General features: G+C 62.0%; 35 protein-coding genes and 1 tRNA gene (1 of these 36 running past the window's edge). 24 read left to right on the top strand and 12 right to left on the bottom strand.

Features of this window, described 5'->3' with window-relative positions; all coding sequences use genetic code 11:
* On the bottom strand, nt 1-1,865 hold the 5' portion of the coding sequence (gene uvrB, locus BN1137_RS21420; protein WP_050720536.1) for an excinuclease ABC subunit UvrB. Its footprint begins 148 nt before the window's first position; only the first 1,865 of its 2,013 coding nucleotides appear in the window; the start codon lies at nt 1,863-1,865; its stop codon lies beyond the left edge, outside the window.
* 135 nt (nt 1,866-2,000) lie between these two features.
* Between uvrB and BN1137_RS21415 the strand changes: the two genes are divergently transcribed.
* The 6 genes from BN1137_RS21415 (at nt 2,001) to BN1137_RS21385 (ending at nt 9,573) form a co-directional block, all read left to right on the top strand.
* Nucleotides 2,001-2,076: transfer RNA gene (locus BN1137_RS21415), tRNA-Asn, on the top strand.
* Nucleotides 2,077-2,849: 773 nt separating this feature from the next.
* Nucleotides 2,850-4,535, top strand: coding sequence for an aspartate:alanine antiporter (locus BN1137_RS21405; RefSeq protein WP_050720534.1), 1,686 nt, complete (start codon nt 2,850-2,852; stop codon nt 4,533-4,535).
* A gap of 182 nt (nt 4,536-4,717) precedes the next feature.
* A complete protein-coding gene (locus BN1137_RS21400; RefSeq protein ID WP_050720533.1) occupies nt 4,718-6,277 on the top strand; it encodes an MltF family protein in 1,560 nt (519 codons plus the stop codon).
* Nucleotides 6,278-6,565: 288 nt separating this feature from the next.
* Nucleotides 6,566-7,531 (top strand): tripartite tricarboxylate transporter substrate binding protein, encoded by a 966-nt coding sequence (locus BN1137_RS21395; RefSeq protein WP_050720532.1) that lies wholly within the window; start codon nt 6,566-6,568, stop codon nt 7,529-7,531.
* Nucleotides 7,532-7,572: 41 nt separating this feature from the next.
* Nucleotides 7,573-8,034, top strand: coding sequence for a tripartite tricarboxylate transporter TctB family protein (locus tag BN1137_RS21390; RefSeq protein ID WP_050720531.1), 462 nt, complete (start codon nt 7,573-7,575; stop codon nt 8,032-8,034).
* Between the two features lie 9 nt (nt 8,035-8,043).
* Nucleotides 8,044-9,573, top strand: coding sequence for a tripartite tricarboxylate transporter permease (locus BN1137_RS21385; protein ID WP_050720530.1), 1,530 nt, complete (start codon nt 8,044-8,046; stop codon nt 9,571-9,573).
* A gap of 139 nt (nt 9,574-9,712) precedes the next feature.
* On the opposite strand, the gene BN1137_RS21380 is transcribed toward BN1137_RS21385, so the two are convergent.
* The 4 genes from BN1137_RS21380 to BN1137_RS21365 all read right to left on the bottom strand — a co-directional run bounded on the left by BN1137_RS21380 (nt 9,713) and on the right by BN1137_RS21365 (nt 14,943).
* A complete protein-coding gene (locus BN1137_RS21380) occupies nt 9,713-10,378 on the bottom strand; it encodes a response regulator (protein ID WP_050720529.1) in 666 nt (221 codons plus the stop codon).
* Nucleotides 10,379-11,962 (bottom strand): ATP-binding protein, encoded by a 1,584-nt coding sequence (locus tag BN1137_RS21375; protein WP_050720528.1) that lies wholly within the window; start codon nt 11,960-11,962, stop codon nt 10,379-10,381. It lies immediately after the preceding gene.
* A complete protein-coding gene (locus tag BN1137_RS21370) occupies nt 11,959-13,170 on the bottom strand; it encodes an ROK family transcriptional regulator (protein WP_050720527.1) in 1,212 nt (403 codons plus the stop codon). Before BN1137_RS21370 ends, BN1137_RS21375 begins: the two co-directional genes overlap by 4 nt.
* A 105-nt stretch (nt 13,171-13,275) precedes the next feature.
* Nucleotides 13,276-14,943, bottom strand: a complete 1,668-nt coding sequence (locus BN1137_RS21365) for a methyl-accepting chemotaxis protein (protein ID WP_050720526.1) — start codon at nt 14,941-14,943, stop codon at nt 13,276-13,278.
* A gap of 124 nt (nt 14,944-15,067) precedes the next feature.
* Here BN1137_RS21365 and BN1137_RS21360 point away from each other — a divergent pair, with 124 nt between their 5' ends.
* The 4 genes from BN1137_RS21360 (at nt 15,068) to glpC (ending at nt 19,998) form a co-directional block, all read left to right on the top strand.
* Nucleotides 15,068-15,523, top strand: a complete 456-nt coding sequence (locus BN1137_RS21360) for a YchJ family protein (protein ID WP_083443508.1) — start codon at nt 15,068-15,070, stop codon at nt 15,521-15,523.
* A 273-nt stretch (nt 15,524-15,796) separates the two neighbouring features.
* Nucleotides 15,797-17,464 carry an anaerobic glycerol-3-phosphate dehydrogenase subunit A gene (gene glpA, locus BN1137_RS21355; protein ID WP_157433893.1) on the top strand — a complete coding sequence of 556 codons (1,668 nt, stop codon included), beginning with the start codon at nt 15,797-15,799 and terminating at the stop codon, nt 17,462-17,464.
* Entirely contained in the window at nt 17,461-18,744 is a 1,284-nt protein-coding gene (glpB, locus tag BN1137_RS21350) for a glycerol-3-phosphate dehydrogenase subunit GlpB (protein WP_050720524.1), read from the top strand. The genes glpA and glpB overlap by 4 nt, the downstream gene beginning before the upstream one ends.
* A 51-nt stretch (nt 18,745-18,795) precedes the next feature.
* Nucleotides 18,796-19,998, top strand: a complete 1,203-nt coding sequence (gene glpC / locus BN1137_RS21345) for an anaerobic glycerol-3-phosphate dehydrogenase subunit GlpC (protein ID WP_050720523.1) — start codon at nt 18,796-18,798, stop codon at nt 19,996-19,998.
* A gap of 235 nt (nt 19,999-20,233) precedes the next feature.
* On the opposite strand, the gene BN1137_RS21340 is transcribed toward glpC, so the two are convergent.
* Entirely contained in the window at nt 20,234-31,267 is an 11,034-nt protein-coding gene (locus BN1137_RS21340) for a retention module-containing protein (protein WP_083443507.1), read from the bottom strand.
* Nucleotides 31,268-31,996: 729 nt separating this feature from the next.
* Here BN1137_RS21340 and nrfA point away from each other — a divergent pair.
* From nrfA to BN1137_RS21290, 10 genes are all read left to right on the top strand, one after another.
* A complete protein-coding gene (gene nrfA / locus BN1137_RS21335) occupies nt 31,997-33,439 on the top strand; it encodes an ammonia-forming nitrite reductase cytochrome c552 subunit (RefSeq protein ID WP_050720522.1) in 1,443 nt (480 codons plus the stop codon).
* Between the two features lie 48 nt (nt 33,440-33,487).
* The gene (gene nrfB, locus BN1137_RS21330; protein WP_050720521.1) at nt 33,488-34,084 is read left to right on the top strand and encodes a cytochrome c nitrite reductase pentaheme subunit; all 597 of its coding nucleotides are present in this window, start codon (nt 33,488-33,490) and stop codon (nt 34,082-34,084) included.
* On the top strand, nt 34,081-34,761 hold the full coding sequence (gene nrfC, locus BN1137_RS21325; RefSeq protein ID WP_050720520.1) for a cytochrome c nitrite reductase Fe-S protein: 681 nt from the start codon (nt 34,081-34,083) through the stop codon (nt 34,759-34,761). The genes nrfB and nrfC overlap by 4 nt, the downstream gene beginning before the upstream one ends.
* A 90-nt stretch (nt 34,762-34,851) precedes the next feature.
* Nucleotides 34,852-35,805: a cytochrome c nitrite reductase subunit NrfD gene (gene nrfD, locus BN1137_RS21320; protein ID WP_050720519.1), complete on the top strand. Its 954-nt coding sequence runs from the start codon at nt 34,852-34,854 to the stop codon at nt 35,803-35,805.
* Nucleotides 35,806-35,945: 140 nt separating this feature from the next.
* Nucleotides 35,946-37,907: a heme lyase NrfEFG subunit NrfE gene (gene nrfE, locus BN1137_RS21315; protein WP_050720518.1), complete on the top strand. Its 1,962-nt coding sequence runs from the start codon at nt 35,946-35,948 to the stop codon at nt 37,905-37,907.
* On the top strand, nt 37,904-38,473 hold the full coding sequence (locus BN1137_RS21310; protein WP_050720517.1) for a DsbE family thiol:disulfide interchange protein: 570 nt from the start codon (nt 37,904-37,906) through the stop codon (nt 38,471-38,473). Before nrfE ends, BN1137_RS21310 begins: the two co-directional genes overlap by 4 nt.
* On the top strand, nt 38,470-39,657 hold the full coding sequence (gene nrfF / locus BN1137_RS21305) for a heme lyase NrfEFG subunit NrfF (protein WP_050720516.1): 1,188 nt from the start codon (nt 38,470-38,472) through the stop codon (nt 39,655-39,657). Before BN1137_RS21310 ends, nrfF begins: the two co-directional genes overlap by 4 nt.
* Before the next feature lie 103 nt (nt 39,658-39,760).
* On the top strand, nt 39,761-40,213 hold the full coding sequence (locus BN1137_RS21300) for an NUDIX hydrolase (protein WP_050720515.1): 453 nt from the start codon (nt 39,761-39,763) through the stop codon (nt 40,211-40,213).
* Between the two features lie 317 nt (nt 40,214-40,530).
* Nucleotides 40,531-41,430: a serine hydrolase gene (locus BN1137_RS21295; protein ID WP_050720514.1), complete on the top strand. Its 900-nt coding sequence runs from the start codon at nt 40,531-40,533 to the stop codon at nt 41,428-41,430.
* A gap of 336 nt (nt 41,431-41,766) precedes the next feature.
* On the top strand, nt 41,767-43,020 hold the full coding sequence (locus BN1137_RS21290) for a D-amino acid dehydrogenase (protein ID WP_050720513.1): 1,254 nt from the start codon (nt 41,767-41,769) through the stop codon (nt 43,018-43,020).
* Between the two features lie 92 nt (nt 43,021-43,112).
* Here BN1137_RS21290 and BN1137_RS21285 read toward each other — a convergent pair whose 3' ends face one another.
* On the bottom strand, nt 43,113-43,754 hold the full coding sequence (locus BN1137_RS21285) for a TetR/AcrR family transcriptional regulator (protein ID WP_157433895.1): 642 nt from the start codon (nt 43,752-43,754) through the stop codon (nt 43,113-43,115).
* 210 nt (nt 43,755-43,964) lie between these two features.
* Between BN1137_RS21285 and BN1137_RS21280 the strand changes: the two genes are divergently transcribed.
* Complete coding sequence (locus tag BN1137_RS21280) at nt 43,965-45,896, top strand: amidohydrolase (RefSeq protein ID WP_050720511.1); 1,932 nt, start codon at nt 43,965-43,967, stop codon at nt 45,894-45,896.
* 57 nt (nt 45,897-45,953) lie between these two features.
* Here the strand turns inward: BN1137_RS21280 and BN1137_RS21275 are convergent, their stop codons facing one another.
* Together BN1137_RS21275 and metE are read right to left on the bottom strand one after the other, a co-directional pair.
* The gene (locus BN1137_RS21275) at nt 45,954-47,084 is read right to left on the bottom strand and encodes an HPP family protein (protein ID WP_050720510.1); all 1,131 of its coding nucleotides are present in this window, start codon (nt 47,082-47,084) and stop codon (nt 45,954-45,956) included.
* A 181-nt stretch (nt 47,085-47,265) separates the two neighbouring features.
* On the bottom strand, nt 47,266-49,530 hold the full coding sequence (gene metE, locus BN1137_RS21270; RefSeq protein WP_050720509.1) for a 5-methyltetrahydropteroyltriglutamate--homocysteine S-methyltransferase: 2,265 nt from the start codon (nt 49,528-49,530) through the stop codon (nt 47,266-47,268).
* A gap of 207 nt (nt 49,531-49,737) precedes the next feature.
* On the opposite strand from metE, the gene BN1137_RS21265 reads away from it, so the two are divergent.
* Nucleotides 49,738-50,658, top strand: a complete 921-nt coding sequence (locus BN1137_RS21265) for a LysR substrate-binding domain-containing protein (protein WP_050720508.1) — start codon at nt 49,738-49,740, stop codon at nt 50,656-50,658.
* 144 nt (nt 50,659-50,802) lie between these two features.
* Here BN1137_RS21265 and BN1137_RS21260 read toward each other — a convergent pair whose 3' ends face one another.
* Together BN1137_RS21260 and BN1137_RS21255 are read right to left on the bottom strand one after the other, a co-directional pair.
* Nucleotides 50,803-51,588, bottom strand: coding sequence for a siderophore ferric iron reductase (locus tag BN1137_RS21260; protein ID WP_050720507.1), 786 nt, complete (start codon nt 51,586-51,588; stop codon nt 50,803-50,805).
* A 107-nt stretch (nt 51,589-51,695) separates the two neighbouring features.
* Nucleotides 51,696-53,858 (bottom strand): TonB-dependent siderophore receptor, encoded by a 2,163-nt coding sequence (locus tag BN1137_RS21255; protein WP_050720555.1) that lies wholly within the window; start codon nt 53,856-53,858, stop codon nt 51,696-51,698.
* Nucleotides 53,859-54,294: 436 nt separating this feature from the next.
* Here BN1137_RS21255 and BN1137_RS21250 point away from each other — a divergent pair, with 436 nt between their 5' ends.
* Nucleotides 54,295-55,815, top strand: a complete 1,521-nt coding sequence (locus tag BN1137_RS21250; RefSeq protein WP_050720506.1) for a sensor domain-containing diguanylate cyclase — start codon at nt 54,295-54,297, stop codon at nt 55,813-55,815.
* Complete coding sequence (locus tag BN1137_RS21245) at nt 55,805-57,328, top strand: EAL domain-containing protein (RefSeq protein WP_050720505.1); 1,524 nt, start codon at nt 55,805-55,807, stop codon at nt 57,326-57,328. Before BN1137_RS21250 ends, BN1137_RS21245 begins: the two co-directional genes overlap by 11 nt.
* 30 nt (nt 57,329-57,358) lie before the next feature.
* Here the strand turns inward: BN1137_RS21245 and BN1137_RS21240 are convergent.
* Nucleotides 57,359-57,671 (bottom strand): GyrI-like domain-containing protein (locus tag BN1137_RS21240; protein ID WP_198150696.1); only part of this gene is annotated, 313 nt, incomplete at its 5' end.

Genomic DNA, 57,671 nt, shown 5'->3' with positions numbered 1-57,671 from the left:
TATTCCCCTTGCGGCTCCGCCGCCTTGCGACTCCCTTTGCCCGTCTTGCCGGCGCTGCGACTACCGCCCATGTCCATCATGTCCCCCACCGCCTTGTTGAGGCCCTTGGGAGTGATGCCGTGCTCTAGGTTATAGGCATGCTGCAGAGCGCGGCGCCGCTCGGTCTCTTCGATGGCGACCTGCATGGAGTTGGTGATGCGATCCCCATAGAGAATAACCCGTCCATTGAGGTTACGGGCGGCACGACCTATGGTCTGGATGAGGGAGCGGGTGGAACGCAGGAAACCCTCCTTATCTGCATCCAGGATGGCCACCAGGGAGACCTCCGGCATGTCGAGCCCTTCGCGCAGCAGGTTGATGCCCACCAACACGTCGAACTTGCCGAGCCGCAAGTCGCGAATGATCTCCACCCGCTCGACGGTATCGATGTCCGAGTGCAGATACCGCACCCGCACGTCGTGATCCGCCAGGTATTCGGTCAAGTCCTCTGCCATCCGCTTGGTGAGGGTGGTGACCAGCACCCGCTCCTCCACCGCGACCCGCAGCCGGATCTCGGACAGCAGATCGTCCACCTGGGTGCTGACCGGGCGCACCTCGATCTCCGGATCGAGCAGACCGGTCGGCCGCACCACCTGCTGCACCACGTCGCCGCCAGATTTTTCCAGCTCGTAAGGGCCTGGGGTGGCCGAGACGAACACCGTCTGCGGCATCAGGGCTTCAAATTCATCGAATTTCAGCGGCCGGTTATCGAGCGCCGAGGGAAGCCGGAAACCGTACTCCACCAGGGTCTCCTTGCGGGAGCGGTCTCCTTTGAACATGGCGCCGATCTGCGGCACCGTGACGTGGGATTCGTCGATGATGAGCAGACCATCCCCCGGCAGGTAATCAAACAGGGTGGGTGGCGGCTCGCCGGGAGCGCGCCCCGACAAGTAGCGGCTGTAGTTCTCGATGCCGGAGCAATAGCCCAGCTCCTGCATCATCTCGATGTCGAACTGGGTACGCTGACTGATGCGCTGCTCCTCTACCAGCTTGTTGAGGGAGAGCAACTGCTCACGCCGCCCCTTGAGCTCCTCCTTGATGTGATCGATAGCACCGAGGATGGTCTCGCGCGGGGTCGCGTAGTGGGTCTTGGGGTAGATGGTGTAGCGCACCACCGTCTGCTCGATGGCACCGGTAAGGGGATCGAACTGGGAGAGCCGCTCCACCTCCTCGTCAAACAGCTCCACCCGCAGGGCCAGCTTGTCCGACTCCGCCGGATAGATGTCGATCACCTCCCCCCGTACCCGGAAGGTGCCGCGCTGGAACGCCATGTCGTTGCGGGTGTATTGCAGCTCGGCGAGGCGACGCAGGATATCCCGCTGGTTGATGATATCGCCGACTTTCAGGTGCAGCATCATGCTGAGATAGGCTTGGGGATCCCCCAGGCCATAGATGGCCGAGACCGAGGCAACGATCACCACGTCGCGTCGCTCCAGCAGCGCCTTGGTGGCCGACAGCCGCATCTGCTCGATGTGATCGTTGATGGAGGCATCCTTCTCGATGAAGGTGTCCGTGGTCGGCACATAGGCTTCCGGCTGGTAGTAGTCGTAATAGGAGACGAAATATTCCACCGAGTTCTCGGGGAAGAACTCCTTCATCTCACCATAGAGCTGGGCAGCCAGCGTCTTGTTCGGCGCCAGTATCATGGTGGGCCGGTTCAGGGTCGCTATCACATTGGCCATGGTGAAGGTCTTGCCCGAGCCGGTGACCCCGAGCAGAGTCTGATGGGCGAGCCCGGACTCGATGCCATCAAGCAGCCGGGTGATCGCCTCTGGCTGATCCCCCGCGGGTTGAAACTGGCTGACCAACTGGAATAACTTGCTCATGACGACTCCCGGCAAAAAAACGGCAAGAGGCAAGTGTACTCCGACTTGGGGTGGCCTGGGTATCCACTCTCTCTGGCCAAGCAGCTATTGACCCCGAAAAGCGAGCTCTGTATAGTGCGTCTCCTTGCCTGATGTTCCCCCGTAGTTCAGTCGGTAGAACGGCGGACTGTTAATCCGTATGTCACTGGTTCAAGTCCAGTCGGGGGAGCCAATTCCTCACCATCTCGGTGCAAGTTATCCACTTTAGTGCTTTCCTCTGCCGATTTTAATGCACAAGCCGCCTCTCGCGGTAACCTCCTCATTTCATTCCCATCTCCTGGCCAGCAGCGTTTTGTTCTGCTGCGTATAACTATATGATTTTTATAGAAACATTTTTCTTCCGGTATTTTTTGAACAGCGCTTGCATCCCAGCATTGGCGCGGCCTGCAGGCTGATCGCCAAGTTTCATGAACAGGGTTATCCACAGTTTCTGTGGGTAAGTGTGCCAAAGCCAGTGGCAGCCTAGCCTGGCAGCCTGTCCTCCTGCTTCGGCATCAGCTGCGTCTCTCTTCCCCATTTTCTCCTGTTTTTGCGATCCCCCCTAAATGGGCTCAACCCTGGTACTGCGCCGCCCTTGTCGGGATCTTTTTTCCCTATGCCACACGCCATGGGTCATCTCCTTCACTGAAGTGCCGAGCGAGCTCGGCTTGCCCCCTTTTCACCCCAGTCAAATATGCTGAAAAGCATGCTCAGTTGTGCCCCTGACAGCAGGTAATAAATTGTCCACAGGGGCGCCACGCCCTTCCCTCTGGATAGCATAAATCACTAATTGACAACGAGATTGGCAGCGTGAACATGAGGTATTTCAGCTCTCCCCCCCCAGCATCTCGCCCCACCGATGGGAAGAGGGCCACTTAACTGCCTATTAATCCGCTTTGACGCTTCTTTCTTGTCATGGGATACGGCACAATATCGGCCCCACTTTTTTCCTCGGTTTTTCCGGGCATGACCATAGATTTCGTGACACTGCTACATCAAAGCGACTCCCTGCTGCTGTTCGTGGTACTGGCTTTCGGCCTGCTGCTGGGCAAGGTACGCCTCGGCAACTTCCAGATTGGCAACACCATAGGCGTACTCTTTACCGCCCTGTTGTTCGGCCAGATGGGCTTCGAGTTCTCCGCTACCACAGAAAACGTCGGCTTCATGCTGTTCATCTTCTGCGTCGGCATCGAGGCCGGTCCCCACTTCTTCAGCGTCTTCCTGCGCGACGGCATCCACTACATCACCCTCACCCTGGTGATATTGCTGACCGCACTGCTGCTGACGGTGGGACTCGCCAAGTTCTTCAATCTTGGGCCCGGTATGGCGGCGGGGATCCTGGCGGGTTCGCTCACCTCGACCCCGGCGTTGGTCGGGGCGCAGGATGCCTTGCGCAGCGGCCTGCTCAACCTCCCTCACCAGACCGACATGCAGTCGGTACTCGACAACATGGGCATCGGCTATGCGTTGACCTACCTGGTGGGTCTGGTCGGCCTGATGCTGGTGGTGCGCTACCTGCCCGCGCTGGCGCGGCTGGACCTCAGCACCGAGGCCCAGAAGATAGCCCGCGAGCGGGGACTGTCTGACAACGAGAGCCGCAAGACCTACTTGCCCATCATCCGCGCCTACCGGGTTGGCCCCGAGCTCGCCGCCTGGATTGGCGGGCGTACCCTGCGGGAAACCGGCATCTATCCCCACACCGGCTGCTACGTGGAGCGCATTCGCCGCAACGGCATTCTGGCAAGCCCCGACGGTGACGCCATCATCCAGGAAGGGGATGAGATAGCGCTGGTTGGCTATCCGGAGAGTCACGAGAAGCTCGACGTCAACTATCGCAACGGCAAAGAGGTGTTCGACCGCAACCTGCTGGACTTGCAGATCGTCACCGAAGAGATAGTGGTGAAGAACGACTCCGTGGTCGGCCGCCATCTGGTGGAACTCAACCTTACCGAGAAGGGCTGCTTCCTCAACCGGGTGGTGCGCTCCCAGATCGAGATGCCGTTTGATCGCAACATCATGCTGCAAAAAGGCGACGTGCTGCAGATCAGCGGCGAGAAGCAGCGGGTCAAGCTGTTGGCCAACAAGATTGGCTTTATCAGCATCCACAGCCAGACCACGGATCTGGTGGCCTTCACCACCTTCTTCGTGCTGGGTCTGCTGATAGGCTCCGTCTCCCTAGTGTTTGGCCAGATAGAGTTCGGCCTCGGCAACGCCGTCGGCCTGCTGCTGGCGGGGATCCTGATGGGCTACCTGCGGGCCAACCACCCCACGGTCGGTTACGTGCCGCCAGGCGCCCTGCGCCTTGCCAAGGATCTCGGCCTCGCCGTGTTCATGGTCAGCACTGGTCTCAAGGCCGGTGGCGGCATCCTGGATCACCTGAGCGAAGTCGGTATGGTGGTGCTCTTCTCCGGCATGCTGGTCACCACCCTGCCGGTGCTGGTGGGTTACCTGTTCGGGGTCTGGGTACTGAAGATGAATCCAGCGCTACTGCTCGGGGCCATCACCGGTGCCCGCACCTGCGCCCCGGCCATGGACGTGGTCAACGAGGCCGCCAACAGCTCCATCCCGGCACTGGGCTATGCGGGCACCTACGCCGTGGCCAACGTCATGCTGACCCTGGCGGGCTCCTTCATCATCGGTTTCTGGTTCTAGCCAAGCCACTACCCCTGACGACAAGAGGAGCCTGCGGGCTCCTTTTTTCATATGTGCAGGTCATCGAGCGCCCATTTTCGAATAGTGGAAATCGTGCTATCGACCTTTTCCTATCAAACCCAATAAGCTAAATAGCCCCCGAGGCGCCGCTTACACTCTATAAAACGAGTGAGGTGTACGTTATGAAACGCTTATGGATTGTCATGATCTGGCTGTTCTGCTCCCTGAACCCGGCCTGGAGTGCCGAAGCAGACAAACAGACAACCGCCAACAAGGAAGAAGAGGAACGCAGTGCCCTGGTCTTCGCCAGCGATGAGCTCTCCAAACCCATGCTGGGGGATCTCGATGCCATGCTGGAGCGACGGGCCATCCGGGTGCTGACCACCTACAACAAGACCGGCTACTTCATCTACAAGGGCGTACAACGAGGTGTCACCTACGACGCCTTCATGCAGGTGGAAAAGCGCCTCAACGAACAGCTGCGCAAAGACAAGGCCATCAAGCGCAACCTCAAGCTGCACTTCGTCTTCATCCCGGTGGCTCGCGAGGCCCTGCTGCCCGCCCTGCTCGCGGGTAAAGGCGACATCGCCGCCGCCAACCTCACCATCACCGACAAGCGCAAACAGCAGGGGGTAGAGTTCAGCGCACCCCTGATCGAAAATGTGCGCGAGCTGCTGATCTCGGGCCCCCACTCCCCCAAGGTGGAGAGCGCCGCGGATCTCGGTGGCCAGAGCGTCTATGTCAGGCCGTCGTCCAGCTACTACGAGAGCCTGGTGGCCTATAACGAGGCTCGCAAGGCAGCAGGTGAGCCCCTCATCGACATCAAGCCCGCCTCCGAGGTGCTGGAGGATGAAGATCTGGTGGAAATGGTCAACGCCGGTTTACTGCCCTTCATCGTCATGGATGAACACAAGGCCCGTTTCTGGAAGAAGATCTTTCCCGCCATCCAGATCCACGAAGAGCCCGTGTTTCGCGATGGGGGCGTGATCGCCTGGGCGGTGCGAAAGGAGAGCACCCAACTACTCGCCATACTCAACGAGCAAATCGCGGCCCTGCGGGGCAAGGCGACCGGTGAGGCCATCCTTGCCCGCTATCTCAAGCAGAACAAATTCGTCAAGAGTGCCGCCGCCGACGCCGAGCGCAAGAAGTTCCTGCAGGTGGTCGAGCTGTTTCGTGAATACGGCGAGAAATACGACGTGGACTGGCTGCTGGTGGCGGCGCAGGGCTATCAGGAGTCGGCCCTCAACCAGAAGGCCCGCAGCCACGTCGGCGCCATCGGCATCATGCAGATCATGCCTGCCACCGGTAAAGGCTTGAAGGTGGGTGACATCCGCCAGATCGAGCCCAATATCCACGGCGGCGTCAAATACATGCGCTGGATGATAGATCACTACTATGCCGACGAGCCCATGACCCCCCTCGACAAGGCGCTGTTCTCATTCGCCTCCTACAATGCCGGTCCCGCCAGGGTGGCGCGCTTGCGCACCGAAACCCAGAAGCGAGGGATGGATCCCAATGTCTGGTTCCATAACGTCGAGTACGTGGCGGCGGAGAAAATAGGCCCGGAAACCGTCACCTATGTCGGCAATATCTACAAGTACTACATCGCCTACAAGCTGGTGATGGAGCAGCTGGCGCTCAAGCAGAAGGTCACAGACGCCATCAAGCAGCAGGAAGAGACAAACAAGAAGGCCCAGGACAAGCCAGCCAAGGAGACGAAGGCAACCAAGGATAAATCCTGACGGCGGCTTTCCAGCCATCATCGTCAGCAGAAGGCGGGGCACTCTTCGGTGTGCCCCGCTCTCTTTGTTCTTCCTGTGCTTATGCTTCCTTCACTTTTTCTGACTTCGCTTCTTCTTCCTCCGTTCTCTAGGCATCACAGATCGTCACGGGCGTCTCGTCTCAGAAGACTCAGCCGTGACCAGAATGAACACAATGGGCAGAACAACCTTAATAGCCATTACGGTCAGATTATTTTATTGGTCGCAATGATTAATTAACCTCCTCGCAACAATCACAAGGAGAACATCATGTTGCAAGGAACCTTCAAGCGCACCCTGCTCTGCTGCCTGCTGGGCGCCAGCCTCGGCGTGCAGGCCAAGATAGATGAAATTCACTTCCTGATCCCGGGCGGCGCCGGCGGCGGCTGGGACAACACGGCCCGGGGCACCGGCGAAGCGCTGACCAAGTCCGGCCTCATCACCACAGCTTCTTTCCAGAACATCTCCGCCGGGGGCGGCGCCAAGGCCATCGCTCACCTAATCGAGACCTCGGCCCAGTCCGACAAGACCCTGATGGTCAATTCCACCCCCATCATCGTCAAGTCCCTCTCCAAGGAGCTGCCGCAATCGTTCCGGGATCTCACCCCGGTCGCCGCCATCATCGCCGACTACCAGGCGCTGGCCGTGCCACTCGATTCCCCCTACCAGAACTGGGCCCAGTTGCTGGCTGCTTATGAGGCCAACCCCGCCAAGGTGAAGATCGCAGGCGGCTCCGCTCGGGGCAGCCTGGATCACCTGGTGGCGGCCATGACCTTCAAGAATGCGGGAGCCGATGCCAGCAAGCTGCGCTACGTGGCTTATGACGCCGGCGGCAGCGCCATGGCGGCGGTGCTGGCGGGCGAAACCCAGGTGCTCTCCACCGGCTTTGGCGAGGCGATGGAAGCCGTCAAATCCGGCCAGATGCGGATCCTCGGCATGACGGCCGCCGAGCGTATGCCAGATGCTAAAGAGGTGCCCACCTTCAGCGAGCAGGGTAACCCTACGGTGTTTGCCAACTGGCGCGGTTACTTCGCCTCCCCCAGCGTCAGCCCGGAAAAATCCGCCGAGTTCGCCGCCCTGCTCAAGCAGATGTATGACAAGCCGGAGTGGGAAGTGGTTCGGGCACGCAACAACTGGACCAATCTCTATCAATCCGGCCCGGAGTTCACCGCCTTCCTCAATAGCCAGGAGCAAGAGATCGGCGGCCTGATGCGCGAGCTCGGTTTCATCAAATAACCCCCAGGCGGGCTCGGCCCGCCCATATCGGAGTCATCACCATGCACCTGACCAAGGAGCGGCTCGGGGGGCTGCTGTTTTTGCTGCTCTCCCTCGCCTATGGCTATCACGCCACCCAGATCCCGGGTTACCCGGGGGACGAATATGAACCCTTTACCGCCAGTACCCTGCCCTATGCCCTGGCCGGGGTCGGCGCCCTGCTTTCGCTGATCCTCATCTGCTCCCCCGGTGGGGAGCGGCTGCACAAAGAGCGCGGCAACTGGCGGCTGGTGTTCGCCCTGCTGTTGCTGATGCTGGTCTACGGAGCCGCCCTGACCTGGCTCGGCTTTGTCATCGCCACCATGCTGTTTCTGATCGGCGGGATCCTGCTGATGGGCAATAGCAGCCTGGGGTTTGCTTGCAAGGTGAGCGTGCCCTTTACCCTCATCTTCTGGGCCCTGCTGACCAAGGGGCTCAACGTTTACCTCGAGCCGGGTTGGCTGTTCACCCAGTTGATGGGATAAGGAGATCACATGTTAGACGGAATTCTGCAGGGGCTCGGTACCGCCATGATGCCCATTAACCTCTTCATGGTGGTGGTCGGCTGCTTCGTCGGCACCTTTATCGGCATGCTGCCGGGCTTGGGCCCGGTCACCGCCATCGCTTTGATGATCCCCATCACCTACGGACTGGATCCGGCCTCCGGCATCATCCTGATGGCCGGGGTCTATTACGGCTCCATGTTTGGCGGCTCCACCGCCTCCATCCTGATCAACACCCCGGGTTGCTCGGCCAGCATGATCACCGCCATCGACGGCTATCCGCTGGCCTGCAAGGGCCAGGCGGGCAAGGCGCTGGCCATCGCGGCCTATGCCTCCTTCGTCGGCGGCACCCTGTCAGCCATCTTCCTGATGGTGGCGGCGCCCCTGCTCGCCAAAGTCTCCCTCTCCTTCCAGTCGGCAGACTACTTCGCCCTCATGGTGCTGGGGCTGTCGGCGGTGGCCGCCTTTGCTGGCAAGGGACAGGTGCTCAAGGCACTGATCATGGCGCTGTTTGGCATCATGCTCTCCACCGTCGGCATCGACCGCAGCGTCGGGGTGGACCGCTTCACCTTCGGCCTGCCTGACTTGCGCGATGGCTTCTCCTTCCTGCTGCTGGCCATGGCCACCTTCGCCTTGGCGGAGATCTTGATGACGGTGCTGCGCCCGGGCAAGGACAACAGCAAAGAAGAGGCCAGCAAGATGCAGCAGCTGGGATCCCTGAAGCTGAGCCGGGAAGAGGTGAAAGAGATAGCGCCTCCCATTGCCCGCTCCTCGGTGCTGGGCTTCCTGATCGGCGTATTGCCGGGTGCGGGCGCCACCATCGCCTCCTTCATGGCCTACGGCGCCGAGCGAAACTTCGCCCGTAAAAACAAGCGGGATGAGTTCGGCAAGGGTAGTCTGACCGGCGTCGCCGCACCGGAAGCGGCCAACAACGCCGCCTCCAGCGGCGCCTTCGTGCCGCTGCTGACCCTGGGGATCCCGGGATCAGGCACCACGGCCCTGATGCTGGGCGCCCTCATCGCCTATGGCATCCAGCCGGGCCCACGCCTGTTCATGGAGCACCCGGACGTGTTCTGGTCGGTGATCATCTCCATGTATCTGGGCAACGTGGTGCTGCTCATCCTCAACCTGCCGCTCATTCCCTATCTCGCCAAGATCCTGCAAGTACCGCGCCCCGTGCTCATCCCCATGGTGCTGCTGTTCTCGCTGATTGGGGTCTATCTGGTCTCCTTCAACACCATGGACATCTATGTGATGGCACTGGTGGCGCTCATCGCCATCGGCCTGCGCCTGCTGGACTTCCCCATGGCCCCCATGCTGCTCGGCTTTATCTTGGGTGGCATGCTGGAGGACAACCTGCGCCGCGCCCTGGTCATCAACGACGGCTCCCTGAGCTTCCTGTGGGAGCGGCCCATCACCCTCGGCTTCACCCTGGTGACCCTGGTGATGCTGCTGTTGCCGCTCTGGCAGTGGTGGCAGGCGCGTAAGGAACCCAAGGGAGAGCCGGCCACCAGCCACTGAATCCATGAGACTCTGCCACCTCTGATCCTACCCAATATGAGCAGAGACCTTGATACCCCAAGTGGGAGCAAACCCTGATAGAAAGAGCGCCAACAGGCGCTCTTTCTTTTTGTGCAACAAGGCGCCTTGAGGCGCCTCCTCAGTGCTGGCGATAACGCCGTTCCGGCCGCCCGACGGTGCCGTATTCGAGCTCCGGGCTCGCCAACTGCTGGCCCACCAGAAACTCCAGATAACGACGCGCCGTGGTGCGGCTGACCCCCACCCGGCTGCCAATCTCCTCGGCACTGGCCCCCTCACCCGTCAAGGCCGCCAGCACCCGCTGCAGGGTGAGCCCGTCGATCCCCTTGGGCAGGCCAGCGGCCGCCACCTGTTGTAGCGGGGAGCCCAGCAAAGCATCCACTGCCTGCTGATCGATGTCGGCAAGGGCCGCGAGAGCCGCGCTGCTCTGACGGTACTTCTCCAGGGTGTCCCGCAATCGCTCGAACACCACGGGTTTGAGGATAAAATCCACCACCCCGAGCCGCATCGCCTCCTGCAGGGCGCTGGCCTCCCGGGCGGCGGTGAGCAAGATGACATCCAGACAAGCGCCAGCCTGGCGCAATTCACGCAGCAGGCTAAACCCCTCCCCGTCCGGTAGCCACACATCCAGCAGCACCAGATCCGGTTTGAGAATATCGATCTGCTCCCTGGCATCGAACAGGGTCAACGCCACCCCCAGCACGTCGAATCCGTCCAGCCGCTGCACGAAGCGGCGGTGGATCTCGGCGATGGCCGGATCGTCCTCGACGATCAGGATCTTGATCACTCACACCTCCTTGGGAATGTAACAAACGACGCAACTTCCCTGCGTCGTGCCTTCAATAGTGATCTGCCCCTGCAAGGCATCCAGAGTCTTGCGCACCAGGGCGAGGCCGATACCATGACCGGGCTCAGACTTGCTGCTGACTCCCTGCTCGAACAATCTGTCCGCCAACGCGGGATCTACCCCACCGGCCCCGTCCTCCACCTCGAGGATGAGATCCTGACCCAGATCGCTTAACGCCACCCAAATGGGCTGATAAGGGGCACCATGGCGACGGGTCGCCTCGAAGGCATTGTCGATGAGGTTGCCAAGCAGGGTCACCAACTGGGAGCCGCTCACCCTGGCGGGGATGTCCTGCAAACTGGAGTCGGGATCGACAACGAGCACCAACCCGAGCTCATGAGCCCTGTGGTATTTGCCAAGCAGCAGACCCGCCACCTTGGGCTTGGCGATGGCCCCCATCAAAAAGCTGAGCAGGGTCTGCTCGGTGGCGGCCTCCCGGCCGATGAAGGCAAGCGCCTCCTGGGTGGCACCGAGCTCTATCATGCCGGCGATGGTGCCGAGCTGATTGTTGTGTTCGTGGGTCTGTACCCGCAGCAGATCGCTGTAGGCCTGCACCTGGGAGAGCTGGGCACTGAGCTCGGCCAGCTCGTCCTTGCGCCGAAAGCTCGACACGGCGCCGATGAGGCGCCCGTCCTGCACCAGAGGCAGCCGGTTGACGATGAGGGGCTGGCCGTTGAGCACGATTTCCTCATCAAACTGGGGTCTGGGATCCTCGATGAGGGAGCGCATGCGGCTGCCCGGCAGCAGTTGGTTGATAGGCTGGCCGATGGCCGCCTTGGCCGCCTGCTCGTCCAGGCGCAGCAGCCGGATGCCATTGGGGTTGAGGGAGGTGAGCCGGCCCTGCTCGTCGATGGTGAGGATCCCTTCGCGCACCGTGCGCAGGGTGCAGTCGAGCTCGGCATAGAGGCGGCCTATCTGCTCGGGCTCAAAGCCGAGAATTGCCCGTTTGTAGCGCCGCGCCAGCCAGGCCGCTGCGGCGCTGTTGAGCAGCACGATGAGCAGGGTGCAGAGCAGGCCAAAGCGCAGGAAGCCACGCAAGTCAGCGTCAATGTCGCGCACCAGATAACCGACCGAGACCACGCCGATGACCTTGCCCATCTCGTCGCGAATGGGCCCCTTGCCCCGCAGCGCGCCGCCAAGGGAGCCCTGCGCCCGGGAGACGTAAAACTCCCCCTGCAGGGCGCGCAAGGGATCATCTCCCACCATGGGCTTGCCGAGCCGGTCCGCATTGGGATGGACCAGACGACGCGCCTCGGTGTCACCGATGACGATGTAGCTGGCGCCGACCTCGGCGCGCATCCGCTCCACCAGCACGTTGAGCCGCGCCTTGTCCCCACGCTTCGCCCCGGCGATGACACCGGGTTCACGCGCCACCAGCCGCGCCACGTCGAGAGCCTGATCCCCCACCTCCCGATAGCGCTGCTCGGAGACGTAGTAGTAGCTGGCCCCGCTCAGCAACACCAGTTGCAACAGACTGACCAGACAGAGCATGAGCAGGATGCGTCCTTGCAACCCGAGTCTCATGCCTCCTTGTCACCTCGCAACAAATCGAGCAGCAGGCTGCCGTCACGCAGGGCCTTGTGCACCTGCACCGAGGTGGGTTTGGTCGGGTCTTCGTAGAAATGGGTGGACTCGATTTGCAGCCGCACCAGGTAATCGGCCGGCAGCTGGCTCGCCAGGGACTGGTGCAACATGGGGAACAACAATCGATCGGCGCGGGTGATCTCCCCCCCCAGCAGCAATTTGCCAGGGTTCAGCAGGCAGATGAGGTTGGCGAGCACCCGGGAGAGGCGCCCCGCCGCCTGATGCAAGATGTCCTGGCAGAGGCTGTTGCCCGCCAGCGCCAGCTCGCACAGCTCGCGGATGTTGACGCTTTCGGGCAGATCGTGCTCCTGCATGCGCTCGCGCAGGTCCCGGTACTGGGCCTCCAGCGCCTGATTGGTCACCAGGGTGCAAGCGCAACCGAAGCCGCCGCAATAGCAGCGCTGGCCATAGGGTTCGAGCTGCAGGTGGCTGAGATCCCCGAGCAGGGCCGACTCGCTCTCGATGAGCTGACCATTGACCACCATGCCGACCCCGATGTCGTTGTGCACGAACACCAGCACCGCATCGGCGCAGTTCTTGGCAGCGCCCCATTCGCGCTCGGCCTGGATCCAGGTGCGCACGTCGCCACTCACCAGCACCGGCACCTCGAATGCCTGTTGCAAGGTAGGGCCCAGCGGCCAGTTGCGCAGATCGTAGAAGGGGAAGTGTTTGACCATGCCGGAGTGGCGCTCCACCTGACCCGGCAGACAGAGGGCGATGCAGGCCAGACGCAGCGCCTTCTTCGGCAAGAAGACATCGATGGCACGCACCAGACTGGCCAGCAGATCGGCGCGTTCATCCTCGCTGAACAGGTGGCGATGCCGCGCGAGGGAGTGACCCGCCAGATCGAACAGCGCCATGTCCACGTAACCGCGACCGAGACGCATGGAGAGAAACTGGAAGCGGCGCTCGTTGATGCGCAGCAGGGTCTGGCGACGACCGCGCCCCACCGAGCTCTCGCCACAGGTGACGACCAGGCCGCCATCAAGCAGCTCGCGGGTGATCTTGGTGATACTGGCCGGCGACAGGCCAGTCAAACGGGACAGATCGGTACGGGACAGTTCCTTGTGCTCCTCCAGACTGGCATAGACCAGACCGTAGTTAAGCTGCCGGATCAAATCGATACTGCCTTTCACGATCTCATTCATAGGGTATGGGGCTAACGAAAAGAACGAATGGCTCGATTTTCCCACATTCTGCGGCGATCCCCAAATTTGCCGTCTGGAAATAACCACCAGACGGCAAAAATGCGATCAATAACGGAAGCGGGAGACCAGTTGGCGCAATTTGTCACCCGTGCCCGCCAGGTCGCGGGTGGTGGAATTGGACTCGCCGGCCGCCTCGGTCAGCTCGCTGACGATCTGCTGGATGGCCACCAGGTTCTTGTTGATCTCCTCGGAGACCGCATGCTGCTCCTCGGCGGCGGTCGCTATCTGGATGTTCATGTCATTGATGGTGCTGACCGCGGCCACCATGCTGTCCAGGGAGCTTGCGATGTGGCCCGCCTCCTGCACCGTCTCCTGGCTGCGCGCCTCGCTGGCCTGCATCACCTCCACCGCCTGCTTCACCCCCCCTTGCAGCCGTTGCAGCATCTCGTTGATCTCCTTGGTGCTCTGCTGGGTACGGCCGGCGAGGGATCGTACCTCGTCCGCCACCACCGCGAAGCCGCGGCCCTGCTCACCGGCCCGGGCCGCCTCGATGGCGGCGTTGAGGGCCAGCAGGTTGGTCTGCTCGGCGATGCCGCGAATGACCTCCACCACGGATCCTATCTTGCCGGTCTCCTGAGCCAGCTGCTCAATGACCCCGGCGGCGGTGTGCACCTCGCCCACCAGCCGGTTGATGCTGCCGATGGCGCTGCCCACCACCTCGCGGGCGGCGTCAGATTCGCGGGCCGCGTCACTGGTGGCGCTGGCCGCATTGGATGCGCTGGCCGCCACTTCCTGGGCGGTGGAGCTCATCTCGGTCACGGCGGTGACCACCTGATCCGTCTCCCGGCCATGGCCGTGCATCTGCTTGTCCGAGTGCTCGCTCAGCCGATGCAGCTTCTCCACGGCGCCGAGCAATTGATGACTGGTCTCCCCCACCTGGCTCACCACAGATTGAATGCGCTCGACGAAGCGATTGAAGGCGCTGGCCAGCTGGCCCACCTCATCCTTGCTCTGTACCTTGAGGCGCTGGGTGAGATCCCCGTCCCCATCGGCGATGTCGTTGAGGGCCGAGACCGCCTCCGCCAGCGGCCGGGTGACTCTATTGCCGATCGCCACGGTCGCCGCCAGGGTCACCCCCAGGATCAGCAGAATAAGCAGCACCCCGGTTTGCAGGGAGGCGTGCATGTTGCTCTCGCGTTCGCTGCGCAGGGCCGCCAGTTCGCTGTCGATGTCATCGATGTAAAAACCGGTCCCCACCACCCACTGATACTTGTCGAGCACCAGGTTGAACGAGAGTTTAGGGGCATCGCGGCCGAGGGAAGGCTTGTTGGTCCAGTATTCTGAGTAACCATTCCCCTGCCGGGCCGCCTTGATGATCTCCTGGATAAGCAAAGTGCCCTTGGCATCCTTGTCCTGCCAGCGGTTCTTGCCCTCCACCTCGGGGCGGGTGGGCAGCAGCAGGGTATTGCCCTGGAAGTCGTAGACGAAGAAGTAGCCATCACTGCCATAACGCAGGGGCCGCAGGATCTCCTTCACTCGCTCGCGCGCCTCTGGGCTGTCCGGCGCGGCATATTCCTTGTCGATGGCCGTCTTGGTGAGCATCAGGTAGCTGCTCAGCAGCGCCTTGCGATCCGACAGCGCCTTGTCCCGTGCCACTACCAGTTCAGATTCCAGCGAGTTCTTGGAAATCAGATAGTTGCTCAGATTGACCACCAGGGCCATCAGCAGCACGGGGAGAGCGCCCAATAACAGGATCTTCTGTTTCAGAGTCATCTTGTACTTCCTTTAGCCATTTTTATGTGGGTGTTCCGTTCCTACCAGTTCGACCTGCTGGCCGAAGGGGGGCCGCTTTCGCTACAATCCCGCCACCTTCTATATCGACCCGATAAACTGACTCATGAGCCAATGTCCTTGCGGTTCCGCCCTTTCTCTCCCCCAGTGTTGCGGTGCGCTGCACGCCGGCCAAGACGCCACCACCACAGAGCAACTGATGCGCTCGCGCTACAGTGCCTTCGTGCTGGGGCTTGGTGACTATCTGGTGCACAGCTGGCACCCGGATTTCCTGGGAACACTGACGGCAGAGCAGCTCTCCCAGACCGATACCCGCTGGGATGGGCTGGAGATCCTCGCAGCCCAAGGCGGCCCAGCCGATGACGCCGGTACGGTGGAGTTCAAGGCCTGGTTTGTGGAGGGGGATGAGCGCCACTGTTTGCACGAACGCTCCCGCTTCGTGCGTTATCAGGGTCGCTGGGTCTACACCGACGGCGAGCAGGATCCGGCGCCGCTGCGGGTGGGCCGCAACGATCCCTGCCCCTGTGGCAGCGGCAAGAAGCACAAGAAATGCTGCGGCTGATGAGCGGACATCCCGGGCACTCTGCCCGTGGCAGTGAAAACGACATGAAAAACTGATTTAAACAGCATAAATAACAACCAAACTGGCCATCATGGCGCCAGAGAACAGGGGCCCCGGGCCCCTTTTCCATTCTTCCTCTGTGATAACAATCACACTTTGTTCATTAGCTTGGCATTTTTGAGCGTTTGCGAACATTAATTTGGCCCATATCAAACATTTTTGACCGGGAAGGCGCCACACTGGCGCTATCTGGAAGAGATGAGACGGGCAAGAATGAAAAGAATAACCACGGAAGTCGTCATCATAGGCGGCGGTGCCACCGGCGCCGGCATCATGCGCGATTGCGCGCTGCGCGGCATCGACTGCGTCCTGCTGGAGCGGGATGACATCGCCGCAGGCACCACGGGCCGCAATCACGGCCTGCTCCACTCGGGGGCCCGCTACGCGGTGACGGACCCGGAATCCGCCCGGGAATGCATTCAGGAGAACCGCATCCTCAAGCGGATCGCCAGCCACTGCGTCGAGGATACCGGCGGCCTCTTCGTCACCCTGCCGGAAGATGACATCGGCTTTCAAACTACCTTCATGGCCGCCTGCGCCCAGGCCGGCATCGCGACCCAGCAGCTGGATCCTCGCGAGGCGCTGCGCCTCGAACCCAACGTCAACCCGGCGCTGATCGGTGCCATTCGTGTGCCTGACGGCACCGTCGATCCCTTCCGCCTCGCCGCTGCCAACGTCTTGGACGCCAAGGAGCACGGCGCCCGCATCTTCACCCACAGCAAGGTGCTGGGGCTCATTCGCACGCAGGATAGAGTCCATGGGGTCAAGGCCATCAACACCCGCACCGGCGAGGAGTTCGAAGTGGAGTGTCAGGAGGTGATCAACGCCGCCGGCATCTGGGGCCAACAGATCTGCGAGTACGCGGATCTCGGCATACGCATGTTCCCCGCCAAGGGCTCCTTGCTCATCATGGATTACCGCATCAACCAGATGGTGCTCAACCGCGCCCGCAAACCAGCGGACGCGGACATCCTGGTACCGGGCGACACCATCTCCCTCATCGGCACCACGTCCAGTCGCATCGACTATCACAAGATCGATCAGCTGAGCGTGGATCCGGAAGAGGTCGAGGTGCTGCTGCGGGAAGGGATCAAGCTCGCCCCCGTCATGGCCCGCACCCGCTTGCTGCGCGCCTACGCCGGGGTGCGCCCCCTGGTGGCGGTGGACGGGGATGAGACGGGCCGCAACATCAGCCGCGGCATAGTGCTGCTGGATCACGCCGAGCGGGACGGCCTCAAGGGTTTCAACACCATCACCGGCGGCAAGCTGATGACCTATCGGCTGATGGCCGAGTGGGCCACGGATCTCATCGCCAACAAGCTCGGCAACAGCCGGCCCTGCCGTACCGCCGAGCTCTCCTTGCCAGGCTCCCGGGAGCCGGAGAAGGTCTCCGCCCCCGGCCTCAGCGTCCCGGTCGAAGGCTCGGCCCAGTATCGTCACGGCGAGCGGGTCATCGCGTTCTTCCGGGATAACCCCAAGGCCAACGCCCTCATCTGCGAGTGCGAGATGGTGACCGCGGGCGAGATCGAATACGCCCTGCGGGAGCTGGACGTGGACAACCTGGTGGATCTGCGCCGCCGCACCCGGCTCGGCATGGGCCCCTGTCAGGGGGAGCTGTGCGCCTACCGCGCCGCCGGCCTGATGCAGGAGTACGGCAAGGCCGACGGCCGCGAGGCCTGCGTCATGCTGCGCCAGTTCCTGGAGGAGCGCCACAAGGGGACCCGCCCCGTGCTCTGGGGGGATGCCCTGCGGGAGACCGAGTTTACCTACTGGATCTATGAGGGGCTGTTTGGCCTCGGTGAATGGACCGCGCCCCAGTTGGTCGCCGCCCCTGCCTCTCATGGGCAGGCCACCCCTTCGACTCAAGGAGAGCCATCATGAAATTCGATACCATCGTCATCGGTGGCGGCATGGCAGGCCTCTCCGCCGCCCTGCGCCTGGCCGAGGCGGGCCAGAAGACCCTACTGATGGCCTCGGGCCAGAGCGCCCTGCATTTCTCCTCCGGCTCCATCGACTTGCTCGACACCCAGGGGGATCCTCGCGCCGCCCTGCCCGCCTTTATGGTCACGCACCCTGATCATCCCTACGCCAAGGTGGGGCTCGCCAACATAGCAGCGAGCCTCGCGGATCTGCAGCGCCACTGCGCCGAAGAGGGGCTGCCGCTCTATCGCGAGGAGCACAATCACCAGCGCATCACCCCCATAGGTACCCTCAAGCGCACCTGGATCTCCCCTGCGACCTGCGCCTATGTCACCGAGGCCCCGGTCCCCAACAGCCTGCTGCTGGCGACCCTGGAAGGTTTTCGCGACTTTCACCCGGCGCTGGCAGCGGCCAATCTCGGAGCCCAGCCGCGCTTCGCCCACTGCCGCATCCTGACCGGCGAAATTCGCCTACCTCAGCTCGGCGAATTCAGCCGCAATCCCCACGAGTTTCGCTCCGCCGACATCGCTCGCCTATTTGATAGACAGACAGGGGATAAACAGCCGAGCCTGTTGGCAGATCTCGCCCGCGAGATCACCCGCATGGTGCGAGAGAGTGGCGAGCCCGCTTGCCACCAGCTGGTGCTGCCCGCCTGCCTGTCCCTGGGGCTGGTCGGCCCACGCCTGGCGGAGCTTGAGCAACGCACCGGCTGCACCCTCCGCGAAGTCGCCACCATGCCGCCGTCACTCATCGGCATGCGAATGCAGGAGGCGCTCAAGCGCCGCTTCCAACGCCTCGGCGGCACCTTCCTCACCAGCGAGCGGGTGCTGGGCGCCCGCTACGAGGGGGATAAGGTGATCGGGGTTCATAGCCAGAACGGCGACGATCAGCTGTTCGAGGCGGCGCACTTCGTGCTCGCCTCCGGCAGCTTCTTCAGCCGTGGGCTGGAGTCTCGCCTCGGCGGCATTCGCGAGCCCATCTTCGATGCCGACGTGCTGAGCCTGCCGGAGCGCGACGCCTGGGCCGGTCGCCGCCTGTTCGACCACCACCCCTTTATGGGCTTCGGGGTCAAAACGGACGACAAGCTGAGGGTGCTGCGCGGCGGCAAGCCACTTCGCAACCTCTACGGCGCCGGCAGCGTGCTGGCCCACTATGACCCGGTGAAAGAGGGATCGGGCTCAGGGGTCGCCGTCGCCACCGGCTGGCAAGTCGCCGGTCATATCCTGGATGCGGCCCAATGATTTATTTGTCCCATATCCCGTGCCTTCATCGCCGACGGGAGGAGAACTGACATGCTACTGGATCACGCCAACCAAACATTCGATCAGTGCATCAAATGCACCGTCTGCACCGCTTACTGCCCGGTGGCCAAGGCCAATCCCGCCTACCCAGGTCCGAAACAGGCCGGCCCGGACGGTGAGCGGCTGCGCATCAAGAGCCCGGAGCTGTTCGACAGCGCCCTCAAATACTGCACCAACTGCAAACGCTGCGAGGTGGCCTGCCCAAGCGGAGTGCGCATCGGTGACATCATCGCCAAAGCCAAGCACCAGTACGGCGGCATCAAGCCCGGGATCCGCGAATTCGTGCTCTCCCACACGGATCTGATGGGCAGCATGTCTACCCTGATGGCGCCGGTGGTCAACTTCACCACCGGCCTCAAGCCCGTGAAGCAGGTGTTGGACAAGGTACTTGGGGTCTCCTCCCACCGCGACCTGCCAAAATACTCCCAAGGCACCTTCCGTGGCTGGTACAAGAAGCAGAAAGACGTTCAGGCCAGTTTCGTGCGCCAGATCGCCTACTTTCACGGCTGCTATGTGAACTACAACCACCCACAGCTCGGCAAGGAGCTGGTGCAGGTGCTCAACGCCATGAACATCGGCGTGCAACTGCTGGAGCGGGAGAAATGCTGCGGCGTGCCGCTGATCGCCAACGGCTTCATGGACAAGGCCAAGCAGCAGGCGGCGTTCAATATCAAGCAGATGGAGAACAGCCTGCTCGGCAACGAGATGCCGCTCCTGGCCACCTCCTCCACCTGCGGCTTCACCCTAAGGGACGAATACCCCCACCTGCTGGAGCAGGACAACCGCAAGGTGCGGGATCGCATCTCGCTGGTGACGCGTTTTATCTGGAACGAGTTCTACCGCGGCAACAAGCCGGCCATGAAGCCGCTCGGCTTGCACATCGCCTACCACACCCCCTGCCACATGGAAAAGATGGGGGGCGTCATCTACACACTCGAGCTGCTACGCGCCATCCCCGGGGTCAAGGTGACGGTGCTGGACTCCCAGTGCTGCGGCATCGCCGGCACCTACGGCTTCAAATCGGAGAACTACCAGACCAGCCAGGATATCGGCGAGGGGCTGTTTGATCAGATAAATCGACTCAATCCTGATCTCGTCATCACCGACTGCGAGACCTGCAAGTGGCAGATAGAGATGAGCACGGCGTTTCGCTGCGAGCACCCCATCCATCTGCTGGCACAGGCGTTGGTCTGACGGATATGGATGAGAGCTGGCCCATGGGGGACAAGATGAGCACATCCATCCCCCACTGCGAGCGCCCCATCCATATGCTGGCTAAGGCGTTTATATAAGAAATAAACACTGCTTATTTGCCATCTTGATGCGCCAAGCATCCACCACATACAAAAATAACGATATAACCTAAAAACAGTCACCCAGAAAAACAAAGAGCCGGCAATTGCCGGCTCTTTTCATTCATCTCTCACCATCAGGGGTGTTCGATGATCAGGCTATTTTGATCCAGCAGGGACTGGAGGATGTCGTGGGAGGAGGAGCCGATACTCAGACTCCAGTCGCTCAGGTCCACGTCCTTCAGGGTTATCTGCTGGGTCACCTGACCATCCCCCGCCGGAGAGACCGACAGATTCACGTCGCTCAGGCCACCGTTACCGGAGGTGACAGAGGCAGACAGGTGGTTAAGCAGCCCGTCCACGCTGTTGTCGGTCACCCCCTGGAGCAGGTCCGCCAGATCGAGCTTGTCCCCCTGGGTCGGATTGAAGTCGGTGATGGTATCCAGAGCCGGTTGCCCGGTGGTGCCTTCATCACCGCTGCCCCACACGAAGAGATCGCTGCCCTCGCCACCGGTCAGGATGTCGTTGCCCTGACCGCCCAGGATCCTGTCATCACCACTTGAGCCAAACAGCCAGTCCGCACTGTCCGTACCGGTCAGGGTGTTGCCACTCTGGCTGTGGATATTGAGGGTCTCCTGGCTTGAACCCTGGGTATTGCCCCCCGCGCTCGACTCGGCGGTCAAGATCAGGGCGTGATCCCCCGTAGGCAGATCCTTGAGGTAGATGGGCACCGACTGATCCATGGGCAACAGCCAGTCGCTGCCATCGGCATGACCCACGCTCTGGCCGTGCTCGTCCACCACCTGGGCACCGCCCAGATTCTGGATCCGCACCGAGAGCTCACCCGGCGCCGGGTTGACCACGCTGGCGCTGAGGTTCAGCGGTACCCAGGCCCCTTGCAGGGCATGGATGTCGTGCGCCCCGAGGCTGAGCTGGGGATCATCGGCCTCGGCCGTGACGGTGATGCCAACGGTGGAGGTATCGGTCAGCGCACCACCCGCCCCCGTGTTGCCCTGATCCGAGGTGATGATGGTCAGGTTGTCCTGACCCCAGAAGTCCTTGGCCGGCTCATAGTGCAGGTTGCCGCTGATCAGCGCGTTGAGCTCTGCCAGGGATCCCACCAGGGTGATTTCATTGGTCCCCGTGCCCGTTGCCACGACGTTACCGCTCATGGTCCCGAGCAGGGTCAGCACGCCATGCTCGACCCGCAGCACCATGGACATGGGGGCACTGCCGGCGTCCACGTCCTTGACGCTGATGCCGGAGAGCGACAGTGCACCGTCTTCCTTCACCTGCATTGTGTCAGGCGCCTGGTTGACCGGGGCATCGTTGACCGCTTCCACCTCGATGGGCAGCACGTCGGTATCGCTCTGGGCGCCACCGTTGCCGGTACTGCCGTTGTCGTTGGTCACCATGGTCAGAGCATCCTGGCCATTGAAGTCCTGCTCGCCCTGATAGGTGACGCCGCCGTTTAGCAGCGCATTGATGGCATCCTGCGAGCCACTCAGCACCAGAGAGTCGGTGCCGTTGCCAGTGACTGTCACGCCGTTGCCTGCTACCAGGTTCAGGGTGCCATGCAGGACGGACAGGGTCACTGTGAGGGGACTGCTGCCCGCATCCACGTCGCTCACCTGCAAGCCGTGAATGACGAAGGGTTGATCCTCCTGCGCCACCTGGGGATCGCTTGGCAAGACGTTGACGGGCGCATCGTTGACCGGTTGCACCTCGATGGGCAGCACGTCTGTGTCGCTCAGCGCCCCGCCACTGCCTGTGTTGCCATTGTCATTGGTGACCATGGTCAGGTTGTCGCTGCCGTGGTAATCCGGGTTGCCCTGATAGGTCAGACCACCGTTTAACAAGGCGTTGATGGCATCCAGCGATCCGCTCAGCACCAGGGAGCCGGTGCCGTTACCCACCACTGTCACCCCGCTGCCTGCCGGAATATTGAGGGTGCCGTGCTCCACCGACAGGGTCACCTTCATGTCGCCGCTGCCCGCATCCACATCCTGCACCTGCAGGCCCTTGATGACGAAGGGCTGATCTTCCTGCGCCACCTGGGGATCCGTTGGCAAGACGTTGATAGGAGCATCGTTGACCGGGCTGATATCCACGTGAATGGTGCCGTTGACCTCGGGGCCGAGGGCGCCGTTGTCAAGGCTCTGGGCCGTAACTTTCAGATCCAGGGCGCCGTTGGCATCGTTGGTCACCAGTTCGATGGCACCCAGCTTGGTGCCATCCGTGGTGACCTGCCAGCGACCGTTGCCAAGATCCACCACAGTGCCATTGACCCCGTTTGGCAGACGGATTTGCGCGCCATCGGGGACCCCTTCGATGGTGACGCGCACCTGCTCGGGGCCATTCTCATGGACGTTGCCGGCGCTGCCGCCGGTGGCCTGGGTATCCCGGGTCTCCAGCCCCAGGTTCAGGGTGATCACATCCCCCTCGGTGCCGCTCGTTTTGTCCATGATGTCGGCGATGATCACATCCCCCACCGGGTTGACGGTGACGGTGAAGTTGCCACTGGTGCCGAGCGGTACGCTCAGACCATTGTCCAGGGTGTAAGCGGTCAGGGTCAGATCCACGCTGCCGCTGAAATCCGCCGGCGGGATCAGAGTCAGGGTGGAGAAATCGGTCCCCACGGGGATCTGCCAGACGCCGTTGCCGTTGTTGACCGCAGGGGCAGAGAGGGTGAAGCCATCCGGCACCCCAGTGATCTGCAGCCCCACTATTTTTTCGGAGCCGTCGGTGTCGACAAGCTCGGCGCCGAAGCCCCCCAGATTGACGCGGCCATCCTCGTCACCCTTCACATCGTGCACGATGATCTTGGCCGGATCGTTGACCGGTTTGACCTCGAAGCCCACCTGGCCGCTCCAGCTGCCGCGATCTGTACCCGTGGTGGCGGTATCCAGGATATCCACGGTCACATCGAGCGGCACCTGACCGCTGTAGTGCTCCTTGGGAATAAACACCAGATCCTTGAGGCCATTGGCATCCACCACCAGGGACTGGACGGGATTGCCATTGGCATCGAGGAAGTGACCGTACTTGGCATCGACGGTCACGGTTACCCGCTCCACCGTCTCGAGGCCGCCATTGGCCACAGAGGGGCTGATGTCCGCCAGCTTGACCGAGAGATCGAGGTGGATCTCGGTGTCTTCCAGGTTGTCCGGTTGGCCATCACCGTTCACATCTTTCACTTCCAACTGCAGGCTCGGCATGCCGTCGGCGCCGCCATTGACGTCAACCTCCGGGGTGATGGAGAGGCGGATGTCCTGATCCGCCGTCTTGGTGTCACCGCTCACGGTATCGGTATTGACCAGCCGCACATGCAGGCTGAGATCGTCGCCGGCATAGTCTTCCGGCAGGGTCAGGGTCAGGTTGTCGAGATCGCTCAGCCCATTGGGCAGTTTGATCAGGTACTCGCCGTTGACGAAGTCATAGGTCAGCCCCTGCACGCTGACGCCGGGGGGCAGGCCGGTGAGGACGATGCTGAGCTCGTCATCGCCGATATCCGCCGTGCCCAGGGTGATCATGCTCTTGAGCTGAGTACCGAAGTTGACACTGTGATCCTCCACTCCGGTGATGGGCTGGCTGTTATCCAGATCAACCGTGGCGGCCACCTGACCGGAATTGGTCGCGGCATGGAAGTCGGCGCTGGCATTCAAGTCCTTGCGCACGCTGGCACTCACATCCCCGTCGTCGCTGAGATCATGCACCTGGGCACTCACCTTGAAGGTCACCGTGCCGGTGAAGCCATCAGGCGAGCGCAAGGCATAACTGCCCAGGGCATCGTGAGGCACGGTCCAGTTGCCGTAGCCATCGTTGATCCCCCCGATCACCACGAAGCCGGGCGGCAGATCGCTGATGACCAGGTAGTCGATGGTCTCGACGCTGCTGGGGTCCAGATCCTGGAACACGAAGACTCCATCCAGCGGGATATCGTGCCCGTCCGGGCTCTCCAGTGCCCCGCCGGTCTGTACCAGATTGCCATCGGGTTCCACCACGGCCTGGATATCCACGTGCAGATTGCCGTTGATGACCTTGTCGACGACGACGCTGGAGTCCACGTCATGCTGAGTCACGGTCACATGGCTCTGGATATTGGTGTCTTTGTCGCTGTCCTCCGGGGCCCGCACCAGCAGTTGGCCGCCACTGAGCAGACTCTGCAGATCCGCATCGCTCAGGGTGACGCTGCCATCGCTCCCCAGCGTGAGCTGGTGAGTACCGTTGGCATCCTTGACCCAGATCTCGTAGCCAGGCTCGATGCCGGAGAGACTGAGGTGGGTCACCTTCTCGGCGCTGTCGCTCAAGTCGGGATGCCAGTTCAGCGTCACAAATTCGTCTTCCAGGCCATTACTGGTCTTGGCGTAGTCGCCGGCGTCGATGGCGGGTTCCACCTTGATGGTGAGCGGCACATCGAAGCTCTTGTGATCCCCGTCGTTCTCGGTCACCACCACGTGACCGACGAGGTGAATATCGGCAGTGCTGTTGGGCGGCGGCTGGATCTGCAGGTTGCCCAGATCCGACACATTGACCTGATAGATGGGCTTGCCGTTGGCATCCAGGCCGGCGAAGGTCAGGGTCAGCTCGTTGCCATTGCCATCGAACACCTTGGCCCCTTCCGGCAAGCCTTCCAGCACCAGGTTGAGGGTTTCGGAGTTATCGAGCGGAGTATCGACCTTCTCCCCCGACTCCAGTCTGAAATCGAGCGGTGCACGGCCATCTTCCGCGATGGTGATGCTGTAGCCATTGCCTTCCGGCGTCCAGCCCGTGCTGTCCAGGTTGAAGTGCGGCTCATCCACCACCCCGACCATGTCCACGTGCAGATTCTGGGAGCCGGTCTCCTTCTCGTTGACCACGGTATGGGTCTGACCATTGGCATCGGTCAGGGTGGCCGTATCTTTCACAACCCCCTTGATGGTGAGATCGAAGTCCACGTTGCTGTTTTTGGGCGGCTGCATCTGCAGCTCATTGATGCGATCGTAGGGCACCTCGTAATAACCGTTCGCATCCATGACAACCGCCACACCGCCGAGCAGCAGGGTGGCGCCGGCGGGCAGGCCGCTGATGCGCACAAACATCTGCTCCGAGCCGTCCGCAGTGTCTCCCAGATGGGCAAGCACTATCTTGCTGCCCAGATTCATCAGGGTGTCTTCCTTGCTCTGGATCTCGCGCACCGTCAGCTTGGCATCATCCGCCTGCGGGTTGACGTTGATCACCAGCTCTATGCTGTCGCCAAGCGCCTTGTCCTGGCCGCTCACCACAGGTGTCTTCTCGGTACTGACCGGGGTGATGGAGAGCTTGATGTCGCCGCTGTAGTCCTTGCCAGGCACCACTGTGATCTTGTTGATGTCACCGGCAGAGACGGTATAGACGCCGTTGGCATCGGGTTTGAGCTCTTGGCCGTTCAGGGTCAGGCTGCCCTGGCCGGATGCCCACTTGATCTGATAGCTCAGGGTCTCGGAGCCATCGAGATCCGTGAGGTTGGCCTGCACATTCAGGGCAACACCGTTGCCATCCTCATTGATGCTGTAGTGCTTGGCGGTGCTGGAATCCCATTCCGGCTTGTCGGCGATGCCTTGCACCGTGATGGCGAGATCCCCAGTCACCGGTGGCGGTGGCGTCCCTTCGGTCACCCCGACGTCGACCTGCACCTGGAAGTGCAGCGGCTGCTTGTTGTTGCTCCAGCTCGACCAGTCATCTGCCGGTACGAAGGTAAGACCCGATGTGCTGTAGTGAACGTTGTCGCTGGTCACCATGGCAGCCGGTGGCACGATGAACCACTTGCCATCGGCCGTGGTGGTGAGCGCCACCCCGTTGTAGTAGAAGGTGCCATGAGCATTGGCAGGCGCCTGGATCAGCAGTTGATCCACATGCTCGCCCCGGTCAAAGTCACCGATATCGAGCTGCATGTTGATGGGAATGCCCTGGCTCGGATCCTGCGCCCCCTGATCTTCCTGTCCGGTCGCGGCATTCACGGTGAAGCGCACCGCCTCGTCTTCCATATTGAGGGTCAGGGTGCTCTCGGCGGTGTCGCCGTCACCGTCCACAATCTGGGCGGTGATGACCTGGCTCAGGCTGGCGGCATCGTGATCGAAGCCGGGCCTCGGGGTAAAGCTGTAGTTGCCGTCCTCACCTATGGTCAGGGAGCCCATCACCTGCTTGCCATCCGGGCTCATCACGTCCAGGGTCAAGCTGCCGTTGAAAGCATGAACCTGACCATTGACGGTGACCGAGACGACTCTGGCGCCATCGGCCCCCTCGTTGGCGGGGGGCAGCAGATCGCCGTTCACGCTGCTGCCGGTCTCGTTCAGGGTATGGGCCAGGCTGGTACCAATCGGCATGTCATCCTGCACATGCACTTCGACCGTCACATTGGGGCTGCGGTCCCCGTCGTGGTCTGTCACGTACAGGGGTATCTCGATGCCGAGCTCATCCTTGCCCTGGGCACCGTGATCGAGCTGGCCTACCAAATGGAAGCTGTAGCTGCCGTTGACGTCGAGGTGGATCCAGAACACCGGCTTGCCATCCGCCGTGCTCGCCAGATACCAGCCCGGATTGCTGTGGGCGGCCAGGGTCACCTCTTTGCCACCTGAGGTGAGGTGGTTCGCCTGGTTGAAGGCCGCCACATCGAGTTCAAGAGAAGCAACCCGGTCCGAGCCGGCACTGATGGTCACCTTGCCACCTGCCGCCTCCCCATTTTCGGTCGGGGTGGTGCCGGGGTGCTGGGTATTGCTCGCATCCAGATCCGCCTCTTCGACCCGCACGGACTCGATGTTCGAGATCAGCGGATCGGCGGCATCTTTGATCACCACGTTGGTATTACCGTTGATCACAGAGCCGTCGCTGTCGGTTACCTGCACCGGCAGGGTCAGGTTGAGATTGTTATCCGCCCCATGATCCAGGTTGGTGTGCACCGTCACCTGATAATCCAGAGTCGCATCTGTGTGCGCCTCTATGCGACCCGGCACGCTCGGCAGGGTGACCGTCAGCACCAGGGTGCCGCTCGCGGTCATGGCCTGGAAGATGTGGCCGTTGCTGCCCGGCACCTCTTTCCAGGTGAGCGTTTCACCGTTGTGGGTGATGGGGTTGCCGCTCGCATCCAATACCTTGCCTGCGAGGGTCAGCCGCACATCCACCACGGGATCGGAATCCGCCTTGATGGTGAGTTTTCCTGTGGCCTGCTGATCATCGGCGGTCTGGCTGCTGCCGGCGCCGTCGAAGCGCCCTTCGTTCAAGGTCACGCCAGTCAGGGAAATGGTCGGGTTGTTCCCCTCGCCGATGCTGACGTTGAGGGTGCCGCCGGTGCTGTCGTTGTTGCCGGCCCCCTTGTCGCTATCGATCACATTGATTTGGAACGGCAGATCCGTGCTGGTGCTGCCGTTCTCCTGGTGCACCCCTTCATACAGGGTCACCTTGTAGTCGAAACCGTTGCTGGCGGCATTATCCAGGCTGCCACTGATCTCGACTTCCAAGACCTCGACGCGCTGGCCGTCGACCATCACGTAGCCCTTGAGGATCTGGTTGCCCGGGATGCTGGGATCCCCGTCGACCAGCTCATAGATAACGCTCTGGCCCAGGGCGGTCAGCTTGGGCTGCTGACTTATGTCGGCGAACGACACCTCGCTCACCCGATCCGAGCCCGCATTGACTTCGAAATGGCCTGTGCCGGTCAGGGTGTTGCCGCCGTTGAGATCCCCCTCATCCAGGCTCACCCCGCTGCCCGCCACAAAGCCGGGCGCATTGCCATCCTTGATGACCAGCGGCAGGTCGGTGGAGACGCTGTCCCCGTCCTTGTCGGTCAGGGTCACGGTCAGCGGCAGGTCCAGAGACTCGTTGCCCTGATGATCCAGCTCACCGCTCAAGGTCACCTTAGCGGTGACGCTCCAGTTACCGTTGTTGTCGACCAATTCCAGCTCGGCGCGCAGCACCTCACGGCCGTCGGCCGTGGTGCCCACCAGTTCGCCGTTGGCATCCAGGGTGAAGGTCACCGGGCTGCCGTGACTGCTGTATTTGCCGTCCAGGCTCTGCTGGATGGCCGCAATATCAAACTTGAGACTACTCTGCTCGAGGGCATCGGAGCCATGGCTCACGGTGAAGCTCATGTGGCTAACCACATCCTTCGCCCCTTGGTTGGCCTCGGTCATCTCGGTACCGGTCACGGCGCTGATCACCGGATTGGCCCCATCACCGATGGCGACGCTCAGGGAAGAAGAGACTTTGTCACCATCGCTGTCGGTCAGGGTGAAGCCCGCCTTGAGCAGGTTGTCGGCACTGCCCTGATCCAGCGGCTGGTTGAGGGTAAAGACGTAGTGGCCCTGCTGATCCAGGGTCAGGGTGAAAATATTCTGCCCGTTGACGGTGCCGCTGATGCTGTTGCCGCTGACGCTGATAACTACCGGCTGGCCGCCGCTGGTGAGACCTTGCAGGCCGGGCTGATTGGCATCGAAGCTGATGTTGGCAAGAGGGTCGCTGCCCACGGTGATATTGAGATCCCCGGAGAGGCTTTGCCCTGCGCTCCAGTCGCTGTCTTCCACCAGATCCAGCGTGACCGCATCCACGCTTGGCAAGGCACCGTCGGTGATGGCGATATTGAGGGTACCGAGGTTGCTCTGATCCCCGTCAAAATCGGTGCCCTGTACCTGCAGCCCCAGGTTGACGCTGTTGCTGGTGAGCGGCTGATCCAGCACGCCGTCCAGTTGCAGGTGGTATTTACCGTCGAGATCCAAAGTGACAGTCAAAATGACCTTGCCACCGGCATCTAGCAGTGTGATCTGATTGCCGTTGACCTGATAAGTAGTGGCTTTACCGCCACTGGTCAGGCCCTCGAGGCCGGGTTGGCTCGCCTCGAAATTGAGGGACACCAGGCGATCGCTGCCCACATTGACCGGCAGCTGGCCATCCAGAGACTGGCTGGCGCCCCCTTCCTGCAGGCTGATGCCGCTGTCGATGCCAAGGTTGGGATCCACACCGTCGTTGATGGAGACCACCAGATCGGCGCGGGTCTCATCGCCGTCGATCTCCTTGGCCGACACGGAGAGCCCCAGCGAGAGTTCATCATTGCCCTGATGATCCAGCGGCCCATTGAGGGTGACGGTGACGGTGCCGTTGATATCGCTGCCGGCCTGGCTGGCATTGAGCTCGGCCTTGATCACCTCGACGCGATTGCCCTGATCATCGATGTAATAACCGGTGAGCAGGCGATCGCCGCTGAATTCGAAGCTCAGCACATGACCGTCGCTGCTAAGCCCACTGCCGTTGAGACGGGCCAGGGTATTGGCCTGATCTGCGAAGGCGACAGAGTCCGCCAGCAAGGGATCGGACTGGTGGCCCACCACGAAGTGGCTCTGGCCCACCACGACCCCTTGATTTGTGAACGCATCCTCGGTGAGGGTGATGGGTGAGAGAGTGAAGTCAGGGGGCGTGCTGTCCACCAGGTTGACGTTGAGATTGGCGTGAACCAGATCCCCGTCGCTGTCGCGATACTCCAGGGAGAACGGCAGATTCAGGTTGTCCTGGCCGTGATCCAGGCTCTGGTTCCAGACGATCTGATAACTGCCGTCATTGGAGAGCGTCAGGGTGAAGACGGTGATGCCGCCGGCACTGGCGGTGAGGGTCTGGCCATTTATCTGATAGCTGAGCGCCGAGCCGTGGCTGCTGAGGCCGAGCTGCTCGAGGGCACTCTGATCGGCGGCGAAGCTCACCTGCAGGTTGCCATCCAGTCCGGCGCCGGTATGCAGGGAGCCAGTCGCACTGACCGGGCCCTTGGCCAGATCCGCTTCAGACAGGGTCAGCACATCGCTCTGGCCGATGAGGGGGGCCCCGTCGATCACCCGGTTACCCGCGAGATCGGTCACCTCGGCACGCACCTCATAGGGGCCCGAGAGGGTGGAGAGATCCAGGCCACTGAGCTGCCAGCGACCATCGCTGCCCACCAGGGCCGTGCCGCTGTAGAGGGTCTGGCCATTCTGACCGATGAGGGTGATGGTGACGCTCTGGCCCGCTTCCACCTGGGTAGTGGTGCCGCTCAGGGTGACATTGTCATGACCCAGAACCTTGTTGGTATCGAGATCGTCGATGTCAATGCTGGCCTTTGTATCGACGGTGACGGTCAGGGTGTCGCTGGCACGGTTGCCGGCGATGTCCACCGAGTCGACCCGAAAATCATAGGCCCCGTCTGCCATGTCGCTCGGGATCTGGTATTGCCAGTTGCCATTGCCATCGACGGTGAGCACCGCCAGCACGGCGCCACCCAGGCTCAGGGTCACGGTGGCACCGGGCTCTCCCTTGCCTTGCAGCAGCGGCGTGGTGTCGCGGGTCAGGTCATCCACCTGGCTGGCGCCGGTGTCGCTCTCATCGGCCAAGTCGAGCGTGATGGTGGTGATGGTGTCGAGCAGGGTCTCGCCAATGTCGCTGGCCCGGTTGCCGGCGGCGTCCTGAGTATCGGCCTGAATGGTCAAGGGGCCATCCACCAGCTTGCCGGTGACATCGCCAAAGTTCGCCTCCCAGACGAAGCCGGGCAGCACCACTGTGGTCATGGTCAGACTGTTGCCATTCTGATCCGTCAGGGTCACGGTCACCGTCTGGCCCACTTCGACGTCTTCTACCGTCCCGCGGATGATGACGCCGGTCGCCTCGTCGGCGTTGATGATGTTGTCGAGGGTCTGGGGCTCGGTGATGGTGATCTCGGCGACTTGATCCTGATCTTCCACATAGGGATCTTCATTGCCCTGGGGGAGTGTCTGGTGGTCGGTATCAAAGCCGGCCTCCACCACGGTGAAGTCGTTGTTGAGATCCACCACCACGAAGCCGCCGGCACTGGAGCCGACCACACCGCCCGCGGTACCGGCGGCGTCATTACCGGCCGCGGTCTCTTCAAACAAGGCCGTCGGGTCGGCGCCCTGACGGATGGCCTCTTGCAGGCTGGCCAGCTCGGGATCAAGCGCATCGCCCTGATCTGCCTGTGCCAGCATTATCTGGTTCGGATCATGGGTCTCATCGGTCGAGTCGGCCAGTTCGAATCGCCCGTTGGATTCGGCGAGCAGGCGCTCGCCAGATTGCAGCTGCATGCCCACCGCGGCGCGGCGCAAGGAGCCTTCGGCATCCATGACAAACACTGTTCCTTCCAATTGAGTGATAAGGGTCGGTTTCTCGATTCGCAACTCAGCCATACATCCTCCAACGCATAAACACAGGCCACCCAGAAGACTGGAGCAAAGGGTGACCGCCGTGATAGGCGACTATTTTACCGCCTCAGCCACAATAGATCCCTTCGACATTTTCGAAAATATCGAAAGGAAATACGGCAAAACATCCTATTTAATTCAGTAAAACGATGTCATTTCGCCAAAAGTACCGTAGATAACTTCATTTGCTGTTTATCAGGGCTGAATATGCCCCTCTTGGCACCCATTTATACGACAACTCCTGACATCAATGCCAAGCAAAGGTAGCATTCCATTATTTCAACAGGGTGGCCCTGCCACCTCTGAACAGCACAAATAATGAATTAAAATTCAAACTTGATTCCGGCAAGGGTATGTCGACGTCGTTATCACCCCCTCGCCTCGGCCATCTGACACTGGTCCCCTCCCAGGCCGCCATCACCATGGCATCAACCTGGCTATGTGTACTAACACCCCAGCATCGCTAAAGAATTCAACCTGGATCCCATTTCTGGCATTTGACGGCATGGCCAATTGATCTAGCGCAAGTGCGCCGGGGATTAATCATTATCCATTTTACCCATTTGGTATTATCCCCTCGAGCAACCGTATAAAAAGCATGGTTTATGCATTTATAACAATTAATCGACCTGCCATGCCCATCGACGATGAGCACAGATGTCCACACAGCAAGATGGAACGGTCAGGTCTGGCAATGACATTATCTGGGGAGTGATGACCGTGGGTTCACGCAACAAACTATTCAGGCCGGGCCTCAGCGCCCTGCTGCTGACCAGCCTGCTGAGCATCGGCGGCTGGGCACAGGCCGATGAGGCCCAAGCCAGCCACAAGGTCGAGGCGCGCAACGATCTGTTCGCCAAGGATCATGCCGACCAATTTAGTAGCTGGGAATCGACCAGCGAGAGCAAGGAGCGCACCGACGCCCTGGCAGAAGATCCGCAGATGGTGGTGCTCTGGGCGGGCTACCCCTTCTCCAAAGATTACAACAAGCCGCGCGGCCACTTCTACGCCCTGACCGACGTGCGCGAGAGCCTGCGTACCGGCGCCCCCAAGACCGCAGAGGATGGTCCCCTGCCCATGGCCTGCTGGAGCTGCAAGGGGCCGGACGTTGCCCGGGTCATCGATGAACGGGGCGAGGACGGCTACTTCAAGGGGATGTGGGCCAAGGGTGGCCCCGAGATAGTCAACACCATCGGCTGCGCCGACTGCCATGACACCGCCTCGAAAGAGTTCAAGGAGGGCAAGCCTGCCCTGCATCTCTCCCGCCCCTATGCGGACCGCGCCATGACCGCCATCGGCAAGCCGTTCAAGGAGCAGGGCCGCTTCGATCAACAATCCCAGGTGTGCGGTCAGTGCCATGTGGAGTACTACTTCAACGGCCCCACCAAGGCGGTGAAATTCCCCTGGGACAAGGGCACCCGCGTCGAACAGATGGAAGAGTACTACGACGAGATTGGCTTCTCCGACTGGGTACATGCCCTCTCCAAGACCCCCATGCTCAAGGCCCAGCACCCCGAGTACGAAACCTGGCGCGCCGGTATTCACGGCCAGAACAACGTCGCCTGTGTCGACTGCCACATGCCCAAGGTGCAAAACGAGCAGGGCAAGGTCTACACGGATCACAAGGTCGGCAACCCGTTTGATCGCTTCGAGCAGACCTGCCGCAACTGTCACACCCAGAGCAAGGAGATGCTGCAAGACATCGTCCATCAACGCAAAGAGGCGATCACCGAGATCAAGCTCAAGGTCGAGAAGCAGCTGGTGCACGCCCACTTCGAAGCCAAGGCGGCCTGGGATGCCGGCGCCACCGAAGCCGAGATGAAAGACATCCTGCAAGACATCCGTCACGCCCAATGGCGCTGGGACTTCTCCATCGCCTCCCACGGGGTGCAGGCCCACGCGCCGGAAGTGGCCTTGAGAATGCTGGGCAGCGCCCTGGACAAGGCGGCCGATGCGCGCACCAAGCTCGCTCGCTTGCTGGCCGCCAAGGGGATCAGCCACGAGATCGCCATTCCTGACATCTCCAGCAAGGAGAAGGCCCAGGCCGCCCTTGGCATGGACATGAAACAGATGAATGCCGACAAGGCCCAGTTCCTCAAGACCACAGTCCCTGCCTGGGAAGCCGAGGCCAAAGCGGCCGGACGACTGGCGCAGTAATGGATGCGGGCGGGCACCGCGCGTGCCCGCCACGGATGGAGGCTTCCTATGGGTGATTTAACGATGGATTTCTTACGACTGATGCTGATGGCAGCCATGCTGCTGACCAGCCTGCAGGGCCAGGCCGCCGAGTCGGCAACGACCCCCGCTGCCGCGCCGGCCATGCATGATGTTGAGTTCTTGCGCAGCGCCGACAAGGCCTGTACCGACTGCCACAAGGAGCAGACGGACGGCATGCACGGCAAGCATGCCAAGGCGACCAACCCCAACAACCTGGCCCCGGTGACCTGTACCAACTGCCACGGTCTCCCCTCTCCCCAGCACCGGGAAGGGGTCAAGGACGTGATGCGTTTCAGTGACAGCTTCAACCAGCCGCAAGGCAAGGATGGCTATCCCATCGCCGAGCAGAACAGCGTCTGCATGAGCTGCCATGAGCCCAAGCCCCTGCGCGAAGCGCTTTGGGCCCACGATGTACACATGACCAAACTCAGCTGCACCAGCTGCCACCAGCTGCACCCGGCCAAGGAGCCCATGGTGGGGATCCCGGAAACATCCCGCATCAAGCTGTGCGTCGACTGTCACAGCAAGCAACACGACGCCAAGCTGGCCAACCCGCAGGCCGGCGTGAGCAAGGAGGCGCCATGAGCTGCTCTCGCCGTGAATTTTTGGCGGGGATGAGCGCGGGGGCCCTCATCATGATGACGGGCCCGGTACGCGCCGGCACCGGCGTCCTCGCCCACAGCCAGACCATCGACGGGGTGCGTTACGGCATGCTGCACGACGAGACGGCCTGCATCGGCTGCACCGCCTGCATGGATGCCTGTCGGGACGTCAACAAGGTGCCGGAGGGGGTCTCGCGTCTCGAGATCCTGCGCACCGGCCCTATAGGCACATTTCCCGATGCCGAGTACCACTTCTTTCGCAAGTCCTGCCAGCACTGCGACAACGCCCCTTGCGTCCACGTCTGCCCGACCGGCGCCTCCCATAGACGCGCCGAGGATGGCATCGTCGATGTGAATCCGGACTTGTGCGTCGGCTGCATGTACTGCCTCGCTGCCTGCCCCTATCAGGTGCGCTTCATCAACCCGGTCACCCGGGTGGCCGACAAGTGCGATTTTTGCCGCAAGACCAATCTGGCTCAGGGCAAACAGCCGGCCTGTGTCGAGTCCTGCCCCACCAAGGCGCTGGTATTCGGCAATCTGGATGACCCACAGAGCCCCATCGCCCAGCGGCTGGTCAAGGAGACCACCTACCGCTACAAGCAGGCGCTTGGCACCTCGCCCAAGCTGTATCGCGTGCCCAAAGGGGAGATCAAATCATGACGATGCAAGCGGCATTTTTCTTCCTCACCCTGGTGCGGGGACCTGTCCCATCGCCATCTACCCTGGCAGTAATGCATGGAGGGACTGACCATGTGGCATGACGCATTTCACTTCCCTTCCCTTGTCTGGGACTGGCCCATCGCGATTTACCTGTTCCTGCTTGGCATCTCAGCCGGGGCCACCGCCCTGTCGGTGCTGCTGCGCAGGCAAGGCGCCGGCAGCGAGAGCGGCATCATCAAGGCGACCGCCATCCTGGCGCCGCTGTGCGTGATCGTGGGCCTGTTGATCCTCATCTTCCACCTGGCCCGCCCCTGGACCTTCTGGAAGCTGATGTTCAACTACCAGTTCGACTCCGTGATGTCGATGGGGGTCATGCTGTTCCAGATCTATATGGCGGTGCTGCTTGCCTGGTTGGCGGTGGTGTTTAGGACTGAGGTTGAGGCGCTGCGCCGGAAGCTGCTTGGCGACAAGCTGGCCTTTGTGGATGGACTCATCGGCCTGCTGGCCAGATTCGAGTCACTGCTGGCACCGCTGCTGTTGCTGCTGGCGGTACTGCTCGGCGCCTACACCGGCTTTCTGCTCTCGGCGCTAAAGACCTATCCGCTCCTGAACAACCCGGTGCTGCCGGTGCTGTTTCTGGTGTCCGGCATCGGCTCTGGCATCGCGGCCACCAGCCTGCTGGCGGTGACCCTGTTTAAAGAGAGCCATCACAGCCAGGGAGTGAGCTTCGTGCACCGCCTCGAGCGGCCGATACTGGCGGTGGAAGTACTGCTGCTGGTCTGCTTCTTCACCGGCCTCTATTTTGGCGGCGGTCAGAAGGAGGTGGCCATGTGGGCGGCCATCGGCAGCGGCTTCTGGGCACAGGTGTTCTGGCTCGGGGTGGTCGGTATCGGCATGCTACTGCCTCAGCTGCTGGCGACCCTGACACCGGCGCCACTGCGGGAAAAACCTGCCCATCTGGTGCTGCTGTGCAGCCTGAGCCTGCTGGGCATACTGCTGCTGCGCTACTTTGTGCTCTACGCCGGTCAGATGACGGTGGCATAACGCTGCCCTCACAAGCGCCAGCCGCCTTGAGGCGACTGGCGCTTGTTTGTTATTGAAGCCGTGGTTTTTCTGGCCATACCCCCCCTGCGGCGCCAAGTCGCGGCGGGTGTGGCATGGCGGGACTGGATGTTGGAGGTTGTGTGCTGGCTGAACTCGGCTATCTCTCACTGTTGCTGGCGACCCTGTGCGCCCTGGTGCAAGGCACCCTGCCCTGGCTGGGTCTGAAGCTGATTTCGCCCACCCTGCTGGCCTGTGCCCGGCCGCTTGCGCTGCTGAGTGCCACGTTGCTGGGAACGGCGCTGGCACTGCTCGCAATCTGCTTTGGCCAGGATGATTTCACCCTGATTTATGTGGCCCAGCATGCCAACAGCGCCCTGCCCCTTGGCTTCAAGCTCGCGGCAGTCTGGGGCGGCCACGAGGGCTCCATGTTGTTCTTCGTGTTTGCGTTGGCGCTGTGGGGCGTCTTGGTGGCACTGTGCTCAACGCGGGTCGACCCGCTGATCCGGGTACGGGTGCTCGCCATCATGGGACTTATCGTCGGCCTGTTCGGCCTCTACACCCTCGCGTTTTCTAGTCCCTTTGATCGTGCCTTCCCGGGACCGCTGGAGGGGCGCGATCTCAACCCCATGCTGCAGGACATCGGCCTCATCATCCACCCGCCCCTGCTCTATCTCGGTTATGTGGGTTTTGCGGTCAACTTCGCCTTCGCCATGGCGGCGCTGCATTCCGGCCGGCTGGACGGCGCCGTGGCGCACTGGAGCCGCCCCTGGGCGCTCGGCTCCTGGGTGTTTCTCACCGCCGGCATCCTGCTCGGCTCCTGGTGGGCCTATTACGAATTGGGCTGGGGCGGTTGGTGGTTCTGGGATCCGGTGGAAAACGCCTCCCTGCTGCCTTGGCTGCTGGGAACCGCGCTTTTACACGCCCTTATCGTCTGCGAGAAGCGCGGCGCCTATGGCCACGGCGTGCTGCTGCTCTCCATCTTCACCTTCGCCTTGAGTCTGCTCGGTACCTTCGTGGTGCGCTCCGGGGTGCTCACCTCGGTGCATGCCTTCGCAGTGGATCCCCATCGCGGCCTCACCCTGTTGCTGCTGCTGGGGTTGCTATTGACCGGCGCCCTCACCCTGTTCGCGCTGCGGGCCGATACCCGCGCCCCTTACGCCCGCTTCGGTTTCTGGTCAAAGGAGGGACTGCTTGGCGCCGCCATCCTGCTGTTGACGGTCGCCTGCGCCAGCGTGCTGCTCGGCACCTTCTATCCCATGGTATTCCAATCCCTTCATCTGGGATCCCTGTCGGTCGGTGCCCCCTATTTCAATGCCATCTTCGTGCCGCTGGCCCTGATATTGATGGCGCTGATGACCCAGATCCCGCGCCTGCGCTGGCAAGGGTTGAAAACCACATCCTCCCTCAAGACTCTGATGCCATTACTACTGGGCATGCTGGGGGGCGGCCTGCTCAGCCTCGCATATCGCGAGCAGGGCACCCTCAGCTGGACCGGTCTCATTGCCAATCTGATCAGCCTCTGGCTGCTTGCGAGCCTGCTGCTCAATCATCCCGTCAAACAAGGGGCCTGGTACAGCCCCAATCGGCTGGGTAGCCTTTTGGCCCACATTGGGGTCGCTGTCTGCGCCCTCGGCATCGCCCAAGTGAGTCACCACAGCCAGGAAGGGGGCACAGTGCTCAGCGCAGACACCCCCTACCGGCTCGGTGCCTACGAGTTTCGTTATGAGGGCAGCGAGCCGCTGCTCGGCCCCAACTACACCGCCGAGCGCATCACCCTCAGCGTGCACAAGGAGGGCAAGGAGGTCGCAAGGCTGATGCCGGAGCGGCGCCACTACAGCGTGCGCACCATGAACATGAACGAACCCGGCATCAAGTGGGGACTGTTTGGGGATCTCTACGTGGTGCTGGGGGAGAAGATGGGGCCAGATGCGTATGCCATGCGCCTGCACCACAAGCCGCTGGTGCGCTGGATCTGGCTCGGCGGCTTGTTGATGATGGCCGGGGGCACCCTGCGTCTGCTGGGACGACGTGCCTTGCTCGGTGAACAACGGCCAGCCTGTGCGCCTCCGATCGCTCCAGCCCTGCAGGAGCAGGCACCATGAGATCTCGTCTGCGACTCTTTCTCCCCTTGCTGCTGAGCCTCGGCCTCGGCGCCCTGCTCTGGCTTGGCCTTGGCAACAACCCCTACCGTCAGGACGAGGCGACCCTGGGCCGCAACCTGCCGCACTGGCAGAGTGAGGATCTGTTCGGCGGGCCGCCCATTCATACCCAGTCCCTCAAGGGGGAGCCCTTCCTGCTCAACGTCTGGGCCAGCTGGTGCCCCAATTGCCGCGCCGAACACCCACTGCTCAACGAGCTGGCTTATATTGTTCCCCTCTACGGCCTCAACTACCGAGACAAGGGGAATGCCGCCCGCGCCTGGCTAGCGGATGCAGGCAACCCCTATCGCGCCGTGCTGGCCGATCCTGACGGCAGGCTGGCACTGGAGCTCGGCGTCTATGGCACGCCAGAGACCTATCTGTTCGCCGCCGACGGCTCCCTGATCGCTCGCCACACTGGCGAGCTGACCCGGGCTATATGGCAGCGTCAGTTTGTCCCCCTGCTGGCCGAGGCAAGAGCCAAGGCCGCCGCTTTGCCCCGGCTCAACCCCCAGGGAGACAAACCATGATGCTACGCGCCATCTTCACCGCCTGGCTGCTGATGCTCAGCCTTGCCGCTTCCGCCAGCAGCGTCGACACCTATCAGTTCCGCCACCCCCAATTGCAGACCCGCGCCCAGGAGCTAGCGCGATCCTTACGCTGCCCCCAGTGCCAGAACCAGAACCTGGTGGAGTCCAACTCCCCCATCGCCCGGGATCTGCGGCTCGAGGTCTATCGCTGGGTGGATGAGGGGCAGAGCGATGAGCAGGTGATCGCCCGCATGACCAGCCGCTTTGGTGATTTCGTGCGCTACGATCCCCCTTTCAAGGCCGCCACCCTCCTGCTCTGGGCTGGCCCTCTGTTGCTGTTGTTGCTGGCACTGCTGTCGCTGCGCCGTCGTCTTGGCCGCAACCTTGGCCACAGATCAGGGGGGCGGGATCAGTCGATCGGATGCCAGCCGCACAGGGCACATCCCCAGGATCCCAGGGCCGAACTCAACCGGCTGATCATGACAGAGCAACAGGCAGGGCTTGCCCCCCACTCGCGCCTCTATCGGGAGCTGGAGCAGGCGAGGCTGGCCAATGCCACGCCGAAGGACGAGCAGCGACTGCGGTCACGACTCGCGGCCAAGGTGTCGACTCCCAACCCTCTGTTCTGGCTGCTGCTCGGCCTAGTGCTGATTGGCTCGGCAGTAGGGTTTTACGCCAGCACCGACCGTTATCAGACCTGGCAACGCTGGCAGCAACGCCCCGATCCCCTGGCGGGCCTAAGCCAGCGTGACTTGCAGGACAAGGAGCTCGGCGCCCTGCATCAGCGACTGCAGCGCAATCCGGCGGATCTCGAGGCCTGGGCCGAGCTCGGCCAGCTCTACCTCTATCGGGACGAGTACGAGAACGCCTGGCTCGCCTATCAGCGGCTCGCGCGACTGGAAGGGGGCGCCAGTGCCGCCACCCTGGCGGCTCAGGCCACGGTGCGCTATTACCAGGCGGGCCAGCGGCTCACCCCGGAGGCTCGCCGCCTGCTAGATGCCTCCCTTGCACTCGACGGCGGCGAAGTGAGCGCCCTGATGCTGCTCGCTTCCGATCACTTCCTGCACGGCCGCTACGGCGAGGCCATCACCCTGTGGCAACGACTGCTGGATGACGAACGCCCTCGCATCAACCGGGCCGCACTTATCCAGGCCATCCAGAGCGCTCGTATCATGGGAGGATAAGTGCAGCTCTGCAATTTCAGTACATCCGGTATAAGAGGTTGATCTACGGCGCCCATCCACCCCCATAATGCAGAGCTTCATTTCGCGACCACAAGGACGAATCATGATCCCCATCCGCTGTCACGCCGTTGCCGGTGTGGCCTTATCTGAAATAGATAGTCAGATAAAAATGCTGCTGATGCATCGGGTCAAGGGCGGTTTCTGGTGCCATGTGGCGGGCACAGTTGAAGCCGGTGAAACCGGTTGGCAGACCATCATTCGCGAATTTGGCGAGGAAACGGGCATTCAGGTAACCGAGCTCTATAACGGCCAATATTTGGAACAGTTTTACGAGAGCGGCCCGAATGTGGTGACAGTCGTGCCGGTCTTTGTGGTCTATTGCCCACCCAATCAAGCGGTGCAACTCAATGACGAACACACCGAGTATCGCTGGTGCTCGCTGGCCGAGGCCAAGGCGCTGGTGAGCTTTCCCGGCCAACAGGCACTGTATGATCATGTCTGGCGTTATTTTGTCGAGAGCCGCCCCTCGGCATTAATGCGAGTGGTGCTCGGCTGAGATGGCTGAGGGCTAGTGGAGATAAAGAGGAACAGCACGCTGATAACTATGAGCCGTAAAAGGGTGCAAAAAAGAGTGGTAACGGGTGACCATAATCGGCATATAGTGCACCGCCATGGGGAGGATCTTGACAATAAGCGGATCCACCCATGGCCCAATTTTATCAAATGGGATAGGCCCATAGCCGCCAAGTCGATGATTTCAAGGTGCGCCACCCCATAAAATTAAAATAATGGAACTTTTGACGTTGTTAAGCGTCAGTTCCCGTCATATAACTTAGCCAAATAACCTCGATTGTCGTACGGTAGAGCCTCATCATGAACATGCGTCCTTTTCTCCCCTTGCTGCTCGGCGCCTTTCTCCTTCCCGCCAGCATAGACACTGCCCACGCCGCCCCCCACAACAGCTTCCTCGAATCACGCAGCAGCCTCACCCTGCGATCGGATGCCTTCGTGGTCGCCAATCCCCGCACCGGCGAGATCCTGGCCGAGCACAACGCCAACCGGGTGATGCCCATCGCCTCCATCACCAAGCTGATGACGGCACTGGTGGTGCTGGATGGCAATCAACGGCTCGCCGACTCCATCACAGTCACCATGGATGACGTGGACAAGATCAAGGGCACCGGCTCCCGCTTGGCCATCGGCTCACGCCTGAGCCGCGCCGACATGCTGCACATCGCGCTGATGTCGTCGGAAAACCGCGCCGCCTCCGCCCTGGCCCGCAACTACCCAGGTGGTCGGAGCGCCTTTGTCGAGGCAATGAACGCCAAGGCCCGCATGCTCGGCATGTGGAGCACCCATTTCGCCGACAGCACCGGACTCAATCCGCGCAACGTCTCCAGCGCCCACGACTTGGCCAAGCTGGCGGCCACCGCCTCCACCTACCCGCTCATTCGCCAATACACCTCCACCGAGCACAGACTGGTGCGCAACGGCAAACGCCAGATGCAGTACCACAACTCCAACCGTATCGTGCGCGAAGGCAGCTGGCCCATTCTGGTCTCCAAGACCGGCTATATCCGCGAGGCGGGGCGTTGCCTGGTGATGGGCACCACGGTCAGCAATGAACCCGTGATCATGGTGTTGCTGCACGCCGATACCACAGATGACAGGGTCGCCGATGCCAAGCGCATCAAAACCTGGCTGGAGACCTCCGGCCGCATGAGTCTGACCGCCCAATCCACCCCACCGGCCAAGCTCTTTTCGGCGCAATAAGCTCGCCATGCTCCGACCCTAAACCGCAGGCCATCTCGCCTGCGGTTTTTTGTGGCCTTATCGACGCTCCCCCCATACTCCCTTTTGCGCAACGCGATCCTCTGGCTCTGTCGACACACCGGATCCCGCCCGTTTTTAACAGCATTAAACGTTAATAAAACCTCAATAAACATGATGAAACACTGGCTTTTAATGTTAACAAGGTGAGAGATCGCATTTTTAATCGACCGGATTTGCCGATCCCGCTGCCGATGGTAACGTGATGCCCAATGGGCGATCCCGACCAGCAGAGCCGGGGTCGTCGGCCAATCTGCCATGCACAACAAGGATGAGGTGATGAAGATAGTGGTATTGGGTGGAGGGGTGATCGGGGTGGCCAGCGCCTGGTATCTGGCCAAGGCGGGCCATCAGGTGACGCTGCTTGAGCGCCAAAGCGGGGTAGCGCTTGAAACCAGCCACGCCAATGCGGGTCAGATCTCCCCTGGCTACGCCTCCCCCTGGGCGGCGCCCGGCATTCCGCTCAAGGCAGCGAAATGGATGCTGCAAAAACATGCCCCCTTCAGGGTGCGCCCCACCTCGGATCCCTTCCAGCTGCGCTGGATACTGCAGATGTTCGCCAACTGCACCCCCGCCGCCTACGCCACTAACAAGGGGCGCATGGTGCGTTTGGCGGAATACAGCCGCGACTGTATGAAGGCACTGCGGGATGAACTGACTCTCGATTATGAAGGGCGCCAGCTCGGCACCCTGCAGCTGTTTCGAAGCGAGATCCAGCGCGAGGCCAGCAAGCGCGACATCGCCGTGCTGGCAGAATACGGCGTGCCCTACGAGGCGCTGGATGCCGCCGGCTGCGAGGAGGCGGAGCCCGCCCTGGCGCGGGTGCGCGGCAAGATAGTGGGAGGCCTGCGCCTGCCAGGGGATGAGACCGGCGACTGCTTCCGCTTCACCCAGGCGCTGGCGAACGAGGCCAAGCGGCTCGGGGTGGAGTTTGTGTTCGATTGTGCCATCGATGAGGTCGAGCTGGCGGCGGGCCGCGCCGTAGCGGTGCGCGCCGGTGAGCGGCGCTGGCAGGCCGATGCCATCGTCTGCGCGCTAGGCAGCTATGGCACCGGCTTGCTGCGTCCCCTCGGCATAGCGCTGCCCGTCTATCCGGTCAAGGGCTACTCCCTCACCCTGCCGATGACGGATCCCGAGGCGGCGCCATGCAGTACCGTGCTGGATGAAACCTACAAGGTCGCCATCACCCGTTTCGATGAGCGGATCCGGGTCGGCGGCATGGCGGAGCTGAGCGGCTTCAACCTGGCACTCAACCCCAGGCGCCACGACACCCTGGCCATGGTGGTGAGCGATCTCTTCCCCGCAGGCGGCGATCTCGCCCACGCCGAGTTCTGGACCGGGCTGCGCCCCATGACGCCGGATGGCACCCCGCTGGTGGGCCCCAGCCCCATCCCGGGGCTCTGGCTCAATACCGGCCACGGCACCCTGGGCTGGACCATGGCGGCGGGCTCGGGCCAGCTGCTGGCGGATCTTATCACCGGCAACCCAACCGCCATCAGTGACGAGGGGCTGACCCTGGCGCGCTATGGCTAAGTACAGATAGGCTAGGCGCAGATGGCCTGTCCTCAATTCGGCCCGCCAACATAGAATCGCGGCTTTAAGCCGCGTACCGCCCGAGTCTGGGTTCAGGGCGCCATGCTCAGCCCAAGGTTGGACTGCCAGACCCGCGTGGGATCGGGCTCTGCGATGGCCGCCCCCACCAGCTGCTCGCACCAGTGCCGGTGCAGTAGCCACATCTGTCGCCCCGCCTCCCCCTGCTCCTTGGTGCACTGCTTGGCCACGTCCGTGGTCCGGTAGAAGTAACGCACCAGGGCGGTGAGCTCGGGCTCTGGCCAGCGGCAGCCGAAGTGGCGCAGCCGCGCCGACCAGAAGGCAATCTGGCCCCGTTCGTGCTCCTGCTCCACCTCGTGCAGAGCCGGAATGAGGTCCATCGCCAGCCAGAGCGCGCCATAACCGACGAACTCCTCATCCAGCGCCTCCAGCGCCTGATCCAGCATCAGCAGGGTCTGGGGCCAGCTCTGGGCCTGCTGCCGAATGTGCTCCTGTGCCTCGCACACCGCCGCCAGCCAATCCATGGCGAGGCGGCAGATGATGGCTTCCTTGTTCGGATACAGATGGTAGAGCGACTTGATGCCGACCCCGGCGCGCGCCGCGATGGCATTGGTATTGAGCGCCGCAAAGCCCTGCTCCTGCAGCATTGACAGGGTGGCCTGCTCGATGCGACTCGCCACCTCCTGACTGCGCTGCTGCCTGGGTTGGCGCCGCATGCAGAGCTCCACCGGCAATAGATGATCCATCACGTCTTCTCCGCAATAAGGTTTCCCCACCGGGACTGGTTGTCATAACTACATGATGTGACACGCTAAACACAAGCCAAAAAAAGTGCAGCAATCACTGGCATTTTTCAGGATAGCTGCAATAAACAAGAGTGCTCATATCTGCAGTAATAACTGCAATTAACTCAAGGAGAGCACGCTATGGATAGCAAACAGATGAGGATCAGCACCCTTGCCCTGCTGCTGGGCGCCCTGCTCGGCGGCTGCCAGCAGGAGAACAGCAGTGAAGCCCCGCCGACCAGCACCCTTTACCTCAACGGCAAGATCCACACCCAGGATGGACAGCGCAGCCAGGCCGAGGCCATGGTGGTCAGCGATGGCAAGTTCACCTATGTGGGCTCGCGCGAAGGCGCCGAGGCTTATCAGAACAAGGCGACCCAGGTGGTGGACTTGCAAGGCAAGATGGTGCTGCCCGGACTGCACGACAATCACATCCACCTGATAGGCACGGTGGCGCTGGATATGTGCGACCTCGACGGCCAGAGCGTCGATCTGGATGCCCTCGCCGCCAAGGTCAAAGAGTGCCTGCCCCGCTACGCCCCCAACAAGGGGGACTGGCTGGTGGTCAATCAGTGGTCCCCCTATGACGGCAACACCCCGACCGCGACCTATACCACCGTCCTCGCGGCGCTCGATGCCATGGCGCCGGACAACCCGGTGATGCTGGCCGGGGTCGACGGCCACGCCGGTGGCTACAACTCCCAGGCGCTGGGGTTGGCCCAGGACAAGGATGGCAATGTCGTCGGCTTCAACCCCACCACCCTGGCGCCGGGCGGGGTGTTTGCCGATTTCATTCCCTATGTGGATTTGACCAGCGGCGTCATCCGGGATGCGGCCCGCAGCGCCATCCCGGTGCCCGACAATGGCGTGCTGAGCGCGAGCAGCGATCAGGCCGCCGCCCAGTACGACAAGATCCTGCCCGCCATCTCCGAGCTGATGGCGTCGCGCGGCATCACCGGCATTCAGGATGCCTGTGCCAGCGACTTCATTCGCCAGCGCCTGCGCAACATGGAGGCGCAAGACCTGCTGCACATGCGCGTCACCGCCGCCACCTGCTTCCACGACGATGATTTCAGCGGCAAGCTCGACCTCGCCGGTCACCTGGCCAAGGCCAAAGAGGTCAGGGACAGCTTTGCCGAGGATCCGCTGATCAAGGCCGATGCGGTCAAGATCTTCCTCGACGGCGTGATAGAAGGGGATCCCTTCACGGATCCGGTCTTTTTGCCCAATGCCGGCATGCTGGAGAATTACCACAGACCCCATCTGGCCATGGCCTCTGGCAGCAGCGATGTCACCATCACCGCCGACAGCGAGGACGCGGGCAGCAACGGCATCGTCAACTACCAGGATGCGGATCTGAAACGCTACGTGGGCGCGCTGGACAAGGAGGGTTTCAGCATCCACATGCACAGCATCGGCGATCGCAGCACCCGGATGGCGCTGGATGCGCTGGAAGCGGCCCGGGCCAGCAATGGCGATCATGGCATTCCCCACACCCTGGCCCACCTGCAGGTGGTCCACCCGGACGATCAGAAGCGGCTGGGAGATCTCGGCCTCTATCTGACCTTCACCTATGCCTGGACCACGCCCCAGCTCGCCTACGACATGATGGTGAGCCCCTTCATCCAGCCGACCAAGGCGGGCCAGTCGTTGAGCGAGGCGATCTACGATCCGCTCGGTTATCTGCACGAGGCCCTTTACCCGGTCGAGAGTTCCCGCAAGGCCGGCGCCATCCTGGTGGCGGGCAGCGATGCCCCGGTTGACAGCCGCGACCCTAGACCCTTTGAGAACATGGCCGCCGGCATCATGAAAGCCGCGGATGGAAAAGCCGATTACCGCGCCAACCAGCACACCTCGCTGACCGAGATGCTGGCCGCCTACACCATCAACGGCGCCAACGCGGTGCGTCAGGGAGACATCACCGGCTCCATCGAGGTGGGCAAGTCGGCAGACTTCATCGTGCTGGACAGAGACCTGTTCGCCCTGGTCAACGCCGGCACGCCGGAGCAGATTGCCGAGACCCAGGTCGAACGCACCGTGTTCCAGGGAGAGACCGTCTATCCTGCGCCCTGATAGCCAAGTCAGTTCATGTCATAAAAAAGGCCCCGCGAGGGGCCTGTTTTTTATCACTCATTTATCGGGTGAGAATATGGGCACCCCACCGGCTCCCTGACTCGGTTGCAGCGCCAGGGTAAAGAGCGCGGCCACCATGTCCGACTGGGTCAGGATCCCCACCAGTCGATCCCCCTCCACCACCGGCATGTGATGCAGACCCCCATCGGAGAAGGCCCCCACCAGCTCATGGAGCGGTTGATCCTGGCGGGCGGTCTGCACCGCCCGGGTCATGATATCCATGACCTTCAGCGCCTCGAGCGCCTTGGCCGCTCTTGGCTGATGGGATTCCCGGTCGATCATCAGGTCGTGCAGCGTGATGATCCCGACCAGCAACTCACCGTCCACCACCGGCAGCGCCTTGATCCTGTGACGCGAGAGCAACTGCCAGGCCTGCATGGCCGACTCCTCTGGCGAGGCGGTGACCAGGTCTTTCGACATCACCTCCTGGCAGCGCACGGTGCCGACCCGCTCGCGCAGGGCGTGCAATTGCGCCTCTTGCAGCAGCGCCTGCAGATCCTGGCGGCTAATATCGAGCAGCTCCCCGTGCTGCTTGAGGGCAAAATCGATGTCCGCGGCCCCGGCGAGGCGGGCGCTTGGTTCAGGATCCGCGGTCTGGTGGCGATTGGGCTGCGCCTTGCCGCCGTTGGGGTAGCGCCGCCCCAGCAGGCGGTTGTAGCACAAGCCCAGAACCAGCAGCAGAGATGAGTTGATCAGCACCGGCAGCAACACATAACCCACCCCGAGCTGGCGAATGCTCTCGCCGCCGATGACGGCGGTCAGCGCCACGGCGCCGCCGGGGGGATGCAAACTGCGGGTAAGGAACATGGCGGCGATGGCCAGCATCACGGCGCAGGCACTGGCGAGCGCCAGATCCGGGATCAAGGCGGCGCTCGCCACCCCCATCAGGGCCGAGACCCCGTTGCCCACGACGATGGACCAGGGCTGAGCCAGCGGGCTCGCTGGCGCGGCGAACAGCAAGACGGCGGAGGCCCCCATGGGGGCTATCAGCCAATGGGCATCGATCCCCAGCAGCCACTGGCACAGCCAGCCGGTGCCGAGCAGCCCGATGAAGGCACCAAGGGCGCCATAACTGCACTCTTTGAGGCCGGTATTGGTCGATACCGGCAAAAAATCCCTGAACTGCATCCTGCTCCCGACGGTAAGGTTTATTTGAAATGCGCAATATTAACGGCAGAGTCACCACAAAGGCCAGCCATGGCACTGTCACCGCCAACTGCCGTGATAAAGGGACACAAAAAAAGTGGGAAGGCCCAGGCCTTCCCACTCTCATTACTTATCCCTGCTCTGCTTCGTTCTTGTTCTCGCCTCAGGCCAGCTCGGCGCGCAGCGCCTTGGTCGCCTCCACCATCACGGTCAGCGCGGCTGTGGTCTCTTCCCAGCCGCGGGTCTTGAGGCCGCAGTCCGGGTTGACCCAAAGCCTGTCCGCCGGGATCTGTTCGGCGGCCTTGCGGATCAGATCCTCAATCCAGCCCTGGGTCGGCACGTTTGGCGAGTGGATGTCGTAGACACCGGGGCCGATTTCGTTCGGGTAGTTGAAGCGCTCGAACGCCCCCAGCAGCTGCATCTGGCTACGGCTGGTCTCGATGGTGATGACGTCAGCATCGAGCGCCGCCACCGCCTCGATGATGAGGTTGAAGTCGCTGTAACACATGTGGGTGTGGATCTGGGTGCTGTCCACCACCGGGCTCGCACTCAGGCGGAAGGCGCGCACCGCCCAGTCCAGATAGGCCTGATGATCCTGCTTGCGAAGGGGCAGCCCCTCGCGGATGGCCGGCTCGTCGATCTGGATGATCTTGATGCCGGCGGCTTCCAGATCTGCCACCTCGTCGCGAATGGCCAAGCCAATCTGCAGGGCGGACTGCTCGCGGCTCACGTCTTCACGCGGGAAGGACCAGCAGAGGATGGTCACGGGGCCAGTCAGCATGCCCTTGACCGGCTTCTCGGTCAGGCTCTGGGCGAACTGGGTCCATTCCAAGGTCATGGGGGTAGGACGGTCGATGTCACGAGTGATCACCGGCGGTTTGACGCAGCGGGAACCATAGCTCTGTACCCAACCGAAACGGGTGATGGCAAAACCGTCAAGCAGCTCACCGAAGTACTCCACCATGTCGTTGCGCTCGGCCTCTCCGTGCACCAGCACGTCCAGCCCGATGGCTTCCTGGCGCTCGATGGCATCCTTGATCTGGGCCTGAATGCCCGCCTCGTAAGCCTTGCCGTCGATGCGACCGGCCCGCCACTCCTGGCGCAGTGCCCGGATCTCCGAGGTCTGCGGGAAGGAGCCTATGGTGGTGGTGGGCAAGAGCGGCAGCTTGAGATCCTGGCGCTGGGCTTCGGCGCGCAGCGGATAAGCGCTGTGGCGATCGAAGTCACTGTTGGTGAGGCTGGCCAGACGCGACTGCACCCCCTTCTTGTGTACCCGGCTATCGGATTCCCGATCGACGATGGGCTGGCTGTAGGCGCTGATCTTCTCCAGATCCCCACCGTTCAGGTACTCAGCCAACAGCCCCAGTTCGTAGCACTTTTGCAGGGCGAAGGCGAACCAGCTGCGGGTCTGGCCGTCCAACTCGTGCTCCAGGGTCAAGTCCACCGGGCTGTGCAGCAGGGAGCAGGAAGAGCCGACCCAAAGCTGCTCGCCGAGTTTGGCTTTCAGTGCCTTGAGTGTCGGGGCCAGCTTGGCCAGGTTGGCACGCCAGACGTTGCGGCCATTGATAACACCGGCGGAGAGCACCCACTGGGCAGGCAAGTGCGGGACGAGCGTCTCCAGCTGTTCGGGAGCGGCCACCAGATCCAGGTGCAGACCGTCCACCTTCAGGCTGGTGATGATGTCGCGCTGATGGGCTACCGAGCCGAAATAGGTGGTGAGCAGCAGCTTGCAGGGGCCAGCCAGGCGCTCATAGGCCTTGAGGTAAGCCAAGCGCCACTCATCCGGCAAGTCCAGCGCCAGGGCTGGCTCATCGATCTGCACCCACTCCACTCCCTGGGATGCCAGTTTGGCCAGGATTTCCTGATAGACGACCAGCAGACGATCCAGCAGGTCGAGACGGGAGAAGCCGCTCTCTTTTTCCTTGCCAAGCCACAGATAGGAGACGGGTCCGAGCAGCACGGCCTTGACCGGCAGCCCCAGGGCCTTGGCCTCTTCGACCTCGTCAAACAGCTGGCTCCAGCCCAGTTTGAAGCGTTGATCCTGGCTGAATTCCGGCACCAGATAGTGGTAGTTGGTGTTGAACCACTTGGTCATCTCGGCGGCGGCGGCGGCGGGACCGGTCGGCGCGCGGCCACGGGCCACCCGGAACAGGGTATCGAGATCGGTATCGCCATGGCGGTGACGGGCCGGCACGGCATCCACCAGCAGGCTGGTGCCGAGCACCTGATCGTACCAGGCGAAATCGCCGACCGGCAGCAGGCTCACGCCGGCGGTGCGCTGGGCCTGCCAGTGGCGTTCACGCAGGCTCTTGCCCACGGCCACCAGCTCGGCCTGGGTGGACTCGCCACGCCAGTAGGATTCGAGGGCAAATTTCAGCTCGCGCTTGGCGCCGATACGGGGGAAACCGAGGGTGTGTGCGCAGGTCATAGATCCAATTCCTTATGCTCGTTCATCTGATGGGAAACTGGATGATTTAGCCATCCAGATGTTTACACATCTAGAATGTCGAGATAAGGTGGCCCTGGCTATTGAATCCTTTTCAACTGGCTCTCAAGAAATTCTCAACTGACGCGCAAGGGAGCCCTGAGGCCCTATGGAAGTCAGCCTGCAATGGATGCAACAAGGAGCGAGATCATGGGTGTGCCCAACTATCCGAGCAGTAATTTGAACATCGATATCAAGCACTTGAAGACCATCAGCGCGCTGGCCGAGCAAGGCTCCCTGGCCGGCGCCGCGCTGGCGCAAAACCTCACCCAGTCCGCCCTCTCCCATCAGCTCAAAGAGTTGGAGACCCGCCTCAACCTGGAGCTCTACCTGCGCAAGAGCCGGCCCCTGGTGCTGACGGCGGCAGGCCAGCAGTTGCTCAATCTGGCCCGTCAGGTGCTGCCCGCCCTGGCCCTGACCGAGCGGCAGTTGCAGGCGCTGCACAGCGGCGACGCCGGCCGGTTGCACCTGGCGCTCGATTGCCACAGTTGCATCCAGTGGCTGCTGCCGCTGTTGCCGGATTTTCGCCGCCAGTGGCCTGGGGTGGATCTGGAAGTCGAATCCGTGCCCGGCTTCGATGCCATCAGTGCCCTGCTCGGCGGTCAGCTCGACCTGCTGCTCACCTCGGACGTGCAGGCCAGAGGAGATCTGCACTTCGAGCCGCTGTTTGCCTTCGACCTCACTATGGTGATGGCATCTGATAGCAGGCTGTGCCACAAAACACAGATAGAGCCGATAGATCTGCTACAGGAAGTGCTGCTGGTCTACCCGGTAGAGCGGGCTCGCATGGACGTGTTTAGCCGCTTCCTGCAACCGGCCGGGGTCGAACCCGCCCGCTGCAAGCCGGTGGACAACACCTCCGTCATGCTGCAGATGGCCGCCGCCGGGCTCGGGGTCGCCGCCCTGCCGCGCTGGGCCAGCGAGGAGTTTGTGCGCCAAGGCTTGCTCGAATCCAGGCCTCTCGGCCAGGGCATCCGGCGCCATATGTATGGCGCCGTGCGCGCCGCCGACCGGGATCAGGCCTGCCTGCAGAGCCTGTTCGAGCGGATCCGCGCCAAGATGGGTGCCTGAGGTCGGCCCATAAAAAGGCCGCCCCCTTCTACTGTACGGGGGCGGCCTGATGTCATAGGGGCAAGGTCGTGGGATCACGAACCCTTGCTGCTTATTCTTCCTGTCCGTTCTACCTGCTTAACTCTTCCTGCTCATTCTTTCTGCTTACTCTTCCAACGTCCCGCAGCTGGCATGGCCGTGTCGCCGTGGGCAGTTATCGCACAGCTCCCCATCCTTGCGTTTGTAGTGCAGGCAGCAGCGCTGACGCACATAGCCGGGGGTGGCGCTCAGCGCGCTGATCCCATCGTCCAAGCCCCGCGCCTCGCGCCAGCCCGCCAGGTGCTCGGCAGGCAGGCCACAGGCGGCGAGCCAGAGCGGGGCATGGGCCGCCACCTCTTCTTGGCTTATCTCGCCAAAGAAGTCAGGCACCCGCACCAGGGCCGCCAGCAGATCGTCCGCCAGCAGCGGGCGGATAAAACCGGGCCTCAGCCGCTGCACGCTTGCCATCAGCTCGAACAGTTGCTGCCAGTGCCTGCGCAGCCGAGTGCCCGCCGCAGCGATCAGCACTTCTCGCTCCCCCTCGATCATGGGCGCCAGCGGCAGGCTGAAACCCGACACCAGCCCGCCCTGATGACCCTGCCCCAGCTTGTCCAGGGCCGGTACGGCGCCGACTCGATAGACCGCGACCATGGCCAGATAGATGGATTGCCAGCACAGCATGCCCCAACTGCGGGTCAGCCAGTAGGCGGGACCCGCCTCCGGGTGTGCCAGGCGCCAGTGATCGTGCAGTGCCAGCGCCACCTCGGCGGAAGTCTGGCCGCAGTCACCGGCCGCCAACAAGGGGGGATCCCCCGCCACCAGCCGCCCCTTGAGGGAGCCGATAAGCTGGGCGGCGGCGGCAAAAAGCCGCTCGTGCTCAGCCTGCAGGCGAGCCGACTGCTCGGTCGCCAACCCGCCAAGCCGAGCGCCGCCGTCGCCCCTGGCGCCGATGGAATGGGGCTCGCTGCGCGGTGGCGAGCCGATGGAAGAGAGCCCCGACCGTTGGCCGGGGCGCAGGGTTAGAATGCGTATTTGAGTCGAGCCTCCACATTACGCTCGGCACCGAACCAGCAGTTGTTCTGGTCGTAGCAGGAGTAGTAGGTCTTGTTAAGCAGGTTACTGGCGCTAAGCGACGCCTGCACCCCTTTCAGGCTCTGGCTGAGCCCGACCAGATCGTAGGCCGCCGACATGTCCATCAAGACATAATCCGGCACCGTATCGGTGTTGGCGGCATCGAGCTGGGCCTCCCCCACGTAGCGCAGGCCGGCGCCGACGCGCATCCCTTGCAGGTTGCCGCCGCCATAGTAGTTGCTCCACAAGGAGGCCATCTGCTTGGGCACCCAGACCGGGGTCTTGCCCTGCAGGTCTGTGGTGTCCTTAGTGATCTCCATGTCCTGGCGGGTATAGCTCAGCGCCAGATCCAGCTGGTCGGTGATATCCATCCGCCCTTCCAGCTCGATGCCCTTGGAGACGATCTCGCCGGTCTGCAGCTTGGGTCCATAGATGTTGTCCGGATCCGTCACCAGGGCGTTCTCCTTGGTGATATGGAAAGCGGCGACGGTGAAGGTCTTGCTCATGTCCTCGGACAGGAACTTGATGCCACCTTCCCACTGCTGGCCGGTGGAGGGGTCAAACGCCTTGCCGTTCTTGTCCGCCCCCGGCACCGGCTCGAAGCTCTCGGCATAGCTCACGTAGGGCGAGAAACCGTAATCCAGCTCGTACAGGGCGCCGAGGCGGAAGGAGAGGTTGTCTTGATCTATCGTGGCCAGTGACTGGCTAGCCGCCCCCATGTAGAGGCCGCGGCTGTCGGTGTCCATCTGGTAGCTGTCATAACGGGCGCCGCCGATGGCCACCAACCTGTCCAGGCGCACCTGATCCTGCAGATAGACCCCGGTCTGGGACTGGCGAATGACCTTGCGATCCTCATAGGGGAAGCTCAGGGAATCCGGCTTTATCTGATTGTGGTTCGGGTTGAACATGTCGATGCTGGGGGCCGAGTAGTCGAGCGTGTCCTGATAGAGGATGTGCGCATCGAGATACTGATAATCGACCCCGAGCAGCAGGTTGTGCTGGGCTGTGCCGGTCTGCACCTTGCCCGCCAGCTGGTTGTCGATGACAAAGCCGCGAGAATCCTCGTCCGTCAGGTAGGCGTTGCGCGCAACTGTGCGATTGTCGGCCGCCAGGGGTGCGTTATAGGTGTTGCGCTGATAGGCGGAGGCATCCATGTAGCGGGCATTTTGCAGCACCTGCCAGTTGTCGTTGAACGCGTGGCTCAGCTTGTAGCCCACCAGGGTCACATCCCGGTTGTACTCGTTCCAGTTCTCATCGCCAAGGAAGCTGTCGCTGCCAAGCTGCCCCAGGGGGTTGCTCTTGACCGAGCCGCTCGCCGGCACCGTGGTGTAGATGCCCGCCTCCGGATCTTTTTGGTAGTAGAGGTTCAAGTTGAGCAGGGTGCGCTCGCCGAGCTGCCAATCCAGCGACGGTGCGAACACGTAGCGCTCCTCCTCCGAGGTCACCGCCTGGCCGTCCTTCTGACGGGCCAGCCCCACCACCCGATAGGCGAGCTGCTCGTTGATGGCGCCCGTGCTGTCAAAACTCATCTCTTTCAAGGCACCGGTGCCCGTGGCCACGCTGACGCTGTGTTTGCCCTCGCGCTGGGGGCGCTTGGCGATGAGGTTGACCATGCCGCCCGGCGGCATGCTGCCGTAGAGCACCGAGGTTGGCCCCTTGAACACTTCCAGCTGCTCGATGGCCACCGGGTCTATCTGGGGTTGCAGGTTCCACTCGTTGTACTGCAGCAGCAGGCCGTCGTAGAAGTTCTGGTAGTTGTCAAAACCGCGGATATTGAACAGATCCAGCCGATTGACCGCCCCACCACGCAGCTCGGTGTTGACGCCGGGCACATAGCGCAGCGCCTCGCTCACCGAGCTGACGCCCCGCTGCTCCAGGGTCTCGCTGTCCACCACCGAGATAGCCTGTGGCGTTTCTATGGGGTCAAGCTGGGTCTTGGTCGCCGTGTTGCGATAGGTCTGGCCCAGCACGGTCAGGGTCTCGTCGGCTACCGTCTCTGTCGAACTGAGGGGCTCGGTCGAGCTGAGGGGCGCGGCGGCTAGGGCTGAGCCTGCCAACAGGGCGGAAATGGTCGCGGCGACCACGGTCAATGGGGGGTGAACAAGTTGCATCTGATCCTCGACTGCCAACTGCATGTGAATAGTAACAAATCTCATTTGCATTTTATTGTTCTATTTCGCCCCTGAATTAACAATTTGGGGCATGTTGGCGGGGCAATGAGGAAGAAATGGCGGCGCATTGGCGCCATCTGACTGCGAAATGTGGCAAGTGCGAGGGGAGCATATCCAAATGACAATGACGCAAGGGGGTGAGCCATCATCGGGCAGATCGGGTCTGATGCCTGCGGATCACTCGGGCGCTGGCCTGCCACAACTTAGAATAAAGAACAGAAAAACAGATTATTTAATGAATATTATTTAGAGTTTTGACTCTTTTTTCGTCAATTCACTTGATCCGGGTCAAGCGCTACTGACAGGGATGAAGATAGACTCCTTCCCCCAAAAATCAGCTCTATTTGAGACGATACAAGGCCCCCCGATCGCGCCCATGAACGACATCATCAGCAAAGAACTGCACTGCAATACCCAGCTCAATATCTCCTTTAGCGTGATCATCCTGACCATGGCCATCAGCATGACGACCGTCAGTTACATCATTCAGCGCTCGGCCGAGCAGACATACCATGCTATCGCCACCACGTTCGTCCACAACATGGCCACCCAGTTTATCGAGCAGCAGTTCAAGCCGCTGGAATACACCCTCAATGAGACCAGCAACTTCATCGACGGGCCAAAACTGACGGGGTTCCTCGACAAGGAGCAGTCCTCCTTGCGCACGGTGCTGATACAAACGTTGTCTATCAACCCGAGCATCACCAGCATCGTCGCCTCGGACCTGCAGGGGCACTTCAATACCGTCCCCTTCCTGCCGGTCGCCACCGATTTCGATGCCACCACCCGCCCCTGGTTCAGGTCTTCCACCTCCCGCAGTCTGTTCGTCAACTACAGCAAGCACTATGCCAATGCCCAGACGGGATTGCAGACCGTCTCCTTCTCCCAGCTTATCGTCAGCCAGGATGGCTACCCGCTCGGTACCCTGGCCATGGATCTCAATCTCGAGTACCTGAGTTATCCCCTGCGCCAGTTGAAGAGCCCGCTCAAGGGGGAGTTCTACGTGGTGGACAGGGCCGGCGATATCCTGCTGCACTCGGATGTGAGCAACCTGTTTCGCCACAGTGTCGATCCTGCCCTCATCAGCAAGATGACCAACGGCGAAGATCATCTCCATGACCGGCAGAATCAGACCCATATCTACTACTACTCCTTCTCCAACCCGGACTGGTTTGTCATCTACACCGTCAGCGATGCCGACTTCAACAGCGCCAGTCGCGCCAATGCCTACCTGCTGCTGATCGCCATTCCGGTCTGCCTGCTGATCTGCCTGCTGTGCTGGGGCTCCCTGCGTAACTGCTTCAACAAGATGATCATCCAGATCGTCGCCATGCTGCGCATAGGTCGCATCGATCTGGACAATCCCGACAACCTGCTGCGCCAGGAGATCCAGTGCGGCCACGATAAGATGCAGGAGGCGATCACCGCCTCCACCACGGATGCCCTCACTGGGTTGTTCAATCGCCGCAGCTTCGATCAGGATCTGAGTGCCTGCCTTGCCAGCGGCCAGCCCTTCTTCCTCGGTATCGTCGATCTGGACAACTTCAAAGCCGTCAATGACCAATGGGGCCACCTGATGGGGGATACGGTGCTCAAAACCGTGGCGCAGGAGGGAATGCAGAGTGCCAGCAAACGGGCCAACCTCTATCGCTATGGTGGCGAGGAGCTGGCCATTCTCATCCCCGGTGACAACAAGAACGCGGCTATCGCCCTCCTGGAGCAGTGGCGCCAGCGAACTGAGACACATCAATGGCGTGAGGCGGATCTGGTGGTGACCTTCTCCGCCGGCCTTGGCCAATGGCAACAAGAATCCATCCCACAGCTGATCGAGAAGGTTGATCAGGCTCTTTATGGGGTCAAGCACAGTGGCAAGAATCGGGTGCACTATGCCGACTGACACCCTCAAGCAACGACTGCGTCTGGCCGCCCTGCTCGGCATCGGCCTGCTGATCGCGCTGACCGTCCTCAACCTGATGCAGGCAGCGGCAGGCCTTCGCAAGGACAGCGAGCGCAGCCTGCGCCACGCCGAGGCCATGATCGACGCCGCCATCGACGACAGTCAGGCCCTGATCGAATCGGCACGCCCCCTGCTCGGGCGCGCCTGCAAGGAGAACAGCCTGGCGCTGCGGGATCTCATCACCGCCTCCCCTTATGCCAGGGCGCTCTACGTGCTGGCGGGCAACCGCCTGCTCTGCACCACACTGCACAGACCCATTCAGGCGCAGAACCTGCCGGACTATCTCTTTGGCAAGCAGGACTTGATCCTGGCCAGCCACAGTCCCATCACGGGCCAGACCGCCATCCTCTATCGCAAGCAGCTCGGCAAGCGCACTCTCTTGGCCGAGCTGGATGGCTTTCACATCTTCGGCGCCCTGCGGGCGGTCAAGGGGGAGGAGAACCTCTTCTTCATCCTGGGGGACAGGGCGCTTGACGGTCATGGTATGACCCTCTCCGCCGCCCCCTTGCTGCAAGATGAGAGCGAGTTGCTCTTCAGTCCCTCACACGCACACCCCTACCGGTTGGTGGCCCTCAACGGCTACCCGCAGATCCTGGCCTTCGCCTGGGATTACAACAGAGACACCCTGCTCGCCACGCCGGTGCTGGCACTGCTGCTGGGGCTGCTCAGCTTTCATCTGAGCGGCCGGGGCGGCTCGCCGCGCCGTGAGCTGGCCCGGGCACTGGCGGCCCGGGAGTTCATCCCCTATCTGCAACCCGTCATGAACAGTCAGGGCGGCCTGTGCGGCGTCGAGGTGCTGATGCGCTGGCGCCACCCGGAGCAGGGCATGATAGCCCCGGGCAACTTCATCCCGCTGGCGGAAGAGTGTGGCTACATAGTGCCCATGACCCGCCAGCTGATGGAGCAAACCCTGGACTACCTGCTCAAGGTGGCAGGCAAGCTGCCCCCCGGCTTTCACGTGGCCATCAACGTCTGCGCACAGCACTTCAAAAATCAGGATATCGTGGCCGAGTGTCGCGCCTTCCTGAACGCTCTCGCGGGCCACGACATCCGGTTGGTGCTGGAGCTCACCGAGCGGGAGATGCTCGATGGGGATGCCCAGACCCTGAGCATCTTCGATGCCCTGGATGAGATCGGCGTACTGGTGGCCATCGATGATTTTGGCACGGGCCACTCCAGCCTCTCCTACCTACAGAAGTTCCATGTGGACATCATCAAGATCGACCGCAGCTTCATCAAAGGCATTCAGGAGGAAGGGCCCTCTCGTCTCATCGTCGAGAACATTCTGGATCTGGCCCGCAGGATGGAGGTGGCGCTGGTGGCCGAGGGAGTGGAGACTGCGGCCCAGGTGGAGATGGTGCGCCGCTACGACATCGATTTTCAGCAGGGTTTCTACTTTGCCAAACCCCTGCCGCCGACCGAGTTCAGCCAGCACTTTCTGCCCCAGACATAGCCGTTATAGAGGGCCATCGGTGTGGGGCGCTTACCCCTCACAGGGGGCGACGGGCAGCCAGTATTCCATGCGGGCATCCGCCTGCGCCCCATTGAAATCAGGGCCGTAGCGCTCCAGCTCGAAGCCATCCAGCCCCCGATAACGGGAGCCGGGCAGCCAGTGCAGGATGAACCAGTTGAGAGTCTGTGCCAGCTGGTGAATGGGGCCCACGTGGGTGAGCACCGCATACTCCTGGGGCGGCACAGCCAGTTGGGCGAGTCCGGCGGGCAAGATGGCCTCTTCCGTTGCCGCCACCCCGGCCCAATAGGGCAACGCCTCCCCCGCCGCCGACACATCCACCACC

This window comes from Aeromonas tecta (assembly GCF_000820185.1).
In the GTDB taxonomy this organism is placed as follows: Bacteria; Pseudomonadota; Gammaproteobacteria; order Enterobacterales; family Aeromonadaceae; genus Aeromonas; species Aeromonas tecta.
The sequence above is the reverse complement of the archived record's forward strand: the minus strand, read 5'-3'. Positions and strand labels throughout refer to the sequence as shown.

Bases quoted from the DNA above. Each gene is read 5' to 3' on its own strand.
- nrfC (WP_050720520.1), top strand. From the start codon at position 34,081: ATGAGCTGCTCTCGCCGTGAATTTTTGGCGGGGATGAGCGCGGGGGCC.
- BN1137_RS21255 (WP_050720555.1), bottom strand. From the start codon at position 53,858: ATGCAACTTGTTCACCCCCCATTGACCGTGGTCGCCGCGACCATTTCC.
- nrfA (WP_050720522.1), top strand. From the start codon at position 31,997: ATGACCGTGGGTTCACGCAACAAACTATTCAGGCCGGGCCTCAGCGCC.
- glpB (WP_050720524.1), top strand. From the start codon at position 17,461: ATGAAATTCGATACCATCGTCATCGGTGGCGGCATGGCAGGCCTCTCC.
- BN1137_RS21275 (WP_050720510.1), bottom strand. From the start codon at position 47,084: ATGCAGTTCAGGGATTTTTTGCCGGTATCGACCAATACCGGCCTCAAA.
- BN1137_RS21300 (WP_050720515.1), top strand. From the start codon at position 39,761: ATGATCCCCATCCGCTGTCACGCCGTTGCCGGTGTGGCCTTATCTGAA.
- BN1137_RS21250 (WP_050720506.1), top strand. From the start codon at position 54,295: ATGAACGACATCATCAGCAAAGAACTGCACTGCAATACCCAGCTCAAT.
- BN1137_RS21265 (WP_050720508.1), top strand. From the start codon at position 49,738: ATGGGTGTGCCCAACTATCCGAGCAGTAATTTGAACATCGATATCAAG.
- nrfB (WP_050720521.1), top strand. From the start codon at position 33,488: ATGGGTGATTTAACGATGGATTTCTTACGACTGATGCTGATGGCAGCC.
- BN1137_RS21295 (WP_050720514.1), top strand. From the start codon at position 40,531: ATGAACATGCGTCCTTTTCTCCCCTTGCTGCTCGGCGCCTTTCTCCTT.
- BN1137_RS21400 (WP_050720533.1), top strand. From the start codon at position 4,718: ATGAAACGCTTATGGATTGTCATGATCTGGCTGTTCTGCTCCCTGAAC.
- BN1137_RS21310 (WP_050720517.1), top strand. From the start codon at position 37,904: ATGAGATCTCGTCTGCGACTCTTTCTCCCCTTGCTGCTGAGCCTCGGC.
- BN1137_RS21390 (WP_050720531.1), top strand. From the start codon at position 7,573: ATGCACCTGACCAAGGAGCGGCTCGGGGGGCTGCTGTTTTTGCTGCTC.
- nrfF (WP_050720516.1), top strand. From the start codon at position 38,470: ATGATGCTACGCGCCATCTTCACCGCCTGGCTGCTGATGCTCAGCCTT.
- BN1137_RS21375 (WP_050720528.1), bottom strand. From the start codon at position 11,962: ATGAGACTCGGGTTGCAAGGACGCATCCTGCTCATGCTCTGTCTGGTC.
- glpC (WP_050720523.1), top strand. From the start codon at position 18,796: ATGCTACTGGATCACGCCAACCAAACATTCGATCAGTGCATCAAATGC.
- glpA (WP_157433893.1), top strand. From the start codon at position 15,797: ATGAAAAGAATAACCACGGAAGTCGTCATCATAGGCGGCGGTGCCACC.
- BN1137_RS21245 (WP_050720505.1), top strand. From the start codon at position 55,805: ATGCCGACTGACACCCTCAAGCAACGACTGCGTCTGGCCGCCCTGCTC.
- BN1137_RS21360 (WP_083443508.1), top strand. From the start codon at position 15,068: ATGAGCCAATGTCCTTGCGGTTCCGCCCTTTCTCTCCCCCAGTGTTGC.
- BN1137_RS21405 (WP_050720534.1), top strand. From the start codon at position 2,850: ATGACCATAGATTTCGTGACACTGCTACATCAAAGCGACTCCCTGCTG.
- BN1137_RS21395 (WP_050720532.1), top strand. From the start codon at position 6,566: ATGTTGCAAGGAACCTTCAAGCGCACCCTGCTCTGCTGCCTGCTGGGC.
- BN1137_RS21385 (WP_050720530.1), top strand. From the start codon at position 8,044: ATGTTAGACGGAATTCTGCAGGGGCTCGGTACCGCCATGATGCCCATT.
- BN1137_RS21280 (WP_050720511.1), top strand. From the start codon at position 43,965: ATGGATAGCAAACAGATGAGGATCAGCACCCTTGCCCTGCTGCTGGGC.
- BN1137_RS21285 (WP_157433895.1), bottom strand. From the start codon at position 43,754: ATGCGGCGCCAACCCAGGCAGCAGCGCAGTCAGGAGGTGGCGAGTCGC.
- metE (WP_050720509.1), bottom strand. From the start codon at position 49,530: ATGACCTGCGCACACACCCTCGGTTTCCCCCGTATCGGCGCCAAGCGC.
- BN1137_RS21290 (WP_050720513.1), top strand. From the start codon at position 41,767: ATGAAGATAGTGGTATTGGGTGGAGGGGTGATCGGGGTGGCCAGCGCC.
- BN1137_RS21340 (WP_083443507.1), bottom strand. From the start codon at position 31,267: ATGGCTGAGTTGCGAATCGAGAAACCGACCCTTATCACTCAATTGGAA.
- BN1137_RS21365 (WP_050720526.1), bottom strand. From the start codon at position 14,943: ATGACTCTGAAACAGAAGATCCTGTTATTGGGCGCTCTCCCCGTGCTG.
- BN1137_RS21370 (WP_050720527.1), bottom strand. From the start codon at position 13,170: ATGAATGAGATCGTGAAAGGCAGTATCGATTTGATCCGGCAGCTTAAC.
- nrfD (WP_050720519.1), top strand. From the start codon at position 34,852: ATGTGGCATGACGCATTTCACTTCCCTTCCCTTGTCTGGGACTGGCCC.